44 protein-coding genes are annotated in these 42969 nt (G+C 67.2%); 19 read left to right on the top strand and 25 right to left on the bottom strand.

What is annotated here, in order from left to right; all coding sequences use genetic code 11:
• On the bottom strand, positions 1-329 hold a 329-nt coding region (locus tag ACTHLF_RS00005; RefSeq protein WP_440323690.1), incomplete at its 3' end, for a hypothetical protein.
• A gap of 246 nt (positions 330-575) precedes the next feature.
• On the opposite strand from ACTHLF_RS00005, the gene ACTHLF_RS00010 reads away from it, so the two are divergent.
• Positions 576-1109, top strand: a complete 534-nt coding sequence (locus ACTHLF_RS00010; RefSeq protein WP_440323692.1) for an acyloxyacyl hydrolase — start codon at positions 576-578, stop codon at positions 1107-1109.
• Positions 1110-1262: 153 nt separating this feature from the next.
• Here the strand turns inward: ACTHLF_RS00010 and ACTHLF_RS00015 are convergent, their stop codons facing one another.
• The 5 genes from ACTHLF_RS00015 to ACTHLF_RS00035 form a co-directional block, all read right to left on the bottom strand.
• Positions 1263-2789, bottom strand: coding sequence for a DHA2 family efflux MFS transporter permease subunit (locus ACTHLF_RS00015; RefSeq protein ID WP_440323694.1), 1527 nt, complete (start codon positions 2787-2789; stop codon positions 1263-1265).
• A gap of 12 nt (positions 2790-2801) precedes the next feature.
• Positions 2802-4016, bottom strand: coding sequence for an efflux RND transporter periplasmic adaptor subunit (locus ACTHLF_RS00020; protein ID WP_440323696.1), 1215 nt, complete (start codon positions 4014-4016; stop codon positions 2802-2804).
• 29 nt (positions 4017-4045) lie between these two features.
• Complete coding sequence (locus ACTHLF_RS00025) at positions 4046-5494, bottom strand: efflux transporter outer membrane subunit (protein ID WP_440323698.1); 1449 nt, start codon at positions 5492-5494, stop codon at positions 4046-4048.
• Positions 5495-5518: 24 nt separating this feature from the next.
• Complete coding sequence (locus tag ACTHLF_RS00030; protein ID WP_440323700.1) at positions 5519-5977, bottom strand: MarR family winged helix-turn-helix transcriptional regulator; 459 nt, start codon at positions 5975-5977, stop codon at positions 5519-5521.
• Positions 5978-6053: 76 nt separating this feature from the next.
• Complete coding sequence (locus tag ACTHLF_RS00035) at positions 6054-6296, bottom strand: hypothetical protein (RefSeq protein ID WP_440323702.1); 243 nt, start codon at positions 6294-6296, stop codon at positions 6054-6056.
• A gap of 145 nt (positions 6297-6441) precedes the next feature.
• Between ACTHLF_RS00035 and ACTHLF_RS00040 the strand changes: the two genes are divergently transcribed.
• Complete coding sequence (locus ACTHLF_RS00040; protein WP_440323704.1) at positions 6442-7233, top strand: AraC family transcriptional regulator; 792 nt, start codon at positions 6442-6444, stop codon at positions 7231-7233.
• Here the strand turns inward: ACTHLF_RS00040 and ACTHLF_RS00045 are convergent.
• The 10 genes from ACTHLF_RS00045 to ACTHLF_RS00090 form a co-directional block, all read right to left on the bottom strand.
• A complete protein-coding gene (locus ACTHLF_RS00045; RefSeq protein ID WP_440323706.1) occupies positions 7230-7553 on the bottom strand; it encodes a hypothetical protein in 324 nt (107 codons plus the stop codon). The genes ACTHLF_RS00040 and ACTHLF_RS00045 overlap by 4 nt on opposite strands.
• Positions 7554-7779: 226 nt before the next feature.
• A complete protein-coding gene (locus tag ACTHLF_RS00050) occupies positions 7780-8478 on the bottom strand; it encodes a response regulator (protein ID WP_440323708.1) in 699 nt (232 codons plus the stop codon).
• Positions 8475-11132, bottom strand: coding sequence for an ATP-binding protein (locus ACTHLF_RS00055; protein ID WP_440323710.1), 2658 nt, complete (start codon positions 11130-11132; stop codon positions 8475-8477). Before ACTHLF_RS00055 ends, ACTHLF_RS00050 begins: the two co-directional genes overlap by 4 nt.
• A 154-nt stretch (positions 11133-11286) precedes the next feature.
• A complete protein-coding gene (gene kdpC, locus ACTHLF_RS00060) occupies positions 11287-11862 on the bottom strand; it encodes a potassium-transporting ATPase subunit KdpC (RefSeq protein WP_440323712.1) in 576 nt (191 codons plus the stop codon).
• A gap of 11 nt (positions 11863-11873) precedes the next feature.
• Entirely contained in the window at positions 11874-13292 is a 1419-nt protein-coding gene (locus ACTHLF_RS00065; RefSeq protein ID WP_440323714.1) for an outer membrane beta-barrel protein, read from the bottom strand.
• A 54-nt stretch (positions 13293-13346) separates the two neighbouring features.
• Positions 13347-13547 (bottom strand): hypothetical protein, encoded by a 201-nt coding sequence (locus ACTHLF_RS00070; protein WP_440323716.1) that lies wholly within the window; start codon positions 13545-13547, stop codon positions 13347-13349.
• 14 nt (positions 13548-13561) lie between these two features.
• The gene (gene kdpB / locus ACTHLF_RS00075; protein ID WP_440323718.1) at positions 13562-15637 is read right to left on the bottom strand and encodes a potassium-transporting ATPase subunit KdpB; all 2076 of its coding nucleotides are present in this window, start codon (positions 15635-15637) and stop codon (positions 13562-13564) included.
• 3 nt (positions 15638-15640) lie between these two features.
• A complete protein-coding gene (kdpA, locus tag ACTHLF_RS00080) occupies positions 15641-17362 on the bottom strand; it encodes a potassium-transporting ATPase subunit KdpA (protein WP_440323720.1) in 1722 nt (573 codons plus the stop codon).
• Positions 17359-17451, bottom strand: a complete 93-nt coding sequence (kdpF, locus tag ACTHLF_RS00085; protein ID WP_440323722.1) for a K(+)-transporting ATPase subunit F — start codon at positions 17449-17451, stop codon at positions 17359-17361. Before kdpF ends, kdpA begins: the two co-directional genes overlap by 4 nt.
• A gap of 315 nt (positions 17452-17766) precedes the next feature.
• Complete coding sequence (locus ACTHLF_RS00090) at positions 17767-20172, bottom strand: prolyl oligopeptidase family serine peptidase (RefSeq protein ID WP_440323724.1); 2406 nt, start codon at positions 20170-20172, stop codon at positions 17767-17769.
• Positions 20173-20293: 121 nt separating this feature from the next.
• On the opposite strand from ACTHLF_RS00090, the gene ACTHLF_RS00095 reads away from it, so the two are divergent.
• From ACTHLF_RS00095 to hemC, 9 genes are all read left to right on the top strand, one after another.
• Positions 20294-22393: a prolyl oligopeptidase family serine peptidase gene (locus tag ACTHLF_RS00095; RefSeq protein ID WP_440323726.1), complete on the top strand. Its 2100-nt coding sequence runs from the start codon at positions 20294-20296 to the stop codon at positions 22391-22393.
• A gap of 93 nt (positions 22394-22486) precedes the next feature.
• Positions 22487-22891: a DUF350 domain-containing protein gene (locus tag ACTHLF_RS00100; protein ID WP_440323728.1), complete on the top strand. Its 405-nt coding sequence runs from the start codon at positions 22487-22489 to the stop codon at positions 22889-22891.
• A gap of 10 nt (positions 22892-22901) precedes the next feature.
• Positions 22902-23441, top strand: a complete 540-nt coding sequence (locus tag ACTHLF_RS00105; protein ID WP_440323730.1) for a hypothetical protein — start codon at positions 22902-22904, stop codon at positions 23439-23441.
• The gene (locus ACTHLF_RS00110; RefSeq protein ID WP_440323732.1) at positions 23441-24541 is read left to right on the top strand and encodes a glutathionylspermidine synthase family protein; all 1101 of its coding nucleotides are present in this window, start codon (positions 23441-23443) and stop codon (positions 24539-24541) included. Before ACTHLF_RS00105 ends, ACTHLF_RS00110 begins: the two co-directional genes overlap by 1 nt.
• Before the next feature lie 119 nt (positions 24542-24660).
• Positions 24661-25212 (top strand): hypothetical protein, encoded by a 552-nt coding sequence (locus ACTHLF_RS00115; RefSeq protein WP_440323734.1) that lies wholly within the window; start codon positions 24661-24663, stop codon positions 25210-25212.
• A gap of 50 nt (positions 25213-25262) precedes the next feature.
• The gene (locus tag ACTHLF_RS00120; protein ID WP_440323736.1) at positions 25263-25931 is read left to right on the top strand and encodes an alpha/beta hydrolase; all 669 of its coding nucleotides are present in this window, start codon (positions 25263-25265) and stop codon (positions 25929-25931) included.
• A 44-nt stretch (positions 25932-25975) separates the two neighbouring features.
• Positions 25976-27040 carry a sensor histidine kinase gene (locus ACTHLF_RS00125; RefSeq protein ID WP_440323738.1) on the top strand — a complete coding sequence of 355 codons (1065 nt, stop codon included), beginning with the start codon at positions 25976-25978 and terminating at the stop codon, positions 27038-27040.
• Positions 27018-27728, top strand: coding sequence for a LytR/AlgR family response regulator transcription factor (locus tag ACTHLF_RS00130; protein WP_440323740.1), 711 nt, complete (start codon positions 27018-27020; stop codon positions 27726-27728). The genes ACTHLF_RS00125 and ACTHLF_RS00130 overlap by 23 nt, the downstream gene beginning before the upstream one ends.
• 85 nt (positions 27729-27813) lie before the next feature.
• Complete coding sequence (hemC, locus tag ACTHLF_RS00135; RefSeq protein ID WP_440323742.1) at positions 27814-28734, top strand: hydroxymethylbilane synthase; 921 nt, start codon at positions 27814-27816, stop codon at positions 28732-28734.
• A 114-nt stretch (positions 28735-28848) separates the two neighbouring features.
• Here the strand turns inward: hemC and ACTHLF_RS00140 are convergent, their stop codons facing one another.
• Both ACTHLF_RS00140 and ACTHLF_RS00145 read right to left on the bottom strand, forming a co-directional pair.
• Complete coding sequence (locus ACTHLF_RS00140; RefSeq protein ID WP_440323744.1) at positions 28849-29703, bottom strand: DUF481 domain-containing protein; 855 nt, start codon at positions 29701-29703, stop codon at positions 28849-28851.
• Between the two features lie 88 nt (positions 29704-29791).
• Positions 29792-30721, bottom strand: coding sequence for a hypothetical protein (locus ACTHLF_RS00145; RefSeq protein ID WP_440323746.1), 930 nt, complete (start codon positions 30719-30721; stop codon positions 29792-29794).
• Positions 30722-30933: 212 nt separating this feature from the next.
• Between ACTHLF_RS00145 and ACTHLF_RS00150 the strand changes: the two genes are divergently transcribed.
• The gene (locus tag ACTHLF_RS00150; protein WP_440323748.1) at positions 30934-31926 is read left to right on the top strand and encodes a helix-turn-helix transcriptional regulator; all 993 of its coding nucleotides are present in this window, start codon (positions 30934-30936) and stop codon (positions 31924-31926) included.
• A 16-nt stretch (positions 31927-31942) separates the two neighbouring features.
• Positions 31943-32893, top strand: coding sequence for a patatin-like phospholipase family protein (locus ACTHLF_RS00155; protein ID WP_440323750.1), 951 nt, complete (start codon positions 31943-31945; stop codon positions 32891-32893).
• A gap of 112 nt (positions 32894-33005) precedes the next feature.
• On the opposite strand, the gene ACTHLF_RS00160 is transcribed toward ACTHLF_RS00155, so the two are convergent.
• The 6 genes from ACTHLF_RS00160 to rsmG all read right to left on the bottom strand — a co-directional run bounded on the left by ACTHLF_RS00160 (position 33006) and on the right by rsmG (position 37691).
• Positions 33006-33722: a glycosyltransferase gene (locus ACTHLF_RS00160; protein ID WP_440323752.1), complete on the bottom strand. Its 717-nt coding sequence runs from the start codon at positions 33720-33722 to the stop codon at positions 33006-33008.
• A gap of 200 nt (positions 33723-33922) precedes the next feature.
• Complete coding sequence (locus ACTHLF_RS00165) at positions 33923-34651, bottom strand: DUF3379 family protein (protein WP_440323754.1); 729 nt, start codon at positions 34649-34651, stop codon at positions 33923-33925.
• The gene (locus ACTHLF_RS00170) at positions 34648-35187 is read right to left on the bottom strand and encodes a sigma-70 family RNA polymerase sigma factor (protein WP_440323756.1); all 540 of its coding nucleotides are present in this window, start codon (positions 35185-35187) and stop codon (positions 34648-34650) included. The genes ACTHLF_RS00165 and ACTHLF_RS00170 overlap by 4 nt, the downstream gene beginning before the upstream one ends.
• Positions 35188-35208: 21 nt before the next feature.
• A complete protein-coding gene (locus tag ACTHLF_RS00175) occupies positions 35209-36084 on the bottom strand; it encodes a ParB/RepB/Spo0J family partition protein (RefSeq protein ID WP_440323758.1) in 876 nt (291 codons plus the stop codon).
• A gap of 9 nt (positions 36085-36093) precedes the next feature.
• The gene (locus ACTHLF_RS00180) at positions 36094-36936 is read right to left on the bottom strand and encodes a ParA family protein (protein ID WP_440323760.1); all 843 of its coding nucleotides are present in this window, start codon (positions 36934-36936) and stop codon (positions 36094-36096) included.
• 125 nt (positions 36937-37061) lie between these two features.
• Positions 37062-37691, bottom strand: a complete 630-nt coding sequence (gene rsmG, locus ACTHLF_RS00185) for a 16S rRNA (guanine(527)-N(7))-methyltransferase RsmG (protein WP_440323762.1) — start codon at positions 37689-37691, stop codon at positions 37062-37064.
• Positions 37692-37864: 173 nt separating this feature from the next.
• Here rsmG and ACTHLF_RS00190 point away from each other — a divergent pair, with 173 nt between their 5' ends.
• Complete coding sequence (locus ACTHLF_RS00190; RefSeq protein ID WP_440323764.1) at positions 37865-38110, top strand: MbcA/ParS/Xre antitoxin family protein; 246 nt, start codon at positions 37865-37867, stop codon at positions 38108-38110.
• A gap of 65 nt (positions 38111-38175) precedes the next feature.
• Here the strand turns inward: ACTHLF_RS00190 and ACTHLF_RS00195 are convergent, their stop codons facing one another.
• Positions 38176-38610 carry an SPFH domain-containing protein gene (locus tag ACTHLF_RS00195; RefSeq protein WP_440323766.1) on the bottom strand — a complete coding sequence of 145 codons (435 nt, stop codon included), beginning with the start codon at positions 38608-38610 and terminating at the stop codon, positions 38176-38178.
• A 291-nt stretch (positions 38611-38901) separates the two neighbouring features.
• Here ACTHLF_RS00195 and ACTHLF_RS00200 point away from each other — a divergent pair, with 291 nt between their 5' ends.
• From ACTHLF_RS00200 to ACTHLF_RS00220, 5 genes are read left to right on the top strand one after another with little or no spacing between them, the layout of a single operon-like run.
• A complete protein-coding gene (locus tag ACTHLF_RS00200) occupies positions 38902-39171 on the top strand; it encodes a hypothetical protein (RefSeq protein WP_440323768.1) in 270 nt (89 codons plus the stop codon).
• Complete coding sequence (locus ACTHLF_RS00205; RefSeq protein ID WP_440323770.1) at positions 39171-39434, top strand: hypothetical protein; 264 nt, start codon at positions 39171-39173, stop codon at positions 39432-39434. Before ACTHLF_RS00200 ends, ACTHLF_RS00205 begins: the two co-directional genes overlap by 1 nt.
• A 3-nt stretch (positions 39435-39437) precedes the next feature.
• Positions 39438-41066, top strand: coding sequence for a PepSY-associated TM helix domain-containing protein (locus ACTHLF_RS00210; protein WP_440323772.1), 1629 nt, complete (start codon positions 39438-39440; stop codon positions 41064-41066).
• 16 nt (positions 41067-41082) lie between these two features.
• The gene (locus ACTHLF_RS00215; protein ID WP_440323774.1) at positions 41083-41832 is read left to right on the top strand and encodes a GNAT family N-acetyltransferase; all 750 of its coding nucleotides are present in this window, start codon (positions 41083-41085) and stop codon (positions 41830-41832) included.
• Positions 41833-41885: 53 nt separating this feature from the next.
• On the top strand, positions 41886-42812 hold the full coding sequence (locus tag ACTHLF_RS00220; protein ID WP_440323776.1) for a M14 family metallopeptidase: 927 nt from the start codon (positions 41886-41888) through the stop codon (positions 42810-42812).
• Positions 42813-42969 lie beyond the last annotated feature (157 nt).

Below are 42969 nucleotides of genomic sequence, written 5' to 3' on the forward strand. Positions count from 1 at the left end.
ACGAGGTTGCCCAGCTCAGGGTGCCGTGCGTGCACCTCGGCAAGCGCCGTCTGCAACGGGCCCGGGTCCGCGCTCGTTACGCCGATGCGCAGGGCCAGCAGCGGGCCAAGGCTGGCATCGATGTCCTGGTCGAGCGTGCGGATGACCCCGGAGGAGGCGCCGGCGATCTGCCGCTGGGCCGAGCCGAGCATGCGCCGGTAGGCATCGAACTGCATGTGGCCGACGATCGCGACCACGCCGACGGACAACGCGGCGGCGGCAAGCCAGAGCGCAAGACGGATCCGGCGCGCGCGCAGCCTGGTCGCTCCCTTGTCCAACGCCCCCGTCACGTCCGTCTCAGCCTCGCCCTTGCCCGTTGGAAAGGCTGCCGAAACGCAGCCCATGGCCTTTATCGGCGAGCCGGGCGTGTGCTTGAGACGGCATGCCTGAAACACGCCAATGCAATCCTGCGGATATTCGGCAGAAATATCCTTTCCCTACCCCCTTTTTTCACGCCCACTCAACACTATTTACCGAACGATCGAGTTCTAAAATTCGCTCCATAGAAACGTCCCACTATAAGGACCCGTTCCCCCATGCGCTCGTCCCGCGTCGTCCTTGGCGTCCTCGCCGCCCTGTCACTTTCCGCAACCGCCCTGCCCGCCGCCGCGGAGACCCATATCGAGGTCCAGGGTGGCCGCAGCTACATGGATAGCCACCCCACGAATGCCTTCTTCATCGAGTCGGTGTTCAATCCCTACCAGATCGGCGCCAGCCGCTTCACCTGGTCCCCCGATGTGTCGATCGGCTACATCAAGGGCCGCGATGTCGGCCGCTACGCCAATTCGAATCCCGGCGTGACCAACAACGTGTGGATCGGCGCCGCCGGTGCCCGCCTGCATTACGGCGTGGATGGCGACTGGTTCCACCCGTTCTTCTTCAGCTTCCAGGTGGCCGGTACGGCCGGTGGCCACACCCAGGCCCTGTCGTCGAGCTATCAGTTCGTCAGCACGCTGGGCTGGCAGTGGAAGAACATCAGCTTCCAGGTCCGGCACATCTCGAACGGCAGCTTCAAGGAGCCGAACCGCGGTGAGACGATGGCTTTGATTGGTCTTGGGTTTGATATCTGACCCGTGTAGGAGCCCACCCTGTGGGCGACATGTTTCGCGATGCCGCCCCAGACTCCGTGGCTTTTTCGCGAACGGCGTCGCCCACAGGGTGGGCTCCTACGAAAAGAAAAGGCCCGGCAGTTCATGCCGGGCCTTTTTCTTTTTGGCGGGGACTCAGTGCCCCGAAGCCGCCGGCCCCGCCTTCGCGGCAAACGGCGGCTTCGCCAGCCACACCACGAAGATCAGCGCCATGAACACGAAGCCGAGCAGGTAGAACACTTCGTTGAACGAGACCTGGTAGGCCTGCTGCGTGATCATCTGGTTCACCGAGGCCGCGGCGTAGGTGCTGTCGCCGTGGCCGATCTGGGTGAGCGCCGCCTGCGCGCCCTGGTTGTAGGGCGTGATGTTTTCCGCCAGGCGCTCGTGGTGGACGATCGCGCGGTGATCCCAAAGGAACGTGGTGAGCGAGGCCGCGAAGCTACCACCCAGCGTACGCAGGAACGTCGCCAGGCCCGAGCCCGCCGCGATCTCGTTCGGCTGCAGGTCCGAGAGCAGGATCGACAGCACCGGCATGAAGAACAACGCTACGCCGAGGCCCTGGATCAGCTGCACCATCGCCACGTGGTAGAAGTCCACCTCGAGGTAGAAGTCCGATCGCAGGAAGCACGTGGCACCCATCACGATGAACGCGCCGCTTGCCAGGATGCGCAGGTCGAACTTGTGCGCATACCGGCCCACGAACGGCGTGAGGATCACCGGCAGGATGCCGAGTGGTGCCGATGCGAAGCCCGCCCACGTGGAGGTGTAACCCACGTTGCGTTGCAGCCACTGCGGCACGAGCAGGCCGATGGCGAAGAACGCCGCGTAGGCCAGCACGAGACACAACGTGCCCATGCGGAAGTTCCGGTGCCGGAACAGCTTCAGGTTGACGATCGGATCCTTGTCGGTGAGCTCCCAGATCAGGAACACGGCCAGGCCGATCGCGGCGATGATCGCGGTGACGACGATGAACGGCGAGTTGAACCAGTCCTCGTCATTGCCCTTGTCGAGCACCACCTGCAGCGCGCCCACGCCGATGATCAGCGTGATCAGGCCCATGTAATCGACCTTGGGCTTCTCGGTGACCTCCGGGCGGCCCTTCATCTGGTTCGCGACCACCATGGACGCGAAGATGCCGATCGGCACGTTGATGAAGAAGATCCACGGCCAGGTGTAGTTGTCGGTGATCCAGCCGCCGAGGATCGGGCCCGCGATGGGCGCGACGACGGTGACCATCGCCAGCAACGCCAGCGCCATGCCGCGTTTCGCCGGTGGATAGATCGAGATCAGCAGCGACTGCGTGATCGGGTACATCGGGCCTGCGACCGCGCCCTGGATGGCGCGGAACAGGATGAGCATGCTCATGCTCTGCGCGATACCGCACAGGAACGAGGCCAGCGAGAACAGCAGCGTGGCCCACACGAACAGCTTGGTTTCGCCGAAGCGGCGGGTGAGGAAGCCGGTCAGCGGCAACGCGATGGCGTTGCTCACTGCGAACGACGTGATCACCCACGTGCTCTGGTTGGAACTGACGCCGAGGTTGCCCGCGATCGTCGGCAGCGACACGTTCGCAATGGTGGTATCAAGCACCTGCATGAACGTGGCGAGCGACAGACCGACCGTGGACAACGCCAGGTTCGGTGGCCGGAATGGCGTATTCATGGAGCGGGCTCCTTACTTCGGTGCCTTCTGCTGCTCGGCACCGTCGCCGGCCGACGCGTTCTCGTGGATGACGCGGGCGATGTCCTTGTCGGCATCGGCGAGCTGCTTGTCATACACGTTGGTCGAGAATTCCGGCTTGGTCGGTGCCTGCTGGGCGAGCAGCGGACCGTTCTGGTCATGCAGCGAGACGGTGACCTTGGTCGAAAGGCCAAGGCGCAGCGGCTTCTCATCGAGCTGCTTCGGCTCGGTGAACACGACGCGGACCGGCACGCGCTGGACGATCTTGATCCAGTTACCGGTAGCGTTCTGCGCCGGCAGGATCGAGAACGCACTGCCGCTGCCCACGCCGAGGCTGCGGATCTTGGCCTTGTAGACCGTGCCGCTGCCGTACACGTCGGCGGTGACGTCGACGGGCTGACCGATGCGCATGTGGGTGAGCTGCGTTTCCTTGAAGTTCGCGTCGATCCACACCTCGTGGAGCGGCACGACCGCCATCAGGGCGGCACCCGGCTGGACGCGCTGGCCGACCTGCACGCTGCGCTTGGCGACGTAGCCATCGGTCGGGGCGACGAGTGTGGAGCGCACGAAGTCGAGGTAGGCCGAGCGCAGCTTGGCGGCGGCGGCGCGCACATCCGGGTGCGAGGCGACGACGGTGTCATCGACCAGCACCTTGCTGCTGCTGTACGACTGCTTCGCCGAAGCGAGGCTGCTTTCGGCCGAGGTCAGCGTATCGAGGGCGTGCGAGAGTTCTTCGGCCGAGATGGCGCCGCTCTTCGCGAGGTCACGACGGCGGTTGTAATCCTGGCGCGCGCGATCCACGGCGGTCTGGCGCACCGAGACATCGGCCTGCGCCGAGGTCACGTTGTTGTACAGGCCGCGCACGCGGCGCACGGTGGTGGCGAGGTTGGCGCGCGCGCTTTCCAGGGCCACTTCGGCGTCGCTCGGGTCGAGCTTCACCAGCACGTCGCCCTGGTGGACGAGGTCGCCATCATCGGCGCCGATCGAGGTGACCGTACCGGCGATCTGCGGGGTGATCTGCACGACGTTACCGTTGACGTATGCATCGTCGGTATCTTCATACCAGCGGCCGTCCACGAAGTACCACACCGTCCATGCGATGGCGGCGAGGACGATGAGGAGGACGAGCAGCTTCAGGAAGAACCCACGACGGCTCTTCGGCGGTGGCGCCACGGTGGCGCCGGTCGGTGCGGTGGTTTCTTGTGACATGGTGTGTGCCTTGGAAAGTGTGTGTGTTCTTAGCGGGTGGCGTCGGCGACCGGCTGGTCGCCGGCTTCGGGGCGGAAGCCGCCACCAAGCGCCTGGATAAGCTGTACCGAGGTATCGACCTGTTCGGCGCGCAGCGACACGAGGCGCTGCGCGGCCTGGAGCAGCTGCTGGCGCACCACGAGCGATTCGAGGTAGCTGCCGACACCGGCCTTGTAGCGCTGCTGCGAGAGGTCGTACGCCTGCTGCGCGGCATCGTGCGCGCGCTGCTGGGCCTGCATTTGCGCGTTCAGCGCATCCAGGCCGGCGAGGTCATCGGCCACTTCGTTCACCGCGCCCACCAGGGTCTGGTTGTACTGCGCGACGGCCAGGTCGTACTGCGCATCCTTGCCGGCCAGGTTGGCGCGGCGGCGGCCGCCGTCGTAGATCGGCAGGCTGATCGCCGGCAGCACCTGCCAGAAGCGCGCGGCCGACGAGAACAGGTTGCTCGACCCACCCGCGACCTGCGCGGCGAGGACGCCGAGCGTGACGTTGGGCAGGAACTCCTTCTTCGCCGAATCGATGTCCTTCGAGGCGGCTTCGACGCGCCAGCGCGCGGCGACGAGATCGGCGCGGTGGCCGAGCAGGTCGGCGGGCACGTTGGCGGGCACCGCGACGGCGGACGGTGTGAGCGTGGTCGGGCGCTCGATCGCCAGGCCACGATCCGGGCCCTTGCCCAGCAGCATGGCGAGCTGGGTGCGCGAGGTATCGATCGCGCGCTGCGCCACGGCCATCTCGCGTTCGGCGGAGGCGACTTCCGTATCGGCCTGCTTCACCTGCATCTGGTTGTCGACGCCGGCGGCGACGCGCTGCTTCGTCAGGTCACGCGAGGTGCGGCTGCGGTCGAGTTCGGCCTTCGCGACATCCATCTGGTCGAAGGCGTAGCCGAGCTGCACGTAGGCACGGGCGACGTTGGTGGAAATCTCGATGCGCGCGGCGCGGGCATCGACTTCCGCCGCGCGCTGCGATCCCACGGCTGCTTCGAACGCATCGCGCTTGCCGCCCCACAGGTCGAGATCCCAGTTGAAGTTGCCGTAGCCGTACTTCGTCCAGCTGAAGTGGCCGAGCTCGTTGCCGACCAGGCCCTGCGGCAGGTGCGCGCCGGCGACGCCGCCACCCACGTTGAAGGTGGGATCGCGGTTCGCGTCGGCGCTGCCGGCCTGGGCCTGGGCCTGGCGCACGCGGGCATCCGCGATGGCGAGGTTCGGGCTGTCCTTCAGGGCTTCGTCGATCAGCGCGGAAAGGCGGGCATCGCCCAGCCCCGTCCACCAGTCAGCGGCCGGCCACGCCGACGGGCTGGCGTCGCCGCGGCCGAGGCTCTGCTCGGCGTGGAGGGTGGCCGGGTCGGTCAGGTGGCCCTGCGTTTCCAGTCCGCGGCTGGTGACACAGCCGGAAAGGACGAAGGCGGCACCGATGGCCGCCACGAGAGTGTGCAGACGCATGCGTTTTGCCTCAGGTTTTTTAGATCAGTTCTTGTCGCGCAGCACGCAAAGCACGCGCTGCAGGTAATCGAGTAGCTGGCTTCGCTCTTCCGGCGACAGATCCTTCTGCGCGCGCTCGAGCGTGGCGACATTGCTTTCGTGCAGGTGGCGCCACAGCGCGTGGCCCGCCTCGGTGAGCTCGATGCGCAGCGCGCGGCGGTCCTGCTCGTGCGGCTGGCGACGCAGGTAGCCCTTGGCTTCCAGCTGGTCCAGCTGGCGGGTCATGGCACCGCCATCCAGGTCCACGGCGCGCGCCAGCTCGGTGGCCGTCATCGGGCCCAGGTTGGCGAGGCGCTTGAGCACGTGGAACTGGGTGAACTTGAGGTCCGCTCCCAGCGCGGCGAGGTCGGCCTCGATAGCCCGCACGATTTCGCCGCGGACCATGCCGATGAGGGCGCCGAGGCTATCGCGGCCATCCGGGGAAGCGCACAGGTTCGTATTCATGGACGCAGATTCTATTGCCTGACGTTTAATTGTCAAGGCAAATATACCTGTGTCATATATTCTCGGCTTGGCGTTTCTACTCCTCGTCGTCCAGGAGGGCTGCCAGGGCGGGGTTGCGGACGGCGAACAGATCGAACACGCCGAGCGCCCGGAGGGTCGGCAGCTGGGCCAGGAGACGTGGCTCCAGGCGGCGCCGCAGCTCTTCCGGCGTGGTCGGATCGAGCATCGAATGGGCGCAGGCGACGAAGGTGACGAGGGCTTCGCCTGCGGCGCTGTCCTCGTGGAGTTCGGAAAAGTCGGTGGTGACGAGGCGGATCATGGGGGGCCTCCGGCGTCGGTGTCCCCTGCACGGGCTGTCGGCGGATGCCGCGCGCGGGACAATTACTTGGGGATGCAAATGTTATACATGGACCCTATCGGCCTGATATCGTTATCGGGCCAATTAGTGTCGAGATCCGGCCAAAATGGAAAAAGAATCGTTCCACGAGGTGTTTGATCGGGCCGATGGCCCGCCCTTGCTCGCCTATGCGATGGAGCGCGACTCCGCGCTGCACGAGATCGACTGGCACCAGCACGTGCGCGGCCAGTTTTTCTATGTAGAGCAAGGCCTTATCGTCACCCGCACCGATCGCGGCACCTACCTCCTGCCACCCCATCGCGCGGGCTGGATGCCACCCGGCCTCCTGCACACCGTGAGCATCTCGGGCCCCAGCCGGGCGTGGGGTGTGTTCGTCTCGCCCGAGGCATCGAGGGGCCTGCCCGACCACGCCTGCGTGGTCGGCGTCGACGACGTGTTCCGTGCGGTGGTGAAGCGCGCGGCGACCTGGACGCCGGATGGCGCCCGATCGCCGGAGCAGGAGCGCTTGCTCGCCGTGCTGCTGGATGAAATCCGCCATGCCCCGGTGGAACGCATGCACCTGCCGATGCCCAGCGACCGGCGGTTGCGCCGGGTGGCCATGGCGATGGTCGAACATCCCGAAGACACCCGCAGCATCGAGGACTGGGCGAACTGGGCGGGGCTGTCGGTGCGCACCCTCACCCGGCTGTTCCGCGAGGAAACCCAGTGCAGCGTTGCGCAGTGGCGGCAGACCGCACGGCTGACGCGCGCGCTGGAACGCCTGGCCGAGGGTGAAACGGTGGCGACCATCGCCGATTCACTCGGCTACGCCACGCCGAGCGCGTTCGTGGCGATGTTCCGCAAGGCGTTCGGCGATACGCCGGGGCGCTACCTGTCGCGCCAGGCGGCCGCGGTTTAAAGCGCGGGCTTGCACATCCACAGGCCCTCGAAGGTGTAGGGCTCGCCGCTGTCGCGCGCGACGACGTCGACGGCCACGCGGCCATAGGTCCAGCCGTCGTGCTGGCCGGTCTCGCCGATATCGCGGCAACCGCCGCCACGTTCGTAGTTTCCGGTTTCCGCATTGGTCATTTCCGCTTCGTCGCGCGTGCATTCGGCGAGCGCCTCCTCGTGCGACGGAAAGCGATGGTTGCCGAATACGTAACGCTCATCGGTGCACGCCGTGGCGGCAAAGGCAGGCGCGGCGCAGGCGCTGAGAAGAAGGGCGGTGAAACGGCGCATGATCGGGCTCCGGGGGACACTGGGCCAACGAGCCTGCGGTTCCCGGGGAGCGAATGGAATCAGACTATTCTGAGAAATCTGGCCAATCTCGGCACGTGTGACCGCCCTCACGGATCTTGCGCACGATGCCGTGCCGTAGGAGCCCACCCTGTGGGCGACATCTTCCGCGGCGTCCCTACAAGGTGTGTGGCTTTTTCGCGAACGGCGTCGCCCACAGGGTGGGCTCCTACGAGGCGGGGAAGCGGTAGCCCACGCCTGGCTCGGTCTTCAGCCAGCGCGGGGTGGTCGCGTCATCGCCTAGCTTCTGGCGCAGCTTGCCCATCACGATGCGCAGGTAGTGCGTGTCCTGCACGTGGGTGGGGCCCCAGATATCGCGCAGGATCTGCTGCTGGCTGACGACGCGGCCGGGATGGCGCACGAGCATGGCGAGCACTGTGAACTCCTTGCGCGTGAGCGCCACGGGGGCGCCATCGAGGAAGACCTCGCGGCGCGGCAGGTCGACCACGAGCGCACCATCGTCGTAACGCACGGGCGCTTCCGGCTGGCCGGCCTTCGCGCTCTGCCGTAACAGCACGCGCAGGCGCGCCATCAGCTCCTGGATGCCGAACGGCTTGGTCACGTAGTCGTTGGCGCCGGTATCCAGCGCCTTCACCTTTTCGGTTTCCGCGTCACGGACCGAGAGCATCACCACCGGTACCTGGCTCCACGTGCGCAGTTCGCGCAGCACGTCATGGCCTTCCATGTCGGGCAGGCCGATATCCAGCACGACGATATCGGGCGATTGCGTCGCGGCCAGCCCCAGGCCTTCCGCACCCGTCGCAGCAAGCACCACCTGGTAGCCCTCCGCGCGCAGGCCGATATCCAGGAAGCGCCGGATCTGCGCTTCGTCATCGATCACCAGGACACGCGGGGCGGCGGGGTTCATGCGGTTTCTTCAGGGGGTGGCGGCAGCGGAAGCGAAACCCGGATGGTCGTGCCTGGACCGGCGTGGGGCAAGGCCTCCACGCTGCCGCCGTGCGCGCCGACCATGCCGCGACAGATCGCCAGCCCCAGGCCCGTGCCCTGTTTGCCGCGGTCACCGCGCGATACCGAATAGAACATATCGAAGATCCGTGAGCGCTCTTCTTCGGGAATGCCCGGGCCGCGATCGGCAACGTCGACCAACAGCCGGCCCGCTTCGGTGCGCACGATGACGCGTACCGGTTCACCCGGCGGGGAGAAGCGGGCTGCGTTTTCGAGGATGTTGAACAAGGCCTGCTCGATCAGCGCGGGATGCACATGCAGCAGCACGGTGTCGTGCGGGAGGTGCACGTCGACGCGCGTATCGGGGAACAGCTTGCGCAGGCGCGACACAGCCGCCGCGACGATCTCGCCGGCGTCCACCCAATCGCGGTTGAGCTTGAGCGTGCCGTGGCCCAGCCGGGTCATGTCGAGGAGGTTCTGGATATAGCGGTCGAGGCGCTGGCCTTCGCCGAGGATGGCTTGCAGCAGTTCGTGGCGTTCTTCCGCCGGCAGCTGCGCTTCGTAGCTCAGCAACGTGCCCGCGGAACCGATCATGGAGGCGAGCGGCGAACGCAGGTCGTGCGAGACCGATGAGAGCAGCGCGCTACGCAGGCGCTCCGTCTCCCCCTGGACGCGGGCGCTCTCCAGTTCCACGGCGAGGCGGGCGCGCTCAAGGGCGAGGGCGATATCTTCGGCCATAGCGAGGGCAAGGCCGCGGCGGTCGGCATCGGGCTCGCGCGCATTCAACGGGAAGCGCAACGCGGCGACCCCAGCGCGGCGCTGCTCCGTGCCGAGCGGCAACATCCAGCAGGACGCGCCGTTGAGCGTATCGGTGTAGCGGCCGGCGGGTTCGGCGTGTGCCTCGCACCAGTCGGCGGCGGCACGATCCTGGGTCGACAGCGCGAACGCATCGGGCATGGAGGCGGCGACCTGCAGATCCGCCCCGGCATCGCGGGCGAGCATGGCCACTTCAACATCGAGCGCACGGGCGAGGGCACGCGCGCCGGCGGTGCGGATGCTTTCCGCGTCGGCGCTCGTAGCGAGTTGCTGGCCCAGCGCGACAAGCGCGCGGCCGCGGACCTGCGCCGCACGCAGCGATTGCACCTGGCCCGCCAGGCGCGTCGCCAGCCGGCTGCACACCAGGGCGGCGACGAGGAACAGCGTCACGGCCAGCACGTCATCGGCATTCGCGATCGCCAGCGTGTAGCGCGGCGGTGCGAAGAAGAAGTTGTAGCCGAAGAAGCAGAGGATGGCCGTATACACCGCGACCGCCATGCGCGTGCGCGCAGCGACGATCAGCACAGCCGTGAGGAAGATCAGCGAGAGGTTGGCGACCGAGAGATAACGGTCAGCAACGAACGACAGCGCCATGGCGATCGCCGTCGCGGCCGTGGCGAACGCGTACTCCCTGCGCGTGCCGACATCGCCGATGCGCAGGCGATGGCGCGCGCGGGCCCGCTCGGCGGGCGTGGCGACGATGGTGAGCTCGAGGTGCGCCCCCCGCCGAAGCAACTGCTGGGTCAGCGAAAAACCCAGGCGGCGCGCGATCGGCCGCTCGCGCGTGCGGCCGACGACGATCTGGCCGACGCCTTCGCGGTCGGCCCACGCGAGCAGTTCATCAGCCACGCCGTGCCCGCGCAGGATCACCGGTTCACCACCCAGGCGGCGGGCAAGCCGCATGGCGGCATCGACACGCGCGCGGCGCTCGCCATCCACGCTACCGGTATCGACGAACAACACGCTCCATGGGCCGCCGCGACGCTCGGCGATCCGGCGGGTCATGCGGACGAGGTATTCGCTCTGCGCGTGGCCGTCGATCGCCGCCATGGTCCGCCGGCGCACCGGCATCGCGCCGCCGCGGGCCAGCATGTGCTCGCGCAGGTCGCTGTCCACGTGGTGCGCGACCGTCTCCACGGCGAGTTCGCGCAACGCGGCCAGGTTGGTCGGCGAGAAGAACGCGTCCAGCGCCACGGCCGCCGTTTCCGGCACGTAGACCTTGCCTTGCTTCAGCCGCGTGATCAGCTCGCGCGGCGGCAGGTCGATCAGCACGATATCGCGGGCGCGGTCGAGGAACGCATCCGGCACCGTTTCCCGCACGGCGACGTTCGTGATGCGGCGCACCTGGTCGTTGAGGCTTTCGAGGTGCTGCACGTTCAGCGCCGTGTACACCTCGATGCCGGCGTCGAGCAGGTCGGCGATGTCCTGCCAGCGGCGGGCGTGGCGACCGCCGGGGAGGTTCGTGTGCGGGAGTTCGTCGACGACCAGCACGGCGGGCTTCCGCGCGAGCGCCGCCTCGAGGTCGAACTCCTGGAAGTCGCGCCCGGCGTACGCCACCGTGCGCGTCGGCAGCACCTCCATGCCCTCGAGCAAGGCCGTCGTCTCCGCGCGGCCATGGGTTTCCACGAAGCCGACCACGACATCCACGCCCTGCCGGCGCAGGTCGCGCGCGGCCGAGAGCATGGCGTAGGTCTTGCCCACGCCCGGCGCCGCGCCAAGGAAGATCTTCAGGCGCTGTCCACCCTCGCCGTTGACGGCATTGAGCAGGGCATCGGCACGCGCATCGCGGGAGTCGGTCATGGGGCGAACGATACAGGGTGGGGGATGCGGAATGCGCAGAGGGCCGGTGTAGGAGCCCACCCTGTGGGCGACGCCGTTCGCAGAGGCGCCGCAGGACCTGCAGCGTTATCGCGAAAGATGTCGCCCACAGGGTGGGCTCCTACGGGACGCGCGGTTACCGCGAGGCCTGGTCCAGCGCCAGGTTCAACGCCAGCACGTTCACCCGCGGCTCGCCCAGGACGCCAAGCTGCCGCCCCTTCGTATTCGCCGCGACCAGCTCACGCACCTTTCCCGCGTCCATGTGCCGCGCGCTGGCAACGCGCCCCACCTGGTACTCCGCGGCTGCGGGGCTGATCTCCGGGTCGAGGCCGCTGCCGGAGGCCGTGACCAGGTCGACCGGGACCGGCGCGGTGTTGGTCGGATCCGCCGCGTGCAGCGTGGCGATGCGCTGCTTCGCCGCCTCGGTGAGCGCCGGGTTCGACGGGCCCTGGTTGGAACCGCTGGAGGCACCGGCGTTGTATGGATCCGGCGTCGTCGCCGACGGACGGCCCCAGAAGTAGCCGGGTGCGGTGAAGGTCTGGCCGATCAGCGACGAGCCGATCACCTTCCCGTCCTTCTCGATCAGGCTCCCCGCTGCCTGGTGCGGGAACAGCAGGTGGCCGATGCCACCGACGACGACCGGATACGCGATGCCGGTCACGGCGGTCAGCAGGAGAAGCAGGACAAGCGCATTGCGCAGCAGGGTACCCATGGCCGCGTTCCTCAGTAGTGCCAGATGGCGTCGACGAGCGCGGTGAGCTGGTAACCCTTGTTACCTTTGTCGTACGCGTCGACATCGTACGAACGCTCGTAGCGGATCTCGGGGCGGATCTCGAGATCCGGACTGACCCAATGCGTCATACCCAGGGTATGCGAGGTATATCGCGTGGCGTAGCCGGTGCGCTGGCCCTTCTGGTCGTTGTACCACTCGTTGCGGAACGAGAACATGTTCTTCGCATCGAGCGCCACGTTGATGTAATTCACGACGCCATACTCGCCGGCCTTGCCAGGCAAGGGCGAAGACGCGACCACGCCTGGCTCGCCACCCGGACCGAAGCCAGGGATGTTCCGCCCGTACATGTAATAGGCCTCGGTGAGGATGTGCACGTTCTCAGTGAAACGATGGCCCCACGTGGTGACGTACATCTGCACATTATTGTAGTTGTAGTCCGAGTTGTTGAAGCTGTTCACGCACGGGTACAGCATGTCGTTGTTGTCGGCGGAAACCCAACGAACACAGGCCTGCAGGGTCGGCCGCGAACTGTGGTTCCACAGCGCCGTGTCGTTGCCCCCGTTGATACCCACCTGCAGCGTCCACTGCTGGTTGAGTCGGGTCGTCGTCATCACACCCATCTGGGTGTACGGGTCCACGGTGTACAGCACCGAGTGCGTGACGAGGTAATTGTTGGGCGAGAACTGTGCTTCGATGTCCGGCAGGGAAAGATAACGGCCGACACGAACCACCATGCCTTCGGCCACCCAGGGGATATACAGTTCCCCGTAGAACAGCATGGGATCGTACCCATACGTCTTGCCGTTCAGCGCCTCGCCCGCACGCGGATTGTTCAGCAGCTGGTTGCTCAGCACGCCCTTCATCGTCGTGTAGTGGTAGTCGTATCCATACAGGTTATCCAGATGGAAGCCCCAATCGAGATGGTCCGTCTGCACCGTATCCGGCAAGCGCTCGATGCGCAGCAGCGCCTGGTTGAACTCGACACGGTTGGGCCGCGTGGCGTACGAGAGCGGATAGTTGGAATGCGCCGAGCTGCTGGCGTTGACGGACGGATTGAGCCAGCCGTATACCTCGATGCGATGGCTCTTCATCCACTGGCCAAGAGCGTTGCAGGCCAACGCGCGCTCCAGCGGATACTGTGAATTCAGATTGGGCACGCCGATGGGGTAGGCCACGCCACCGAGCTGCCATTCCGCCGAGGGGAACGGGAGCGACGGGAACGGCGACGGCATGGCACGGCGTGCCGGCGCCTCAGCGTTGGGGTCGGCTGGCTGGGCGTCTTCGCGGTACGCCGCGGCGAAACGGCTGGTGAAGCCCTGTGAGCAGTCATCGCTGCTGGCGGCGAGCGCCTGGGAGACCGGGGCAACCGCGAGCAGGGCGGCAAGGTAGGCATAGCGAGTGGTGCGCATCGTGAACCGTCCCTCTCGGGACGCCTTGTGTGAGTGTGTGTGGGGAGCGGTGGATCAGATACCGGCGTAGCCGCCGAGAGCGTAGTCATCGGCAATCGCATCGCGCGTGCCGGTCGTGCTGGCCACCACGCGCGGTTTGAGCGGCGTGACCGCGGCGCCGGTCGTTGCAGTAGCCGTGTCGGGCGCCACCAGGCGCACTTCCATGTCGATGTCGCCGGGATCGTCGATAAGCACGGTGAGTTTCACGGTATGCATGGGGGAACCTCGGTTCAGGCCAGTCCGCAAAGGACCAGCAACATGTCGATGAGCTTGATGCCGATGAACGGGACCACGACGCCGCCCAGGCCATACACCAAGAGGTTGCGGCGAAGCAGGGCGGCGGCGCCGAGCGCGCGGTACGCGACGCCTTTGAGCGCGAGCGGGATGAGGAAGATGATGATCAGCGCGTTGAAGATCACCGCGGAAAGGATCGCGCTCTGCGGCGTGGCCAGGTGCATGACGTTCAGCGCGTTCAACGCCGGGTAGGTGCTGGCGAACGCCGCGGGGATGATCGCGAAGTACTTGGCGATGTCGTTGGAGATCGAGAACGTGGTGAGCGCACCGCGCGTGATCAGCATCTGCTTGCCGATCGCCACGACCTCGATCAGCTTGGTCGGGTTCGAGTCCAGGTCCACCATGTTGCCGGCTTCCTTGGCCGCCTGGGTGCCGCTGTTCATCGCCACGGCGACGTCGGCTTGTGCGAGTGCCGGCGCATCGTTGGTGCCATCGCCGCACATCGCGACCAGCCGGTTCTCCGCCTGCATGTCGCGGATGTACTTCAGCTTGGCTTCCGGCGTGGCTTCGGCAAGGAAATCGTCCACGCCCGCTTCGGCGGCAATGGCCGCGGCGGTGAGCGGGTTGTCGCCGGTGATCATCACGGTGCGGATGCCCATGCGGCGCATCTCGGCGAAGCGCTCCTTGATGCCGTCCTTCACAATGTCCTTGAGCTCGACCACGCCGAGGGTCAGCGCGCCATCGACCACGATCAGCGGCGTGGCGCCGCGGCGGGCCACATCTTCCGCCATGCGCTTCACCATCGGCGGCATGTGGCTGTCCTGGCTGTCGAGGTAGCGCTCGACCGCGTCGATCGCGCCCTTGCGGATGTGGCGGGTGCCGGTGTCCACGCCGCTCATGCGGGTCTGCGCGGTGAAGGGCACGAACTCGGCGCGGGCTTCCTCGCGGCGGGAGCGGCCGGCGATGCTGAACTTCGACTCGGCCAGCGCGACGATGCTGCGGCCTTCCGGCGTTTCGTCGGCACGCGATGCCAGGTCGGCCGCTTCCGCCAGCTCGCGCTCCTCGATGCCCGGCGCCGGGTGGAACGCGACGGCCTGGCGATTGCCCAGCGTGATCGTGCCGGTCTTGTCCAGAAGCAGCACGTCGACGTCGCCCGCGGCTTCCACCGCACGGCCCGACGTAGCGATGACGTTGGCGCGGATCATCCGGTCCATGCCGGCGATGCCGATTGCCGAGAGCAGGGCGCCGATCGTGGTCGGGATCAGGCAGACCAGCAGGGCGACCAGCACCGTCAGGGTGATCGGGTTGCCCGCGCCGGCCGCTTCGACGCTGTAGATCGAATACGGCAGCAGCGTGGAGCACGCGAGCAGGAAGATCAGGGTGAACTTCGCCAGCAGGATGGTCAGCGCGATTTCGTTGGGCGTCTTGCGCCGCGAAGCGCCTTCCACCATCGCGATCATGCGGTCGAGGAAGCTTTCGCCAGGATTGCTGGTGATGCGCACCACGAGCCAGTCGGAAAGTACGCGGGTGCCGCCGGTGACGGCGCTGCGGTCGCCACCCGCCTCACGGATCACCGGCGCTGATTCACCGGTGATCGCGCTCTCGTCGACGCTGGCGGCGCCGAGCACGATCTCGCCATCGCCCGGCAGGATATCGCCGGCCTCGACCAGAACGTGGTGGCCCGTGCGCAGTTCGCTCGAGGGCGTGAAGATGATCTGTGCGTCGCGCTGCGGCGCGGTGAGCTTCTTCGCCGCGACGTCACGGCGCGAGCCCCGCAGGGCGTCGGCCTGGGCCTTGCCGCGGCCTTCGGCTAGCGCTTCCGCAAAGTTGGCGAAGACCAGGGTGAACCAGAGCCACAGGCACACCTGGAAGATAAAGCCCGTGGGCGCCTCGCCGTGGCCGAACAGCGCCTGCACCCAGAGCAGGGTGGTCAGCACGCTGCAGACAAACACGACGAACATCACCGGGTTACGGAACTGCAAGCGAGGGTTGAGCTTGGTGAACGCGTCACGCAGGGCGCGTGCCACCAGCGCGCGATCAAAACCGCGCGGGGTATGGGCATGGGAAGTCATGGATCAGTGCCCCGTGGCGGCGGTGAGGTGCTCGACGATCGGCCCCAGGGCCAATGCGGGGAGGAAGGTGAGTGCGCCGACGACAATGACGACGCAGGCCAGCAGCGTGACGAACAGCGGCGTATGCGTCGGCAGGGTGCCGGCCGAGGGTGGTACGTGGCGCTTCGCGGCGAGCGAGCCGGCCATGGCGAGCATGGCGATGGCGAGCGGGAAGCGGGCCAGGAACATGCAGATGCCGAGCAGGACGTTCCAGAACGGCGTGTTCGCGGAGAGACCGGCGAACGCACTGCCGTTGTTGTTCGCTGCCGAGGTCACCGCGTACAGCATTTCGCTGAAGCCATGCGCGCCGGGGTTGGCGACACCCTCCTTACCCGCCGGCGACATCACCGCGATGGCGGTGCCGATGACCACCAGGGCGCAGGGGATCAGCACGGCCAGGCTGGCCATCTTCATCTCGTGCGCTTCGATTTTCTTGCCGAGGTATTCAGGCGTGCGGCCAACCATCAGCCCCGCGATGAACACCGCGACCACGGCGAAAGCGAGCATGCCGTACAGGCCCGAGCCGACCCCGCCGAAGATCACTTCACCCAGCTGCATCAGCCACATGGGCACCAGGCCGCCCAGCGGGGTGAGCGAATCGTGCATCGCGTTCACTGCGCCGCACGAGGCGGCGGTCGTGATCGCGGCGAACAGGCCGGACGAGACGATACCGAAGCGGGTTTCCTTCCCTTCCATGTTGCCACCGCTCTGCATGGCCGAGGCCTGTGCATCGACGGCGAGCCCATGCAGGGCGGGATTACCCGCCTGCTCGGCGGCCACCAGGCCGACGGTGAGCGGCACGAAAATGAGCAGCATGGTCGCAAGGATCGCCCAACCCTGGCGGCGGTCACCGACCATGCTGCCGAACGTGTAGCAAAGGGCCGCCGGGATGAGGAAGATCGACAGCATTTCCACGAAGTTGGAGAACGGCGTCGGGTTCTCGAACGGGTGCGCGGAGTTGGCATTGAAGAAGCCGCCGCCGTTGGTGCCGAGCATCTTGATCGCCTCCTGCGAGGCCACGGGGCCCAGCGGGATCTGCTGCGCGCCGTGCTGGAGCGTCGCGGCGTCGACGTAAGGAGAGAAACTCTGCACGACGCCCTGCGAGATCAACAGCAGCGCGATCACGATAGAGAAAGGCACCAGCACGTAGAGCGTGGTGCGGGTCATGTCGACCCAGAAGTTACCCACGGCGCGGGCACCGCGCCGGGTAAAGCCACGCACCACGGCGACGAGCACTGCGATGCCGGTAGCCGCCGAGAGGAAGTTCTGCACGGCCAGGCCCAGCATCTGGGTCAGGTAGCTCATGGCCGATTCGCCGGCGTAGCCCTGCCAGTTGGTGTTGCTGGCGAAGCTGATCGCGGTATTCATCGCCGAATCGGGCGTAATGGCGCCAAGGTGCTGCGGGTTCAGCGGCAACCACTGCTGCGTGCGCTGGAGCAGGTAGACGACGAGCAGGCCGGCCACGTTAAAGACCAGCATGGCCAGCGCGTAGCGCTTCCAGCCCATGTCTTCATCGGCGCGGATGCCGGCCAGGCGGTAGAGCACGCGCTCGGCGCGGGCACCGAAGCGGGTCACGCGGTTGGGTGCGTCGGCGAAGACAAGGGCCATGTACTGGCCCACGGGTTTCACCAGCGCCAGCAAGACCGCAAGGAACAGACCGATCTGGAAGAAGTCGTTCGCGGTCATTCGAACCACTCCGGCTTCAGCAGGGCGACGCACAGGTAGCCGCAGAGGGCCAGCGCGATCACGGCGGCCAGGATATGGATAAGCGACATGGCGGCTCCCTTACCGGCGACCCAGGCGGTCGCAGATCATCAGGAAGCCGATCGTCACCGCCGTGAGCACGACGATGAGAAGGACGTACAGGAATTCCACGGGAGCGTTCCGTCATGAAAGGACGGTGGGTATTTTTTGCTCTCGTGGATATTTACGGTGTAAGGGGGTGCGCGGGGTGCGTAACGTCTGCGTAAATTTTTCCGCGCGCCGTAGGAGCCCACCCTGTGGGCGACGCCGTTCGCGGGAAAGCCACGGGGCCTGCGGCGGCGTCGCGAAAGATGTCGCCCACAGGGTGGGCTCCTACGGCTGGAGCGTTACTGTCCGAGCTTGTCGTGGAACAGCTCGTCGATGCGGCGGTATTCGTCGTGCCAGGAGTCGGGGTGGACGAAGCCGTGGCGCTCCATCGGGTACAGCGACATCCAGAAGTTCTTCTTGTGCAGCTCGATGAAGCGCTGGTACAGGCGGATCGAATCGCTGGCCAGCACGTTATCGTCGATCAGGCCGTGCTCGATCAGCAGCGCATCCTGCAGCTTGTCGGCGTACTGGATCGGCGAGCTGGTGGCATACGCCTCGGGGTCGAGCTGCGGGTCGTTGAGGATGGCGGCGGTGTACTCGTGGTTGTACGAGGTCCAGTCCGTGACGGGGCGCAGTGCCGCACCGGCGGCGAACTCACCCGGCGCGCGCAGCAGCGCCATCAGGGTCATGAAGCCGCCATAGCTGCCACCGTAGATACCCACGCGCTTCGGGTCCACGCCCTGGTTCTTCACCAGCCACGCCTTGCCGTCGAGCAGGTCTTCCAGCTCCGGATGGCCCATGTTGCGGTAGATGGCGGTGCGCCAGTCGCGGCCGTAGCCCTTTGACGCCCGGTAATCCATGTCGAGCACCACGTAGCCGCGCTGCACCAGCAGGTTGTGGAACATCTGCTCGCGGAAGTACGAGGGGTAGGAGAGGTGGACGTTCTGCAGGTAGCCCGCGCCATGCACGAAGATGACCGCGGGGCGCGATGCCGCCTGCGCGGCATCGGCAGGGCCGTAGAACTTCGCGTAGACGACGCCGGCACCGTGGGTCGAAGGCACCTGCACGATCTTCGGCGCGATCCACGGATGCGCCGCGAAGCCGGGTTTCACCGTGTTGGTGAGTTCGCGCGGTGAGCCGCCATCGACGCTAATCGTCGAAAGCTGCGACGGGACGTACGGCGACGAGTGCAGGACCGCGAGCTGGCGGTCATCCGGCGAAAGCGCGAAGTCATCCAGGCTCTCGTAATTCGTCACGCGGGCAAGCGCGCCCCCGCCCACGGCGACCTTGTAGACGTCGTAGCTGTACGGCGCCACCTGGTTGCTGCGGACGTAGAAGGTCTTGCCGTCCGCGCTGAGCACCGGGTGGTCCACTTCGAAACGGCCCGAGGTGAGCGCGCTGGCCTTGCCGCCCGGTGCGCGGGTGTAGAGATGCGAGTAGCCCGTCTCCTCGCTCAGGTACCACAGCGTGCGGCCGTCACGCAGCCAGCCGAAATCGTTGTTGTCCCAGTTGATCCAGGCCTTGTCGCTCAGGCGGTGCTGGCTGACGAGCGCGTGGTGGTCGAAGTCGACCGTGGCGATCCAGCGGTCCTTGCTGTCCACCGAGGTCAGCTGCACGGCGACGGCGTGCCCGTCGTCGCTCCAGACGATGCCCGGGCTGTATTCGGCGTTGACGATGACCGGGCGCGTCTTCGGGGCGGCCAGCGCGTCGGCGCGGTCGTCCTTGCCCTCCTTGCGCAGCGCCGCCACGGTCTTCGCGCGGATCGCGGCCAGCGGATCGTCGTGGATGCCGGGGAGGCTGGCGGTATCGAGGTTGTAGACCGCGTGGCCGCGCAGGTCGATCAGCTTCAGCGCCTGCGGCACCGGATCGTTGCGGCCGACATAGGAGCGCGTGGACTCCGCCTCGGCATAACCGGAGTCGGTCACGTAATGGGTCAGGTCGGCGATCTTGCCGGCGTCGGCGTCCTTCGCCTTCGTCACCACCAGCATGTAGCGGCCATCCGGCGACAGCGAGGTATCGACGATGGCGACATCCTTGCCGAGGTAGAACGCCTGCGGCGCATGGCCGGGATCGGCCGCGGCCAGCGCATCGGCGTCCGCCTTGAGCGCCTTCTCGTCCGCCTTCAGGCCGCGCAGGGTCGAGAACAGCGCTTGCTGCTGATCCTGCAGGTCGGAGCTCTTCTCGTTTTTCGGATCGTCCTTCGCCTCGACCACGGCGGCCTGCCAGGCGGGGCCACCCGAGGTCGCATAGGCGAACCAGTCATCGCCCGCGCGCCAGGTGAGCAGGCGGCCATCGGCGGAGAAACGCGGCGAGGTCTCGGATTTGGCCGAACGCGTGACCTGCACCGTCGAGCCGTTACCAAGGTCGCGCAGGAACACATCCCCGTGGCGGATGAACGCGGCGTGGCGGTGCTCGCGATCGAAGACCAGCTTCGTACCGTCGGCGGCCGCGACGGCGGCGGGATCCAGCTTCACCCCGGCGCCACCGGCGGCCGGCACGCGGTACAGGTCGCGCACCGGGCTGCCATCGCGCTTCAGCGAGTAATAGACCTGGCTGCCGTCCATGCTCCAGTAGGGGTCCTCCACCGCCTGCCCGATCCAGTCCGGGTCGGCCATGATCGTCTCCATGTCCAGCGCCGGCGGCGGCGCGGCGAGGGCCGGCGTGGCGGCAAGGGCGGCGAGGAGGGCGGTAGCGAGCGTGCGCATGGGTGAATCCGGCAGCGACAAATGCGGCGAGGATAACCGCTGCCGCTACCCAACTGGCGGCAGGGGTGCCAGGCGTCATGGGTTTGCTACGCTCGGGCGATCCCGCCCACGAGGTTGCCCCATGCGTCCCATCGTTCCCCGCCTGCTCGCCCTGAGCCTGGCCGCCGCCTTCTCCGCCCATGCCGCGACCAACCCGCCGCCCACGCCGAAGCACGAAGTCAGCGACACCCTGGGTGGCCAGCCGCGGCCGGATGCGTACCGCTGGCTCGAGAACCCGGATGGCGAAGGCGTCGCCCAGTGGATCGAGGCGCAGAACGCGTACACCGAAGCCACGATCGGCAAGGCGCCGCTCGGCAAGGAACTGAGCGCGCGCATCCGCGAACTGGCGATCACCTCGACCACGCGCTCCTCGCCCGAACTGGCTGGCGGCACCCTGTTCTATTTCGAGAACACCCCGCCGCAGCCGCAGCCGGTGCTCGTGGCCAAGGCCTGGCCGGACGGCCCGGTGCGCACCCTGGTCGACCTCAACAAGGGCGACGGCAACACCGCCATCACCGAGTACTGGCCCTCGCCGAGCGGCCGTTACCTGGCCTACGGCACCGCGGAAGGCGGCAGCGAGCTCACCACGATCCACATCCTCGATACCCAGACCGGCAAGGCCCTGCCCGATAGCCTGGCCTGGGCAGGTGGCGGCACCACGCCGCAGGCGCTGGCATGGGATGCGGACGAGAAGGGCATGACCTACGCCCGCTTCGATGCGCCCGCCAAGGGCAAGGAGCTGCGCGAGTTCGACGCATACCTGGCCCACCACGTGATCGGGAACGGCCAGGACAAGGACACCGTCGTGTTCGGCAAGGGCTACTCGCCGATCGCCGAATACATCCTGCTGGAAGGCGAGGGCGGCAAGGCCACGGCCCTCCTCGCTAACGAAGGCGATGGCGGTCCGGCGGAAGTGTTCCTGCGCCAGGGCAACGGTGCCTTCAAGAAGGTGCTGGGCCACGAGGCCGACGTGCGCTCGGCGCACTGGGTCGGCGATCGCCTCTATGTCGTGACCTTTGCCGGCGCGCCGCGCGGCAAGGTGATCGCGTTCGACGCAAGCGGCAAGCAGAGCGATGTGCTGGCCCAGGGCGACGGCGCGATCCAGCGCGTGACCCCGATCGGAAACGGCTTCATCGTCGTGCGCAGCGCCGGTCCGGACTGGTGGGCCGACCAGTACGACAGCAAGGCAGGCTTCGTCCGCCGCCTGCCGCTGCCGGCCACCGGCATCACCATCGGCGGCATCGCCGCTGAAAAGGGCCAGGACAAGGCGCTGATCACGTATGGCGGCTGGACGACGCCCACGCACTGGGCCGAGTACGACGGCACCAGCGGCTCGCTGAAGACGGTGTTCGAAGTGAAGCCGGCCGCCGACTACTCGAAGGTGCACGTCACCCGCATCGATGGCACCTCGAAGGACGGCACGAAGATCCCCGTCACCGTGATCTCGATGGACGGCATCACGCCGAACGGCAAGCGCCCGACCATCCTGTACAGCTACGGCGGTTTCGATATCCCGGTGACGCCGTCCTTCATCGGCCCGAACCTGGCGTGGCTGGAGCGTGGCGGCGTGCTCGCCTACGCGAACATCCGCGGTGGCAACGAATACGGCGAGCAGTGGCACGAGCAGGGCCAGGGCACGCGCAAGCAGAACGTGTTCGATGATTTCTACGCCGCGTCGCAGGCGCTCGTCGATACGAAGTGGACCGACACGAAGCACCTCGGCATCCTCGGCGGCAGCAATGGCGGCCTGCTGATGGGCGCATCGCTCACCCAGCATCCGGAGCAGTTCCGCGCCGTGGTCGCGATGGTCGGCATCTACGACATCGCCCGCCACGAAACCGCCTTCGCCAATGGCCCGTACAACCGCAGCGAATACGGCTCGGTGAAGGATCCGGAGATCGCGAAGGCCATGCGCGCCTACGGCCCGCTGTACAACGTGAAGAAGGGCACGGCCTATCCGTCGGTCCTGTTCACCACCGGCGCCAACGATCCGCGCGTTGCCCCGTGGCAGTCGCGCAAGTTCGCCGCCGCCCTGCAGGATGCATCGAGCTCGGGTAACCCGATCCTGCTGCTCACCCGGATGAACGCGGGCCACGGCATCGGCGCGCCCTTCAGCCAGCGCGTCGGTAACGCCGCACTGTCGATGACCTTCTTCGCGAACGAGCTTGGGCTCGGCGAGTAACGCGAACGTCCGGCTTTCTCACGCACGGAACGGCCGCCTCGCCTTATAGTGGCGGGGCGGCCATGGGGAGCCGCCTCTTACAAGGAAGCGTTCGTGCTCATCTCGGATCTGTTTACCCTGCCCGCTTTCGTGGCCTACCTCGGCTTGGGCATCCTCTATTTCATCGCCTTCATCGTCAGCTACATCTGGATCACGCCGCAGCGGGAAATGGCGCTGATCAGTGCCGGCAACCTGGCCGCGGCGATCAGCCTGGCCGGTGCCGCCATCGGCTTCGTGCTTCCGCTCACCAGCGCCATCGCGCATAGCGTCAGCCTGGTGGACCTCGCCCTCTGGGGCCTGGTGGCCTGGGTGGTACAGCTGCTGACCCACCTCGTGCTTCGCCTGATCGTGCGCGACCTGCGCGCCAAGATCGAGGCGAACCTGTGCTCGGTCGCGCTGTTCGTCGCCGTGGTCGCCACCTGCGTGGGTGCGATCAACGCCGCCGCCATGACCTACTGAGGCCGCGGTCATGGCAAACAAAGGCAAGAAGCCGTTGGTTCGCAAGCCGGGCGCGCAAGGGCAGAAGCCGGATGCGAAGTTCAACCTGCCGCCGAACTACAAGCACCCCTCGTTCTATCCGAACGGCAAGACCGAGCCACTGTTCAACCTGGGCGAGCGCGGCAAGCGCATGCGCTCGGCCGCCGTGGTCGTCGGCATCATGGGCCTGTTCGGCTATGCCGCGTGGCCGCGCACCGACGTGCAGCGCAACAGCTACAACAGCAAGGAAGACTGCGAGCAGGATTACGTGACCGGGCAGTGCACGTACGAGCAGTCGACGAGCGGCAGCGGTAGCGGGCACTACGGCGGTGGCGGCTACCGCTACTACGGCCCCTGGTACCGCAGCGACTGGCGCACGAATACCGTGGCCGGCGATCCGGGCCCCGGGCGGACGTTCCGCGCTGGCACAAGCACCATGAGCGGCTTCAACAGCCATGGCCCGACCGGGTTCGACTTCGGCTCGCGTGGCGGCTTCGGCGCGCACGGCCGGGTCGGCGCGCGGGGTGGCTGATGCGGCGTGAGTCGATCACCCCACGCCGCGACTGGCAGGCCGAGGTCGAAGCCATCGGTTTCGGTTTCCACACCATCGACGGCCAGCCTTACTGGCGCGAAGACGCGTGCTACGTGTTCGAAGCCGATGCCATCGATGAAGTAGAAGCCGCCACCGGCGAACTCCACGCACTGTGCCTCGAAGCCGTCGACCGCATCGTCCGCGACGGCCGCTACGAGGCACTGGGCATCGATAGCCACGCGGCCAGCCTGGCCGAGCGCAGCTGGTTCGATCGCGAGCCTTCGCTGTACGGGCGAATGGACCTGTCGTGGGATGGCGTCTCGCCGCCAAAACTGCTCGAGTACAACGCGGATACGCCGACCTCGCTGTTCGAGGCCTCGGTAGTGCAGTGGTACTGGCTGGAAGCCCGCTACCCCGATGCCGACCAGTTCAACTCGATCCACGAAAAGCTGATCGAGCGCTGGCCGATCGTCGGCGGGGGCGGCCGCGTGCATTTCGCCGCGTGCTACGACAACCCCGAAGACGGCACCACGACGGACTACCTGCTCGATACCTGCATGCAGGCCGGCCACGACGTGCAGGCGCTGGATATCGAGGAGATCGGCTGGAACGGCCGTGCCTTCATCGACCTGGCCGACCGGCCGATCGATCGCCTGTTCAAGCTGTATCCGTGGGAATGGATGCTCGACGAGGCGTTCTCCGCGCACATCGCACCCTTGCGTACGCGCTTCATCGAACCCGCGTGGAAGATGCTGCTTTCGAACAAGGCGATCCTGCCCTTGCTGTGGGAATGGTTTCCGAACCACCCGAACCTGTTACCGGCGAGCCTGCGGCGCGAGGACGTCGCGGGGCCTGCGGTGGCCAAGCCGTTCTGGGGCCGCGAAGGCGAGGGCATCAGCATCCTCGATGCGGGACAGGGCGCGGTCGTCGCGCCACACCGCGTCTACCAGCAACTGGCGCCGCTGCCCGTGTTCGAAGGCCGCCACACGCTGGTCGGATCATGGATCGTCGGCGACCGGCCTGCCGGTATCGGCATCCGCGAAGACAACGACCGGATCACCCGGAACACCAGTTGCTTCGTGCCGCACCTGTTCCGCTGAAGGCGCGCGGCGCGGGTTACCCACCGTGTGATTTGGAAACGTGCCGTGCGCTTCGGCAATCGGCCGACCCACGCCGCGCCTAACGTATCCGCATCACATGCCTTGCGGCCCGTCTTCCCATGAACATCGTGCTTGGCTTCCTGCCATTCATCGTTTTCGCGATCGCCAGCGCGCTGGGCTACACGGTCGCGGGCCTGGTCGCGGCCGCCCTGATCGCGGGCGGGATGCTCGCGTGGGACAAGATCGTCACCCACCGCGTGAAGCTGCTGGACGTGGGTACGACCGTGCTCTTCGCGGCACTCGCCATTTACGCGATGGCCTCGGGGGAGGCGCTATCGCTTGGCCTGGTACGCCTGTGCGTCGATGTCGGCCTGCTGGTGATCATCCTTATCAGCGTCATGGTCGGCAGGCCCTTCACCATCGACTACGCGCGCCAGAAGGTCGCCCGCGAGCTGTGGTCGACGCCGCGCTTCCTGCGCACCAACCAGGTGATCTCGCTGGTGTGGGCGGGCGCGTTCGCGCTGTTCGCGCTCATCGATATCCTGCTGTGGCGGCACCTCGCCACGCCCGGCCACATCGTGCTGATGAACGCCGCTGTGCTCTACGCTGCCATCAAGTTCACGGCGTGGTACCCGGCACACGTGCGCAAGCAGGCCGCCACGCCGTCGTGAGGTAGCGCGGGCTGCTAGCATTCCGCAGATTCCCCTGCCGGACCGCACCCATGCCCCTGCCCACCGTCGAACACGAAACCCGCCCTTCGCCCGAGTGGTCGGTGATCTGGCTGCACGGCCTGGGTGCCGATGGCAACGACTTCGCGCCGATCGTCCCCGAGCTGGTCGACCCGGCATGGCCGGCGATCCGCTTTGTGTTTCCGCATGCGCCGGTCCGCCCGGTCACGATCAACAACAGCGTGCCGATGCGCGCGTGGTACGACATCAAGGGCCTGGCGCTGGCCGACAAGCAGGATGCGGAGGGCATCCGCCTTTCCATCGGCGAGGTGGAGGCACTGATCGCCCAGGAAGAGGCGCGCGGCGTGCCGGCCTCGCGGATCATCCTTGCCGGCTTCTCGCAGGGTGGCGCCATGACCCTGGCGGCGGGCCTGCGCCACAAGCAGGCGCTGGCCGGCCTGCTGGTGCTATCGGCGTACCTGCCGATGCACGAGACGATCGAAGCGGAACGCAGCGGCGCGAACCATGCCACACCGATGTTCTGGGGCCACGGCGTGGCCGACCCGGTCGTGCCGCTCGCCCTCGGCGAGCAATCGCGCCAACTGCTGGAGAGCCTCGGCCACCGGATCGACTGGCACACGTACCCGATGGGCCACCAGGTGAGCCTCCCTGAGATCAACGATATCCGTACGTGGATGGGCGGGATCTTCGCCGGTACGTGACGCTTCGCGCGGCGGGCCAGCCGGGCATCCGGCATACTCGCCGCATGGCCAGGGGACCCAACGACCAAACCGCGACGCCGCGCGCGTCGGCACCGCTGCCGGACTTCTGCAGCCTGCCGACGCTTTTCGCGTTGCTGGTGGTGGGCACCATCACCTCGTGCCTGATGTGGCTGGCACCCGGTGGCGAACTGCGGCTCCGCTCGCTCTCGGTGGGCGTGCTCTATACCGCATGGCTTTCGGTGCTATTGACCGTGGTGCTCTGCAAGGGCCGACCAGCCATGCAGCGCCTGCCCGGCATGCTGCCGTATGCCGCCGTGTGGCTCGTGCTCATGGCGATGGTCGGCGTCACCAGCGTCTCGGTGGCATGGATCGACCATAACCTCGGTTCGGGGCTGACCCCGGCGTCGACCGCGCGCTTCGTCCGCGACACACTGCTGGCGACAGGCCTGCTCGGCGCCGCGCTGCTGCGCTACTTCTACGTGGTGGCGCAATGGCAGGTCCGCGTGGAAGCCGTGGCCCAGGCCCAGGTCGCTGCCTTGCAGGCGCGCATCCGCCCGCATTTCCTCTTCAACAGCATGAACGCGGTGGCGGCGCTGATCCCGGTCGATCCGGAGGCGGCCGAGCGCCCCCTCGAGAACCTGGCCGAGCTGTTCCGCGCCGCGCTCGGTAGCGAGGGCAGTACGCAGGGCACGCTGGGCGAGGAGTGGCGGCTGGTCGACCACTACCTCGAGATCGAGACGCTGCGCCTGGGCGAGCGCCTGCGCGTGGAGCGCGACATCGATGTGCCGGAAGCCTTGCCCATGCCGCGCCTGCTGCTACAGCCGCTGGTCGAGAACGCGATCCGCCACGGCATCCAACCATCGCGCCAGGGCGGTGTGTTGCGGCTGGGCGGGCGGCAGGCACCGGGCGGGGTGCTGCTGACCGTGGATAACCCGCTTTCCGATGGGCCGACCACGCCGGGCACGGGCCACGGCCTGCGCAGCGTCCGGGAGCGGGTGCGCCTGCATTTTGGAGAGCGCGCTACCGTAAAGGCCGAAGCGCGCGATGGCCGTTTCGTTGTCACCCTGTTCCTGCCGGAGGTTGCGAGTGCGCGTCCTGGTCGCCGATGACGAACCGCTGGCCCGCGCGCGCATGGCGACCCTGCTCGCCCGCCGTGCCGACGTGGAACTGGTGGGCAGCGTCGCCGATGGCGAGGCTGTGCTGGCCGCGTGTGCCAGCGAGCGGCCCGACGTGCTGTTGCTGGACGTGGAGATGCCCGGGCTTTCCGGCACCGCGGTGGCGGCAAAGCTCGCGGCGATGCCGACTCGCCCACAGGTTGTGTTCTGCACCGCTTACGAGCAGCACGCGCTCAGTGCGTTCGACCTCGGCGCCACCGATTACCTCCTGAAACCTGTGCGCGCGGAGCGCCTGGATGAGGCGCTCGACCGCGCCGCCGCCCGCCTTGTCGCGGCGCCGTCGGCGCGCGGCAGCTGGTTGCGTGCGCGCAGTGGCGGTGACGAGGTACGCATTCCGCTGGCCGATGTGTTGCTGCTGACCGCGGGCGAAAAATACGTGACCGTGGAACACACCGGCGGCTCGCGCCTGATCGACGATTCCCTGCGCCAGCTCGAAGTGGCCCTGGGTGAGCGCGTGGTGCGCCTGCACCGCAACTGCCTGGTGCCGCGCGAGCGGCTGGTCGGCCTGCGCACCCTGGCCGACGGCCGCGTGCTCGCACGCCTGGCGGGCACCGAAAGCGCCCCCGAGGTCAGCCGGCGCAACCTGCCGGCGATCCGCCAGCTGCTGCGCGCCGATACCTGAGTGCTTTGCGGCGGATAGCCGCGCTGCGCCCGGGCGATGTTTTACGGGACAATGGGCGCCTGCCCCACGTGCCTTCGGAATCCCCATGACCGCACCGCTCCGCATCGCCACCCGCAAGAGTGCACTCGCCCTCTGGCAGGCCGAACACGTCGCCGCCCAGCTGCGCCAGGCGCACCCGGGGCTGGTGGTGGAACTGGTGCCGCTATCCACCCGCGGGGACGAGGTGCTCGACCGCTCGCTCGCCACCATCGGCGGCAAGGGGCTGTTCCTCAAGGAGCTGGAAGTGGCCATGGCGGAGGGCCGCGCGGACATCGCGGTGCATTCGCTGAAAGATGTGCCGGCCACGCTGGAGCCGGGCTTTGCCCTCTCCGCGATCCTGCCGCGCGCCGATGCCGCCGATGGCTTCATCAGCAACGATTACGCGACGATCGCCGACCTGCCGAACGGCGCGCGGGTCGGTACCTCCTCGCTGCGCCGCCAGTCCCAGCTGCGCGCGTTGCGGCCGGACCTCCAGTTGCTCGACCTGCGCGGCAACGTGAACACGCGCCTGGCGAAGCTGGACGAAGGGCATTACGACGCTATCGTGCTGGCTTGCGCAGGCGTGGACCGGCTCGGCCTGGGTGGCCGCGTCCGTAGCCGTCTGGCCAGCCCCGACTGGCTTCCCGCACCGGGCCAGGGCGCCATCACCGTCGAGATCCGCGAAGGAGATGTCCGCGTCGCCGAGCTGATGGCCGCGCTGGACGATGCCGACACGCGCCTGGCGATCGACGCGGAGCGCGCGATGAATGAACAACTCGGCGGAAGCTGCGCCGTGGCGATCGGCGCGATGTGCGTGGTGGCCGAGTACGGCCTGACCCTGCATGGGCTGGTGGGCGATGCGCACACCGGCGAGCTGATCCGCGCGCAGGCGGATATGCGTGACGACAACCCGGTGGCCCTGGGCCACACGGTAGCCGCGATGCTGCTGGAGCAGGGCGCGGACGAGCTGCTGAAGCCGCAGCGCTAAAGGAACATCGCGTAGGAGCCCACCCTGTGGGCGACGCCGTTCGCGGGAGAGCCGCGGATCTTGCGGCTTTGTCGCGAAAGCTGGCGCCCACAGGGTGGGCTCCTACGGTGCGTCTTAGAAGTTGTAAACCAGGTTGGTGGTCATCAGCTTATCGGTGCTGACCGTACCCGGCTGCGTGTCGCTGTTGTAGCGGATCTGGTAGCCGAGCTTCAGCGCCATCTTCTTGGTCATGCTGACCGAGAGGCCGATGTCGTTCTGGTAGTACTGGTTCTTCGAGCCCGCTTCCACCAGGAACGTATCTTCCAGCGCGGTGTTGTCGGTGAGGCGGTACTTGCCGTTGACCAGGCCACGGCCGACGACTTCGCTTTCCGCGTTGGGCGTGGTGACCACGGTGATCGGCGGGCCATCGGCCTGCGCAACCTCTTCCGTGGTCTTGGCCGGCTGATAGCGCTTGAAACCGGGACCGATTTCGAAGGACAGCTCGGCGCGCTCGTTCTTCAGCGCAATGTAGCCGTAGCCCACCGAGACGATGCCCTGCCACAAATTGGCGCCGAAGTCGTCGTGCTCGTAACGGGCCGCGGTGACCACATAGCTGCGCGGGTCGAACTTGTAGCCGACCGAGGCACCGCTGTCGTAGCGGTTGGCGGTGGTGCTGAAGCGCTCGACGTCCGTACCGTTTTCCTGCACGGTGACGTCGCCCTTCGAGCGCAGGCCGTTGAGGTAGAAGTTGTTCTTCCTCACCTCGTTTTCCTGCGACAGGCCGAGCTTGGCGTTGGCGTTCTCCGTGCGCGAGTTACCGCGGGAGGAGGCGAAGCCGAATTCACCTGAACCGGTCCAGCCGCCGTTCTTGGAGGCGTCTGAGCTCGGGGCGCCGCCCCCGTTGGGGTTGGCGGTGGAGAAGGAGTCCTGGGCCTGGGCTGCAAACGGCAGCGCGGCAAGGACAAGCGAGGCGAGAAGGATCTTTTTCATCGTCTACCCGGATGTGGAAAGAAATTTGAATTGGGGGTGGGCCGGGGGAACGGCCCTTGGCGCACCCACGCGCCGGGGGACTGCTTGCTCAACGGCCGGTCAACTGTGCCAGGGCACGCCCGTACAGCCGTTGCTCCAGACATTGACCGATAACGCAGCTTAACGCGGCCATACCGGCCGCCACCGCCACCAGTGGCCCTGTCGGGTGCGAGACCAGCAGCACGCACGGCAGGCCCACGGACAGCACCGCGATGCTGAAACACCAGGCCAGCAGCGTTGCCGCGCCCCGGTCAGGGGAAAGAAACGCACTGGCACCACGTTCATCGGCCAGCTGGCGCAGGGCCCGCCAGCGCATGCCTTCGATCACGCCGAGCGCCAGCCCCATGGCCAGCATGCTCAGCCGCCAGGGATTCAGCGGCCCGACGACCGTCTCACTCTGCAGTGCGACGCATACCCAGAACCACAGGCCCCCGCCGAATACCGCGGATACCGCACGCCCCAACGGTTGCGCATTTACCACGGAGGCCAGCGGTGCCGGCATCTCCCGCGCCACGCCGCGCGCTGTGTAAATCAGCGTCGCGAGGCTGCAGATCATGAGTGCCGCGCCAGCCAGCCGGGTGGCCCAGAAATCGTTGTCCCCCCGCGCCAGCCCGCCCAGGGCCAGCATCGGGAGGTAGTTCGCCATCGCCACCATGCCCTCGGTGGTCGGCAGCATGCGCCGGACCGGGTCCCAGCCATGCCAATCCGGGGCGAACCCCATGCGCAGGCAGGTCGCCACCAGGCCGAGGCTCACCAGCACCAGCCCGAAGGAAAGCGGCACCAGCACGTCGCCGCGGCCATCGGGGTAGGAACCCAGCGCCACCGCGGTGCCCAGCACCATCCACAGGCCGTACCCCGTCGCGGTCGCGGTCTGGATGACCACGGCGGGCAGGGAGAACAGGCGTTGGGCACGCGAACCGCCGTTCGGCTGGCCCTGGGGGCCCAGCGCGACGGCGGGTGCGTCGTCGGGTTGCGCCATGGTCGGGGGCTACGGCGATGGCAAAGGCTCATTTTTGCGCCTATTCGCCCCGGGCGCAAACCTTACAGCCCGTGGCCCCCTTACCTGGCCGTCTGGCGTAGTGCGGCAACCCTTGCGGACGGCCCCCGCCAACGCCATGCTTGTTGGGCGTAGATACGGGCGTCACGCCCGCGCGGACACACTTTGCTTAGCTCCACCTGCCGGCGAGACCCATGGACCGCTACGAGCGCATTCTCACCCTGCACCGACTGCTGAAGTCCGCGCATTATCCGGTCCCGCTTTCGCGGCTCATGGATGAGCTGGAGTGCTCGCGGGCTACCCTCTATCGCGATGTCGCCTTCCTGCGTGACGCCCTGGGCGCCCCCGTGCAGAGCGTGGCCGGCGAACAGGCTTCGTTCCGCTACGAGGCGGGCGAGGGGGACAGCTTCGAGTTACCCGGGCTGTGGCTGACCAGTGATGAGCTGGCCGCGCTCATGGCGCTCAACGAACTGATCGGCCGCTCCGATCCCGGTGTGCTCGCCGGCGCGCTGGCGCCGTTCAAGGCGCGCATCGAGCGCCTGCTCTCGGACCACGGCAGCGGCAAGGCACTGCCGGTCGATCGCATCCGTGTCATCAGCTGGGGCGCACGCAAGCTCGACCAGCAGGTGTTCCGGATCGTGGCGGGCGCGGTACTCGAGCGCCGCCAGGTCACGTTCCGCTACCGCGCGCGCACCACCAACTCGGATACGCGCCGCACGGTGTCGCCGCAGCGCCTGACCCACTACCGCGACAACTGGTACCTCGATGTTTGGGACCACGATCGCGAGGCACTGCGCAGCTTCGCCGTCGATCGCATCGCCGAGCCGCAGGCCCAGGAAGCGCGCGCGAAGGACGTTGAGGAAAGCGAGCTCAATGAACTGCTCGCTTCCAGCTACGGCATCTTCGCCGGCAAGCCGAAGGCATGGGCGACCATTCGCTTCTCGTCGCACGCCGCACGCTGGGTCGCGGACGAGCATTGGCATTCACAGCAGAAGGGCGAGTGGCTGCCCGACGGCCGCTACGAACTGAAAGTGCCGTATTCGAATTCCCGCGAGCTGCTGATGGATGTGCTGAAGTACGGCCCGGATGCGGAAATCGTGTCGCCGCTGCCGCTTCGCGAGGAAATGAAGATCCTGCTGCAACTGGCGCTCTCCGGCTACCAGAACGGCAACGGCAACCACCACTGATCGCGCACAGGGTTCCATGAGCGACCTCGATATCGCCGATCCCGGCGCCCTGCCCGCCACGAGTGGACAACCCCGTAAACCCCGCGTCGCGCTGGCCCTTGGTGCCGGCGCGGCCAAAGGTCTCGCGCATATCGGCGCAATCGAAGCACTGGAGGATCGCGGCTTCGAGATCGTCGCCGTGGCCGGCACGTCGATGGGTGCGCTGGTCGGCGGCATCTATGCGATGGGCAAACTCGATGTCTATCGCGACTGGGTATCCACGCTCGCGCGGTTCGATGTGTTGCGCCTGGTCGACTGGAGCTTCACGGGTGGCGGCTTCATCAAGGGCGACCGGATCATGGCCGCGCTGCGCGAACTCATCGGTGAGGTGAACATCGAGGAGCTGCCCATCGGTTACACGGCCGTGGCTACCGATATCGATCGCGAACGCGAGGTGTGGCTGACCCGCGGCCCCCTGTTCGATGCCATCCGCGCGTCCATCGCGATTCCCACGTTGTTCCGCCCGTATTCGCACGGCGGCCGCCGGCTGGTGGATGGCGCGCTGCTGAACCCCCTGCCCGTGCTGCCGCTGATGCGCGAGGATGCGGACTACGTCGTCGCGGTGAGCGTCGACGGCGCGGCGGAATTGCAGAAGGCGCCCGAGAAGGACGTCGCCGCGGTACCCGATGAAGGTTATGCGGCGAAGCTGGGCCGGCTGATCGGAAAGGTGTTGCCCGGCTCGGCGGAATCGAAGCTGCACCGCGATCCGGGCGCGTTCGAACTCATGACCCAGGCGATGGACCTGATGCAGGCCAACCTTTCCCGGTTGCGCCTGGCCGCTTACCAGCCCGACCTGCTGATCGAACTGCCGCGGAATGTCTCGGCGGTGTACGAGTTCTACCGGGCGCGCGAGCTGATCGAGCTGGGAAGGGAGCGCACCGAGGAGATGCTGGACAAGTGGGTGCCGAGAGGGCTGGCCCCGCGCTGAGGCTATCGCGGTAGGAGCCCACCCTGTGGGCGACATCTTTCGCGATAGCGCCGCAGGACCTTGTTGGTTCCCCGCGAACGGCGTCGCCCACAGGGTGGGCTCCTACGACGCGCTAGAGTTCTTCGGTCCTCGTAACCTTGGCCCGGCGCATCAGCCAGGCCACGCCGCGCAGGTCGGCCAGGCCGACCCACAGGCGGTCGAGCATGCCGTATTTCGAGGTACCCGCCGTGCGCGGGCGGTGGCCGACCGGCACGCTCTGGCTGGTGTAACCGGCGCGCTTGACCAGCGCCGGCAGGTAGCGGTGCATGTGGTCGAAGTAGGGCAGGCGGAGGAAGGTCTCACGCTCGAACAGCTTCAGGCCGCAGCCGGTATCCGGGGTGCTGTCCTGGAGCATGCGCGAACGCACCGCGTTGGCCACCTTCGACGAAATGCGCTTGTTGAAGCTGTCCCGGCGGGTGACGCGCCAGCCGGCGAAGAGTTTCAGGTCGGGTGCGGCGCTGGCGCGCGCATCGAGCAGCTTCGGTATATCGGCCGGGTCGTTCTGGCCGTCGCCATCGAGCGTGGCGATCCAAGGCGCCCGCGCGGCACGCACGCCGTTCCACACGGCCGTGCTCTGCCCGCTCCGGGTCACGTGGTGGATGATGCGCAGCTCCGGGTAGTCCTTCTGCGCCGCCTTGAGCACGGCCACGCTGTCATCGCTGCTGTCGTCGTCGACGTAGATGATTTCGAAGTCGATCCGGCCACGCAGGGCCGCGGCGATCTCGGCGAGGAGGGGCGGGATGTTGTCGCGCTCGTTGAAGACAGGCACGACCACGGCGAGGTCAGTCATCGTGGTTCCGGATCGGGTAGCAAAGGTCGGGCGGCATTATCGCCCATGCCGCGTTGCAAAAGCCCGCAGGCGCGGCACGCTCCGTTCAGGTGCCGAAGCGGGGCGGGGGACTTGTGGGTGCGCGCTTGCGCGCGATGGGCCTTGCCGCGAGCACCCATCGCGTGCAAGCACGCTCCCACAGGCGTTCCGACAAGCGTTTTTTACAACGAGGCGGTGAGGTTGGTGCCGTCGATCGCGGCGCGCCAGCCGCGCTCGGCGGTGTCCATGGCCTTGTGGCTGGGGCCCTGGGCTAGCAGCAGAAGGGTGCCGCCGCGCAGCTGGACCTCGCGACCATCCCAGCCATCGCGGTGGAAGGTTCCCGGCGTGCCGTCCATCTTCCCAGGCATGTAGAGCGCCACGACGGGTTCGTCGTCCATGCGGGTCACCGCGTGGACCACCGGGTACTGGCCGACGACGCAGTCGTGCACGTATGTGACCATCGCGGGTGCCGGCCCCTTGAGGTTCGTCGCGCGGCCGATGAAGCCGGCGGCCACCTCGTCATCGGTCATGGGCCGGGTCAGCGCCAGCGCCTCGATTTCGCCTGGCATGTGCGCCACGGCCATGGCTTCCAGCGAATGCTGGTCGGTATAGCGCCACAACATGCCCACGCCGGCGAAGGCGATCAGGACCGAGGCGGCCATGGCCATCCAGGCGCGGCGGCGGCCCATCTGGGTGCGCCGTTCGCCGGTGGCCTGGGCGAGCAGGATGCGGTCGGCCAGCCCGTCGGGTACCGGCACCGCCATGGCGACCTCGAGGTCATCCTCGAAGCGCTGCGCGCGCTGCCAGAACGCGGCGCAGCCTTCCTTGCAGCTATCGCGGTGGGCGAGCAGCTCCGGATCGCGCGAACGCGGCTCCGTGCTGATCCGGCGGCGGAAGTCGAGGCAATTCATGTCCGGCCCCCCTCGGCCGCGGCGCGGCCACCGAGCAGGCGCTTGAGCTGCTGGCGGGCGCGGAACAACTGGGTCATGACAGCGCCAGGCTTCTGCCCGGTGCTGGCGGCGATCTCGTCGGCGCTCATGCCGGCAAGCACCTGCATGGCCAGCGGCTCACGGTATTTGTCGGGCAGGCGGCCGATCGCATCGCGCACCTGGGCGGCATCGCTGCTGCGCTCAGGGCTGGCGAAGGCGGCATCTTCGACGACGTTGTCATCAAGTTCGACGACTTCGAGCCGCTTCCGCTCGTACAGGCGGGCGTGCTCGCGACGCAGGATGGTGAACAGCCAGGCCTTCGCCGACTCCGCGTCACGGAGTGCATCGAGGTTCTTCCACGCGCGCAGGAAGGTCTCCTGGACCAGGTCCTGGGCGACGGTTTCGGAGCGCGTCAGCCACCAGGCGAACCGGTAAAGGTCGGCCGAGAGGGCGCGCACCATGGCTTCGTACTGGCGCTGCTTCGGGTTCACATCCTCATGGACCGGGGGCCTGGCCATTTCCTTACACCTGCCCCGGTCTCAGCGGATCTTGCTGAGGATGCCGTCGAGCTCGTCGTTGCTGTGGTAGTGGATGACGAGCTTGCCCTTGCCGCCTCGGCCCTGGGCCAGTTCGACACGGGTGGCGAAGCGCTCGGCCAGCTCGCGCTCCAGGTTGGCGACGTTCGGATCCACCGGGCCGGCCGACTTGGCCTTGCCCTTGGGTTCCAGCTGGGCCTTGCGTGCCGCTTCTTCCAGCTCGCGCACGGTCCAGCCATTGCGCGCGGCTTCGCGCGCCAGCGGTTCGGCGATCGTGGAGGGCAGGGTGAGCAGCGCGCGGGCGTGGCCCATCTCGAGCTTGCCTTCGTCCAGCAGCTGCTTGATCGAGGCCGGCAGTTCGTTGAGGCGCAGCAGGTTGGACACGGATGCGCGCGAGCGGCCCACGGCATCGGCCGCCTGCTGGTGGGTCAGGTCGAACTCGTCGACCAGGCGCTGCAGGGCCTGTGCCTCTTCGAGCGGCGTCAGCTCCTGGCGCTGGATGTTCTCGATGAGCGCCATGGCGAGCACGGACTGCTCGGGGACGTCCTTCACCAGCGCGGGAATCTCGCTCATCTGCGCACGCTGGGCAGCGCGCCAGCGGCGTTCGCCGGCGATGAGTTCGTAGCTGTTCTTGCCGATGGAGCGGACCACCACCGGCTGGATCAGGCCCTGGGCCTTGATCGACGCGGCCAGCTCGTCGAGCGCCTCGTCATTCCAGTGGCGGCGCGGCTGGTACTTGCCGGCCTGGATGTGGTGGATGGGCAGCGTGCGCAGTTCGCCTTCCTGCTCGATCACCGAGGGGGCGGCTTCGGGGCCGGCACCGCCGCCCAGGAGGGCATCCAGGCCACGGCCGAGTCCACGTTTCTTCGCTGCTGCCATGGGGGCTCCTTAAGGCGTGGTCGGGGTCGCGCCGGTGGCGTCCGTCGCGGTTTCACCCGCTTCGGCGCCGGTGCTGGCTGCGCCCGCCAGGTTGCGCTCGCGGCGGATGATCTCGCCGGCGAGGCCGATATAGGCGATGGCGCCGCGCGAGCCGCGGTCGTAGAGATGGATCGGCTGGCCGTGGCTGGGTGCCTCGGCGAGGCGCACGTTGCGCGGGATGATCGAGCGCAGCACCTTGTCGCCGAAGTGCGTGGTCAGCTGGGCCGAAACCTCGTTGCCGAGGTTGTTGCGCACGTCGTACATGGTCCGCAGCAGGCCTTCCACTTCCAGCGCCGGGTTCAGGCGCTGGCGCACGGCCGAAATCGTATCCAGCAGGCTCGAAAGGCCTTCCAGCGCGAAGTATTCGCACTGCACGGGGATCAGCACGCCATCGGCCGCGGTCAGCGCATTGAGCGTCAGCAGGTGCAGCGAAGGCGGGCAATCGATGAGGATGGTGTCGTAGCGGTCGGCGACCTTGGCCAGCTGCTCTTTCAGGCGCTGCTCGCGGGCCATGCCGTCCATGAGCTTCAGCTCGGCGGCGGTCAGGTCACCGTTGCCCGGCAGCAGGTCATAGCCCGCCTCGGTGCGGACCAGCACATCGGTGATGCCGACCTCGCCCAGCAGCACTTCGCAGCCGTTCGGCTTGGCCTCGTGCTTGTCCACGCCCGACGCCATGGTGGCGTTGCCCTGCGGATCGAAGTCGACGAGCAGCACCTTGCGCTTCGCGGCGGCGAGGGCCGCGGCGAGGTTCACGGAAGTGGTGGTCTTGCCGACGCCGCCCTTCTGGTTGGCGACTGCGATGATGCGGGCCATGGAAAGTCGCTAGCTACCGTGCACGGAAGGGGCGCTAGCGTAGCATCTAGCGCCCAAAGCCTGCAGACCACCCATGCGGCCACCCTGTGGGAGCGCGCTTGCGCGCGATCCGGCCAGCCTCAACGCTAATCGCGCCGAATAACGACCAGATGCCGCTCACCCTCAACCCCCGGCACGGTGAGGGTGTGAATAGCCTCCACCGAGAACCCGGCTGGCACCCCCGCCAGCTCTACCTCCGGATGCTTGCCCTTCATGGCCAGCCAGGTCCCGCCCGGCGCCAGCAGGTGGCCGCCCCAGCCGAGCATGTCGGCCAGCGAGGCGAACGCGCGGGCGGTAATGCACTCGAAGGTGCCCTCGACCTCTTCAACCCGGCTCTGCAGTGCCTTGGCGTTGCCCAGTTTCAGGGAACGGATGGCCTCACGCAGGAAACGCACCTTCTTCCCGTTGGAATCCACCATGAGCACCTCGCGCGCCGGCTCGGCGATGGCCAGCGGGATGCCCGGCAGCCCCGGGCCCGTGCCCAGGTCGGCCAGCGAGCGGCCGTGCACATAGGGAAGGATCGCCAGCGAATCGAGCAGGTGCAGGTTGACCTGGGCGCGGTCCTCACGGATCGCGGTGAGGTTATAAGCCGAGTTCCAGCGCTCCAGCAGCTCGCGGTAATCGAGCAGGCGCTCCACGGCGCCCTCCGGCAAGGTCACGTCCAGGCTGGCAATGCCGCGCTCGAGCAGGGATTTGAGGTCGTCGCGTGCGGTCATTGGCGTGGGGAACCTTTCGTTAAGGCGGAATTATCTCGATATACCCGGGCACTTACCACGCTTGAGTCGTCTTTGAAGTCGAAAGCTGACGACTCCCGTCGCAAAAAGATGACAGCGAATGGCTCGTACACAAACTATCGTGGAGGCCTGTGCGACTGCCGGGGAAAATGACCATGAGCGAATGTGCCGCCGCGTTGGGGGAAGCACGTATCGTGAGCGAAATCGAACGGGTGCTCATGGAGAGCGGAGATCGTGAGCAGCTAGCGACCTTCGGAGCCACGAAATGGGTCAAGGCATGGATAGGTGAGCCAGTTCCTGCTCTAGGCGGCCTGACGCCGGCCCACTTCATGCGAAGCACGACCGGCTTGGAAACCGTGCTGCAACTCGTCAGGCAGATGCAATCAGGGGCATTCGCGTAACCAAAAAAAGGCGGCGTTGCCGCCGCCTTTTAAACAACACACACGCTTTCTTCTTATGCGGCGCCTTAAGCCGCGTCGAGCTCGACGCGGGTAACCAGCATGCCGCGGGCGCGGAGCGACCCATTCACGGCGTGCTTGAGCTGGGTGCCAACCGCGCGGCGGTCGGCGGCGTGGGCCGTGGCGCTATCGCGCAGGGCGGCCACGACGTTGCTGCGAATCAGTTCCGGGGCTTCTTCGATCACCGGATCGGCCGCTTCCGGCTCGAGCACCTGCCAGTAGACAGTGCCACCCTCGAACCGCAGCACCTGGCCGCCGAGGTCGATCTTGTGGGTGATGCGGTCGAGCATGGGCAGCACGACATGGGTGCCGGCCGACAACAGCGCGGGCGTACGGCCAAGGCGGCGGACGCTGTAGACCTGCCCTTCCGGGACACGCTTGAACGAGGCGACCGCGAGGCCGCTGGCGACAAGAACAATGCTGAGGAGGGCGATGGTCAACATGGCGGTTACATCAGATAGTTACGTTGTATTCCTGTCTCGCGGTGCAACGAGATGACGCACCACGCTGATGGATCGAGGGGTTAACTCTAAACTAACGACAGGGGTTAACGCTAGTTTTACCAAACCCCCATATTCAGTTAGCGGATGGGTTGGTCAAAACTTGAGCAGCCGATGGGAAATGAGCAATCGCGCGCCAGCACGCGCCCGGAAGGGTGGGCAGCGCTGCTAACGGTTTGACCGGGGAGCAGCGAATGATAACAATTATCAATAACTGTCCGACCGGCGCTTCCCATGAATGTCCTTGGCTGCCTGCTGGCGTTTGCCGCCATGGCGCTCGCCTACCTTTCTTCGCGCAACCAGCGCGTCCTGGCGCTGCCTTTGCGCCGGGGCGGCAAGCTTCTCGCATGGGTGTTCGCAGCCGGTGCACTGGCCTGCTGGGTCACCGGTGAAACGACACTTCCAGGAATTTTCTCAACGCTGACCGCCCTGATGCTCGGCGCGGTGGCTTTCCCCTACGTCACCTGGCTCCTCAAGCCGGCAGCCGAAAGGAAGGCCCGTTGATGCTCGCCAAGACCTTCGCCGGGATCCTGCTGGGCTTGCCGCTGTGCATGGCCATCGTCGGGCTGGGCGCCTACCTGTGGCCGGGCTCGACCGAATCCGTGCTGATCCCGTGGCTAGTGGCCTTCTTCCCGCTGTGGACGGTGGTGATCGCGGCGACCTATATGTTCCGCACCGGCGTGCGTGCCTGGGCCTGGCTGGCTATCGCCAACGTTGGCGCGTTCGCCGCGCTGTTCCTCGCCAAGCACACCCTGCCCGGTATCTGAGCCATGAAGTCCAGCACCATCCGCACTTTCACCACCGTGCACACCTGGACCGGCCTGCTCGCGGGTTTCGCGCTGTTCATCGCGTTCTACGCGGGCGCGATCACCATGTTCCACGACCCGATCGATACCTGGGCGCTGCCGAAGCAGGAGCTCGCCGACGCGCGCGTCATGGACAAGGCCGGCGCCATGATGGCCGACATCGTGGCGAAGCATCCGGCCGCGCGCGAATCGATTGGCGTGACTTACGCGGCGGGCCATCCGTCGCATGAAGTCGCTGCGTACTGGATGGAAAAGAATGGCACCTGGATGACCCAGGCCATCGACGACGCCGGGGCACACGATGCGGAAGACCACGAGCACGGCCTCGCCGACTTCGTCTACGAATTGCACTACGACCTCGGCATCCCCGAGATCGGCATCTACCTCATGGGTATCGTCAGCGTCATCTACGGGGTGGCCTTGCTCACCGGTGTCCTGATCCACCTGCCGAACCTGGTACGCGAGCTGTTCGCGCTGCGCCCCGGCCATAACCTGAAGCGGCTGTGGCAGGACGCGCACAACGTCATCGGCATCCTCAGCCTGCCGTTCCACATCATCTTTGCCGTCACCGGCGCGTTGCTGTGCCTCACCCTGGTCGCATTGATGGCGTTCAACGTCGCCATCTTCGATGGCAAGCTGATGAGCGCCTTCGAGCGCATGACCAGCGCGCTGCCCGATACCGCTGCCATGACCGCCGCTGGCCCTGGCGCCGATGCAAAGACCAACGTACCCATGCTGCCCCCGGCCGAACTCGGCGCGATCGCGCGCAAGGCAGCGCTCGGCGCCGGTGCCACGAACTTCGACCCCGACTACATGCGCTACGTGCATTACGGCCAGCCGGGCGCCGCGGCGGAAGTGCGTGGTACTTCGGAGAAGACGCTGGGTGAGTACGGCATGGTGGCGCTGGATGCCAGCACCGGCCGCATCATCAATATGCAGCTCACCGGTGCGCGCGATGCGAACCATGCCACGTACTCGGCGATCTTCGGCCTGCACTTCGGCACGTTCGGCAGCCTGTCGCTGCGCTGGCTGTACTTCATCCTGGGCCTGGCCGGCGCGTTCCTGTTTTACTCGGGCAACCTGCTCTACATCGAGACCCGCCGCAAACGCCGCAACGCCGAACAGCCCATGAAGGTGCGTGCGATGGCCACGGCGACGGTGGGTGTCTGCATCGGCACGTGCCTGGCGATTTCCGTGACCTTCATCGCCAACCATCTCGCACCGTACTTCGGCGCCGAACCCACGCTTGTCGTCCAGCCGGTGTGTTTCATCACGTTCTTCGCCGCTGTCGCCTGGACCTTCTGGCGTCGCCCGGCGAAGGCCGCCGTCGACCTGCTCTGGGCCACGGCCGTGGCGTCGGTGCTGGTAGGCGTCCTGGACATGGCCCTGCACGGCGATCGCCTGGTCCGCACACTCGCCGAAGGCCGCTACGACGTGCTCGGCGTGGACCTTGTCGCGATGGCGATGGGTGTCGGTTTCGGCTGGCTGGCCGTGGCTACGCGCCGGCGGGCTGTCGAGGGCGATCCATGCAGTGTGTGGGCTGCCAGGAGCCCGCGCGTGACAGCAACCACCACTCCGGCCCATGATGGCTGACTAGTCGAGGAGGTGGATGGTGAGCGACCCGGGCAACGAACCGCACGCTGAGCTGTCCTCTCCGATCTGGCAGGCGCTGGGCACGCGGCAGGCGCACCTTGGCGAAGCGAATGTGCTCGCCCGGCGCTACCAGGCCGATGTCGCGCCGTTCGCCGCAGTGGCCGACGAGCTGCCGGAGGCGTTCGATGCGCTGGCCGAGCTCATGCACCCCGGCGAGATCGCGGCGGTCCTGTCGCGCGAGCCGCTCGATGTTCCGCCGGGCCTGCGTTCCTCGCCGCTTGGCGCCGTGCACCAGATGGTCGCCGAGTCGCGGATCGATCCGGGCGCGGGCTTCGACGCCGGGTTCCTCGAACTGGGCGACGCCGATGTCGACGAGATGCTCGCACTGACCCAGTTGACCCGGCCCGGGCCGTTCGCCCGCCGCACGAATGCCATGGGCCGCTACATCGGCCTGCGCGAGGAGGGCAAGCTCATCGCCATGGCGGGTGAACGCATGCGCGTACCGGGCTACACGGAGGTCAGCGCGGTCTGCGTGGATCCCGCCCACCGCGGGCGGGGACTCGCTGCCTTGCTCATCAACGTGCTGCGCGACGAGATCGAGCGCCGGGGCGAGATCCCTTTCCTGCACGTGTTTGGCAGTAACCATTCGGCCATTGCCCTCTACGAGCGCCTCGGCTTCGGTCTCAGTCGCATCTTCACGCTCAACCAGATCACGAAGGCGGGCGACACGCGCGCTGGCCAGACGCCACCACTCCACGCGGCCTGACGTTCGCCAGCCTGTATACAATCGAGGCTTCCGTAGCCGTAGAAGCCAACGCCATGAACCACGCCACGCCTTATCCCATCGGTACCCCCGGCAAGCCCTGGGGCACTGCCGAGCTAGACGCGTGGCGCGCGACGCAGGTGAAGCGGCGCAGCTACAGCGATGAAGTCGAGAAGGCCATCGATGCGCTACGTGGCGCTTACGACGTCGAAGACTACGGCTCGGTGAGCTACGCCGGCGAGGCCTACACCTTCCACGTGCTGCGTACGCGCGATTGGCGTGACGACCTTCCCGTGATGGTCGTGACGGGTGGCGTCCACGGCTACGAGACCAGCGGCGTGCACGGCGCGCTGCAGTTCCTGCGCGAGCACGGCAACGAGTACGCCGGCCACGCGAACGTGCTGGTCGTGCCGTGCGTCAGCCCGTGGGCGTACGAGCGCATCCACCGCTGGAACTACGATGCGATCGACCCGAACCGCAACTTCCGCGAAGGCAGCCCGGCTGCCGAATCGGCGGCGCTGGTACGGCTGCTTGCGCCGCTGGGCGACAAGGTGCTGATGCACATCGACCTGCACGAGACCACCGACACGGACGAGAGCGAGTTCCGCCCCGCGCTCGCCGCGCGTGATGGCAAGGAATACGAACCCGGCGAGATTCCCGACGGTTTCTACCTCGTCGATGATGCGGACAAGCCGCAGCCGGCTTTCCAGAAGGCGGTGATCGACGCCGTGGCGAAGGTGACGCACATCGCGCCGGCCGATGCGAACGGCGAGATCATCGGTTCACCGGAAGTGGCGCATGGCGTGATCGAGTATGCACTGAAGCCGCTCGGACTCTGCGCCGGCATCACCCCGGCGCGCTTCTGCACCACCACCGAGGTGTATCCGGACAGCCCGCGCGCCACGCCGCAGCAGTGCAACGACGCGCAGGTGGCAGCGGTTCGCGCTTCGATCGACTACGCGTTGGCCCACGCGGGTCACTAACCACGACGTCCACCTGATGCCTGTGGGAGCGGGGGGGGGGGGGGGGGGGGGGGGGGGGGAGCCCCCGGACGCCGCCGCCCCCCCCCCCCCCGCCGCGGGGGAGCGCCCCGGGCGCGCCCGCCCCGCGGGGGGGCGCGCCCCCCCCCCCCCCCCCCAC

It is taken from the genome of Luteibacter sp. (assembly GCF_051958795.1).
Lineage (GTDB): Bacteria > Pseudomonadota > Gammaproteobacteria > Xanthomonadales > Rhodanobacteraceae > Luteibacter.

What these genes read in the sequence shown, in the direction of transcription:
- ACTHLF_RS00220 (WP_440323776.1), top strand. Translation starts at nt 41,886, where the DNA reads ATGAACCACGCCACGCCTTATCCCATCGGTACCCCCGGCAAGCCCTGG.
- ACTHLF_RS00045 (WP_440323706.1), bottom strand. Translation starts at nt 7,553, where the DNA reads ATGCGCCGTTTCACCGCCCTTCTTCTCAGCGCCTGCGCCGCGCCTGCC.
- ACTHLF_RS00205 (WP_440323770.1), top strand. Translation starts at nt 39,171, where the DNA reads ATGCTCGCCAAGACCTTCGCCGGGATCCTGCTGGGCTTGCCGCTGTGC.
- ACTHLF_RS00025 (WP_440323698.1), bottom strand. Translation starts at nt 5,494, where the DNA reads ATGCGTCTGCACACTCTCGTGGCGGCCATCGGTGCCGCCTTCGTCCTT.
- ACTHLF_RS00055 (WP_440323710.1), bottom strand. Translation starts at nt 11,132, where the DNA reads ATGACCGACTCCCGCGATGCGCGTGCCGATGCCCTGCTCAATGCCGTC.
- ACTHLF_RS00040 (WP_440323704.1), top strand. Translation starts at nt 6,442, where the DNA reads ATGGAAAAAGAATCGTTCCACGAGGTGTTTGATCGGGCCGATGGCCCG.
- rsmG (WP_440323762.1), bottom strand. Translation starts at nt 37,691, where the DNA reads ATGACCGCACGCGACGACCTCAAATCCCTGCTCGAGCGCGGCATTGCC.
- ACTHLF_RS00070 (WP_440323716.1), bottom strand. Translation starts at nt 13,547, where the DNA reads ATGCATACCGTGAAACTCACCGTGCTTATCGACGATCCCGGCGACATC.
- ACTHLF_RS00110 (WP_440323732.1), top strand. Translation starts at nt 23,441, where the DNA reads ATGCGGCGTGAGTCGATCACCCCACGCCGCGACTGGCAGGCCGAGGTC.
- ACTHLF_RS00215 (WP_440323774.1), top strand. Translation starts at nt 41,083, where the DNA reads ATGGTGAGCGACCCGGGCAACGAACCGCACGCTGAGCTGTCCTCTCCG.
- ACTHLF_RS00165 (WP_440323754.1), bottom strand. Translation starts at nt 34,651, where the DNA reads ATGAATTGCCTCGACTTCCGCCGCCGGATCAGCACGGAGCCGCGTTCG.
- ACTHLF_RS00105 (WP_440323730.1), top strand. Translation starts at nt 22,902, where the DNA reads ATGGCAAACAAAGGCAAGAAGCCGTTGGTTCGCAAGCCGGGCGCGCAA.
- ACTHLF_RS00180 (WP_440323760.1), bottom strand. Translation starts at nt 36,936, where the DNA reads ATGGCCCGCATCATCGCAGTCGCCAACCAGAAGGGCGGCGTCGGCAAG.
- ACTHLF_RS00010 (WP_440323692.1), top strand. Translation starts at nt 576, where the DNA reads ATGCGCTCGTCCCGCGTCGTCCTTGGCGTCCTCGCCGCCCTGTCACTT.
- ACTHLF_RS00150 (WP_440323748.1), top strand. Translation starts at nt 30,934, where the DNA reads ATGGACCGCTACGAGCGCATTCTCACCCTGCACCGACTGCTGAAGTCC.
- ACTHLF_RS00065 (WP_440323714.1), bottom strand. Translation starts at nt 13,292, where the DNA reads ATGCGCACCACTCGCTATGCCTACCTTGCCGCCCTGCTCGCGGTTGCC.
- ACTHLF_RS00145 (WP_440323746.1), bottom strand. Translation starts at nt 30,721, where the DNA reads ATGGCGCAACCCGACGACGCACCCGCCGTCGCGCTGGGCCCCCAGGGC.
- ACTHLF_RS00115 (WP_440323734.1), top strand. Translation starts at nt 24,661, where the DNA reads ATGAACATCGTGCTTGGCTTCCTGCCATTCATCGTTTTCGCGATCGCC.
- ACTHLF_RS00160 (WP_440323752.1), bottom strand. Translation starts at nt 33,722, where the DNA reads ATGACTGACCTCGCCGTGGTCGTGCCTGTCTTCAACGAGCGCGACAAC.
- kdpC (WP_440323712.1), bottom strand. Translation starts at nt 11,862, where the DNA reads ATGGGTACCCTGCTGCGCAATGCGCTTGTCCTGCTTCTCCTGCTGACC.
- kdpB (WP_440323718.1), bottom strand. Translation starts at nt 15,637, where the DNA reads ATGACTTCCCATGCCCATACCCCGCGCGGTTTTGATCGCGCGCTGGTG.
- kdpA (WP_440323720.1), bottom strand. Translation starts at nt 17,362, where the DNA reads ATGACCGCGAACGACTTCTTCCAGATCGGTCTGTTCCTTGCGGTCTTG.
- ACTHLF_RS00090 (WP_440323724.1), bottom strand. Translation starts at nt 20,172, where the DNA reads ATGCGCACGCTCGCTACCGCCCTCCTCGCCGCCCTTGCCGCCACGCCG.
- ACTHLF_RS00015 (WP_440323694.1), bottom strand. Translation starts at nt 2,789, where the DNA reads ATGAATACGCCATTCCGGCCACCGAACCTGGCGTTGTCCACGGTCGGT.
- ACTHLF_RS00210 (WP_440323772.1), top strand. Translation starts at nt 39,438, where the DNA reads ATGAAGTCCAGCACCATCCGCACTTTCACCACCGTGCACACCTGGACC.
- kdpF (WP_440323722.1), bottom strand. Translation starts at nt 17,451, where the DNA reads ATGTCGCTTATCCATATCCTGGCCGCCGTGATCGCGCTGGCCCTCTGC.
- ACTHLF_RS00155 (WP_440323750.1), top strand. Translation starts at nt 31,943, where the DNA reads ATGAGCGACCTCGATATCGCCGATCCCGGCGCCCTGCCCGCCACGAGT.
- ACTHLF_RS00120 (WP_440323736.1), top strand. Translation starts at nt 25,263, where the DNA reads ATGCCCCTGCCCACCGTCGAACACGAAACCCGCCCTTCGCCCGAGTGG.
- ACTHLF_RS00200 (WP_440323768.1), top strand. Translation starts at nt 38,902, where the DNA reads ATGAATGTCCTTGGCTGCCTGCTGGCGTTTGCCGCCATGGCGCTCGCC.
- ACTHLF_RS00170 (WP_440323756.1), bottom strand. Translation starts at nt 35,187, where the DNA reads ATGGCCAGGCCCCCGGTCCATGAGGATGTGAACCCGAAGCAGCGCCAG.
- ACTHLF_RS00095 (WP_440323726.1), top strand. Translation starts at nt 20,294, where the DNA reads ATGCGTCCCATCGTTCCCCGCCTGCTCGCCCTGAGCCTGGCCGCCGCC.
- ACTHLF_RS00175 (WP_440323758.1), bottom strand. Translation starts at nt 36,084, where the DNA reads ATGGCAGCAGCGAAGAAACGTGGACTCGGCCGTGGCCTGGATGCCCTC.
- ACTHLF_RS00020 (WP_440323696.1), bottom strand. Translation starts at nt 4,016, where the DNA reads ATGTCACAAGAAACCACCGCACCGACCGGCGCCACCGTGGCGCCACCG.
- ACTHLF_RS00190 (WP_440323764.1), top strand. Translation starts at nt 37,865, where the DNA reads ATGAGCGAATGTGCCGCCGCGTTGGGGGAAGCACGTATCGTGAGCGAA.
- ACTHLF_RS00195 (WP_440323766.1), bottom strand. Translation starts at nt 38,610, where the DNA reads ATGTTGACCATCGCCCTCCTCAGCATTGTTCTTGTCGCCAGCGGCCTC.
- ACTHLF_RS00035 (WP_440323702.1), bottom strand. Translation starts at nt 6,296, where the DNA reads ATGATCCGCCTCGTCACCACCGACTTTTCCGAACTCCACGAGGACAGC.
- hemC (WP_440323742.1), top strand. Translation starts at nt 27,814, where the DNA reads ATGACCGCACCGCTCCGCATCGCCACCCGCAAGAGTGCACTCGCCCTC.
- ACTHLF_RS00050 (WP_440323708.1), bottom strand. Translation starts at nt 8,478, where the DNA reads ATGAACCCCGCCGCCCCGCGTGTCCTGGTGATCGATGACGAAGCGCAG.
- ACTHLF_RS00140 (WP_440323744.1), bottom strand. Translation starts at nt 29,703, where the DNA reads ATGAAAAAGATCCTTCTCGCCTCGCTTGTCCTTGCCGCGCTGCCGTTT.
- ACTHLF_RS00030 (WP_440323700.1), bottom strand. Translation starts at nt 5,977, where the DNA reads ATGAATACGAACCTGTGCGCTTCCCCGGATGGCCGCGATAGCCTCGGC.
- ACTHLF_RS00125 (WP_440323738.1), top strand. Translation starts at nt 25,976, where the DNA reads ATGGCCAGGGGACCCAACGACCAAACCGCGACGCCGCGCGCGTCGGCA.